This window comes from Legionella steelei (assembly GCF_001468005.1).
In the GTDB taxonomy this organism is placed as follows: Bacteria; Pseudomonadota; Gammaproteobacteria; order Legionellales; family Legionellaceae; genus Legionella; species Legionella steelei.
The window spans coordinates 146,687-204,357 of record NZ_LNYY01000019.1; the positions used below are offsets into that span (position 1 = coordinate 146,687).

Consider the following 57,671-nt stretch of genomic DNA (forward strand, 5'->3'; position numbering starts at 1 on the left):
CGCAACACCGATGCGTGATGTGCTAAGCAAGGAGGAGGATAATCCTTATGGACTGGACCTGACTCAGGAGCAAAGCGTGCTTAATTTTGCGGGGATGACAGTAGTACCATCACATAGATAACCGGGTAGGCTGGGCTGTTAAGCCCAGCATCTGCTGAGCTCATTCGTACTCTCCAAAAATTCCATTATGAAGCCCAATTAACAGATATCTTATCCGGGGTGTTTCTAAGAAGGAAATACTTTAGCGCTGGGCTTAGCTGCCCAGCCTACGGCTAGTTAGCTTTTTTTGTCAATGAATTACCTAGCACATACAGGGGGGCGAGGGTTATATGTTGCGTTTTGGTGTTTTCAGTCACACTATTTCAGCTTGATCTAGCGACGCCTCTAATATTTTTTTATATTGAGAATTTATTCGATTTTTTTGTTTGTGAGTTTTGAAGAAATTCATTAAAATCATTTTCTTATAAAAAAATTGTTTATGTGGCAAAATTGTTTTTATAAGAGATAAATGTTTAAATTTCGCCACTTTTCGTTGCAAAATATTCCATAACGTGTAAAAATTGTCCGCCTATGAAAACGAAAATAATCTCTATTACAACTTTATTCGCCTTAATTGCCCTGAGTTTTTCAGCGTGGTGGTTTTGGCCCGCGAAAAAACCATCAACTCTGTTTCGACAGGCTGATTTTGATCGATTACCTGGCTGGAAATCTGCAGATCTGAAGAAGTCCTTACAAACTTTTCAGACTTCTTGTCGTGCTTTTATTAAGCAAAGTCCAGAGCAGGTTGTAGGAACGGAGCATATTGATTTGCAGGTAAAGGATTGGCAACCAGCCTGTATTGCGGCTTTAAAAATTTCGCCCACTGATGAGCAAGAAGTAAAACACTTTTTTGAAAAGTGGTTTACTCCTGTAGAGTTTACAGATACAGGTGAAAAACCTGGCTTATTTACTGGTTATTATGTGCCTGCAATTAAAGGCAGTTATACTAAATCCAAAGAATTTCATGTGCCGCTTTATGAAACGCCTGATGATTTGGTGACGACTGATTTAGGTCTTTTCTTTAATGATTTAAAAAACCGCCGTCTTATAGGTCGGTTAGAAGGTAAAAAACTGGTTCCTTATTATACTCGTGCACAAATTAATCATGGTGCGCTTAAAGGCAAAGCCCGTGTTTTAGTGTGGATTAATAGCCCAATTGACCGCTTATTTTTGGAAATTCAAGGTTCAGGAGTCATCGAACTTGAGGACGGTAAGCGTCTTTATGTTGGCTATGATGCTCAAAATGGCGCTCCTTATACTGCTATTGCTGGGGTTTTGATCAAAAAAGGCGTTATGACTAAAGATAACGCGTCCATGCAAGCAATCAAACGCTATTTGGAAGCACATCCCAAACAGATGGATAAAGTGATCAATAAGAACAAATCGTTTGTCTTTTTCCGTAAGATGTCGGATGGTTCCGCTTTGGGTTCGCAAGGTGTGGCTTTAACTCCTGGTTATTCTCTTGCTATTGATAAGCAATGGGTGCCTATGGGAGCTCCTCTTTGGTTAGCAACAACGCGTCCAGACAGCACAAATCCTGATGAGAATAAGCCTATGCAACGCTTGATGATTGCTCAAGATACGGGTGGTGCGATACGTGGCAAAGTGCGCGGAGATGTTTTTTGGGGCGGCGGTGAAAAAGCGACGCTGATTGCTGGTCATATGAAGAATCATGGTCATTATTGGATTCTTTTACCCAAACACGCAGTATCTCGATTAGAAAAAAATAAATTAATTTCTGGGTAGTTTTGCCCTCACCCTAACCCTCTCGGGCGGGAGAGGGGATTGTCCTTCCATGAATTGGGAATGGGGAGGAGGTGTCGTCAGGGCGGATGAAGGGAATGTGACTAGCTTTGATGCTCAGATACTTTTTTCCCTGCTGCTTTAAATGGTGGTATAACGCTATTTAATGCTTCTTTATTGTTACTCAGTGATTGAGCGGTATCGTCTTTTAAAGCATCAGCTAAACTAATAAATTTGTATCCATTCTTTTTATATAATTCAATGATATCTTCTAAACATAAGCTGTTGAGAAGATTTGCATGGATTAATAAAATTTGCTTCGTATTTTTTCCTCTAGAATTTTTCTCAGCTCTTAATGTTTGTTGCCAGATGTAAGCCAAATAGCGTTTTTTGAATGCAGGAAGATTGGCGGCTCTTTTTCTATAAGGTATTCTGTAGAAGCGCGCATTAAACTCATAGTCTTTGCTGTCAATCGTTACTGGGGCAATAGTATATTGATGTGCCGCTAGGTAGTTAGACACTTTTTGTTTTTTTTGACCAGTGCCTTCTGCCAGATAAGGGTAGCGAAAATATTTAGGCTCTGTTAGCACTGGTGCTAATACGGTATCTGCACGATCTATATCTGCTATATACTTATCGGCGCTCATATTATTTAAGCTTTTATGAGTGTAGGTGTGATTTCCTAAGGCAAACCCTTGATTGCGAAAGGTCTCTAGCAAATCCCATTCATTTTTCGCGACTGCTCCACCAATAGCAAACCCTGTAGCTGGGACTTGATTATCAACAAGTGCTTTAACTATTGCCATAAATCGAGCTTGGGTTCTTTTCAGACTTGCTGGTGTGCTGGTACCTGAGCCAACAAAGGGTAGATCATCAATTGTAATTGCAATCTCTTTTTCTTCAGCAAAACATGGAGAATTTAGTATGCAAAACAAGAGTGTTACACCGGTCCATCGCAGTAACATGATATCCCCTAATTTATTATTATTATTAAAAATAACTATAGTAGACAATTTTCAAAAAAGTCTAATTTTTGTAATTAATTCTTTTTTAAGAAGATTATTTGATGATAGTATGAAGGATTTTTATTGATTTTAGTGTCCCAACCTACGACCAGTTCATTGCTCCAATTTTTGTTTTGCTTTTCGCAAGCCCTCAAATATAGGTTCGGAAATATTTTTAGGAAAGTGTTCTGGTAATTGTTTTGCAACTTCTTGAATCACAGAATCTGTTTGTTCCAACATTTCATTGAGAATCATTTCCGCTCGATCTGGAGAGTAATTTGCGTCTTTTGCTGTGTCTAAAAAATGCCGACGTTGTAGGGTGTGCCAATGGTAATGCTTGTTTTTCCCTTTTAGAGCCATCGCCATTTTAATTTTTTGGGGTTGCAGTTGATTTTTCTTTATCAGTGGATAGGCCGATATGATGTCATATAGTGGTGAGAGTCTGTATTTTCCTTCTGCTTCAATAAAAAGGCTGAAGTTTTTAGCATGGCCATCAATTGCGGCAAGTAACCAGAAAAAAACTTGAGTACGATAAAATACATCGCGATCTGCAATCGAGTTTGCTGATGCAAGCAATAATTTCATGATTTCTTTTATACCGGGGCCTCCATCCGATTGATACTTAATATTGTACGAAACGCCTAGGGCTTGGCACATATCCTCTTGTGGCAAGCGCATAATCCAGCTTTTATCACGAGATACTCTGCGATCAAATCGTTTTACTGATAAAACCTTGATGTCCTCAAACTGAAGAATGTCGCAATCGGCTGCGGGTAGTCCATAGCATTTCGCAAGAAGAGAACATAGCCATTCGTTTTCACAACTGTCACTTAAATCCATCTGCTGATGGGCAATAAAGCCAATGGGTAATTTAAAAATATGGGTAGTTGGCGTTTCTTGCAATGGCTCGCACCATTGATTTTCATGATACAAAAAGGCAGTTTTTTCCTGCGCCCCCGCAATGGAAATTCGGAACTCCTCATCTTCTTGGCTCATGCCTAAGGGGTTTATTCGATAATTTCGTAAAATTGAGGCAATTTTCTGCTCTGTTAAAGGTTTAAATTTGATTTTTTTCTCAAACGCTAAAGGGGCCGTCACCAGTTGAATGGCTCCTACGCAATCCCTACCAATGCCTGCGAGTAGATCAAAAGGCTGGCTGGTTGCTATTTGAAATCGTGCCTGAATTCGCGCGCGAATTTGCTGATTATCTGGAAGCAAATTATCAAAAAAATTATATACAACATCACCAGAATAAGTATTATTAATGAGCGGTAAAGATAATGAAATGGGACGAGCCCCTGCTTGGTTTAACCAATCGTGGTGGTAGGTAAATTTCAAGCCTCCCTGTGGTGTTTTCTCAAGCAGCCCCACTAAAATGCCATTCATTAAGACATAAAGAGTTTGATTTTTTTTTACCATTCATCGTTCCATTGATTGGTTGTTGTATGAGGAGCGTTTTTTTCTGACGCTTTGAAGTCTAAGCTCAGAGCGGATAATATCCGAAATAAAGTACTTAACCGCATGTTTTCTGGATTATTTTCAATGGCAGAAATAGTTTTTTGCTTTAAACCCACTAAATCAGCAACTTCAGCTTGGCTTAGCTGAAGTTTTTTTCGTTGATTCTTTATCAGCAATGCCAGCTCCTGTGGTGAGTGGATCAGCATAAACGCTCCTGAGCAAATTAATACCTTATAAGGGATATTATGGATTATATACCCCAATAGGGATAATTTCAATTTTATCCCTTTTTAGGTATAAAATATTATTTATACCTAAAAGGGGGTAGAGTAAATTTTTTTTGCATCACCGTACATCTTTCAAATATAAAGATACAAACTATACATTAAGTGGTTATTTTAACCATTTTTTAACATTTCAGTTTGAATAAGGAGCATTACATTGCTAAAATGCTAACCCTTTATTTTACTGAACATATATATAGAACTAGTGCACTATTTAATTGTAATTTTATTTTTATTTAATTCCATATGTCATGCCAATATTGGTGAGCGCATTTTAAAAGAGTATCAATCGAAACTTTATACTTTACCCGTTACACATCAAGAGCACTTTGCTATGAGAATGTATACCTTAACGGGCAATGAAGAATACATTAATCCTATTATTAACTATCTGTATTTGCTTGGTGGTCGCTATAGATATCTCTATAAAAATCTTCAGAATGATATTGTGATTGAAATTGAAAACAAAAGATTATTATCAATTACTGATGGGGATACTGAAAAAACTAAAAGAAGAATAAAAGAAAGTTTGAAGTATCCTCGAATAGCTTACTATCTCAGTTTGCTTATTTTGACTAATAAAATATATTTTTATCATATGGAGGGTACTCCATTATTTCCTGACACGCCCAAAGTCATTAGTTTTTTAAAAACAAAGAGTGGCGATTTTGAAAAATTTATTCTTGATGAAGAGAATATTAAAATATATGGGGCGCAGCTTATTAATTATGTTTATTATCTTTATGATTTGGGAATTATTGACTTAAGAAAATCGTATACCAAAAAATTTAAGAAAATTTTTCCTGATAGTCAGGATGCTCAATTAACTGATTTAGATTATGCTGCAAAAATCTATGGTATGACCCACTTTATTTTAAGTGAAAGCCGTTATTATCAGAAACAACTTAATCCGAACTTGTTTCATTGGATTACTGAATATTTTAATACCCACATCGATGAAATAATATCACGCACTGAATACGATGTTATTGTTGAGGTTGGTGTTTGCCTTATGCTGATCCAGAGTAGCGATTCGAAAACGATTGATAAAATTAAAACTCATTTAAAAACGATTTACAATAAAAATTATGGCATCCTTCCTAATAAGGAAAACTCATTTGACCTTATTAAAGGGGAGCATCGCAATATTTTAACAATCATGCTTTTTAGCTGGCCAAACAAATTAACTGAAGTCCCAAAATCACTGTTTCAAACCATGTTGGAGAAAAATTTTATTCTCAGTGAATATGACTCAAAGATAATCTTTGGAGTTAGAGTTCCTTATTAGTGAATATGGCGGCCGTCATACCGCCATGTTCTCTTGCTAGGTGCAGTAATCCAATCATTTAAAACCTGCAGGATTTTTTGGCATTGAGTTATCAAATAGATAAGAAACACCGATTAATCCCATATTGGCTTTAAACTTACCTAAATGTAGCTGAGCATCGCGCCAGTCTGGTCCTTGACCAAAACCTGAGGAAACATTGCCAAATGATTGATAGCTATAGCCGGCGGATACTAAGATGTTCTGGGTTAAGAAAAAATCTAGGCCAGCACCAAGGTTGTAGGTGAATTGATTATTTCTTTTGGAAGCATAATCAGGGCTGGTTCTTGATGTTACATCGGGAAGAGCTGCTTCATTATAGGCGTGACTTCGATTGAATGACACCCCAAGTCCAAAATCGACATAGGGCATAAAACGACCGATTCGAACTAAATCAAGCTTTGAATACACTGAAACAACATCAGCTTCTATGCTCCAACTGTAAGAATAATTTGTGAACTCAGGGAGTGAATATTGCGTTACCAATCCATGAATGCTTTTTGAAAAAACATGCTCATATCGCAAAGCTAATGCATAGGATGGAAGCCATTGCTCACTACGATTCCATCGATGTCCTGCTTGAACATCGAGCATAATTGGTTGATGTCTATCCAAAGAATATTGATCAAGATCCCAGGGAGAGGGTGCCTCTGAACCATTAGGAACAGTCATTTCATCTTTCATGATTGTGTGCATAAATCCTACATCCATACCGACATACCAATGATGAGTATCGCGGGAGATTTCTGATGGTACGGACGCGAAGGCATTTACAGATGTTGGCATTCCTACTAATGTCGACACGACTAAAAAGGCACTCCATTTTAAACTCGCTGAATTCATTTAATCATCCCTAAAATTTAAAAATTTTCACCAAACTCAATTGATTATTTTCTACTGAATATGAATTCAGTAGTACGGTCTTTTGAAAATTCTGGGTTATTGCTTATTGGAATGTTACTTGTGGCGCTTGATGATAGCTACCCAGGGGAGGATCGAGTCCTTTTCATCTGCAGAAGTTAAGCATTCCGTGGCATTTGTCAGGCAAGATTATCGCGATTCAAACGAATAGACAAGCATTGCTTGATTCCATCCATCAAGCGAGTAGTTTTGGGACAAATGATTAGGGTTATTCGCTATTATATTATTGATGATTCAGCTATATTTTATAGATAAACGTTGAAAATGGTATTTAAATGAAACTAAGTAAAAAGCTGTGTTTTATGTTGGCCTACGCACTGGTTATACTGCCTTTTATTGGTTTTTACTTTGGCCATTATTATACTTTTCTTCCATTTTTTGTCTTATTCACGTTGATTCCCTTAATCGATGTTTGGTTGCTTGATCCCAGCAATCCAGAGAGTACTCAAGAACATTTATTGCTTAAAGACAAATATTTCAAACTTATTACCTGGATGTATGTGCCGATACAATATTGTTTTATGATTCTTGCGACGTATTTAGTTGTACGTTTTCCATTAACAGCAACAGAATTTATTGGCTTTAGTCTATCCATTGGTCTTTTAACTGGTGGGATTGGGATTACTCTTGCTCATGAGTTAATGCATAAAAATTCCACTATGGATCAACTCCTAAGTAAAGCGTTATTAGTGAGTGTATGCTACGGTCATTTTTTTATTGAGCATGTTCGTGGGCATCATGTTCATGTGGCTACACCGAAAGATCCTGCGACGTCTCGACTTGGAGAAAGCTTGTATCGCTTTTTACCAAGAACAATTATTGGTTCTTTTCGTTCTGCACTAAACATAGAGCGTAAGCGTTTAAATCGTCTAGGATATCGATGGTACCATGTGCACAATCAATTTTGGTGGATTATGGGCTTGCCGGTTGTTCTGGCAATCGCTCTTTTTTATTATGGTGGATGGCGAGCTCTTTTATTTTTTATCCTGCAGTCGTTGACTGCTATTTTTCTGCTGGAAATCATTAACTATATTGAGCATTATGGTTTGGAACGCAAAAAACTTGCGAATGGATCCTATGAAAAAGTGTCAGCTCAGCATTCATGGAATGCAAGTCATTGGCTGAGTAATATGCTTCTTTTTCATCTGCAAAGACATTCTGATCATCATGTTTATGGAGCACGTCCTTATCAAGTATTAAGGCATATTGACTCAAGTCCTCAACTTCCTTCCGGTTATCTGGGAATGATAATTACGGCTCTTTTCCCTCCATTATGGCGAAGGGTAATGGATAAACGAGTACTGGCTAATCGCAACAGGTCAGCCAATAATGTCTAACGAATTTTTAGCAAAGCGATCACCGGTATTCCAAGGAATAGTCAAGTTTTCCAATACGCTTCGACTATTTCCACGAATTACATAAAAAAGTTGTGAGCTTGCATTTACCTTTGTTTTGATTTGTTCATCATGGAGGATACGAATAAAATTAGCTAATAATCCAGGTGCTGTAGCTAGGTAATGACACTGGAGATCATTATTTACACTGAGAGGAATAATTTGCGTGGGCCCTTCTTCATGTAATGTATGGAGAAAACTATGAAAAGGAATTTCTGATATGAAGCCAGAAGCAATTGGATTCGCGGCAGTTGTAATAGAGTGAGGCTTACATTATCTGCTTAGATAAGTTTTTAATGATTCATGATCAATTAATACCTGTTTAATCATGTCTATGGCTGTGTTGCCGTAATACTTTCTATAGGAGTGATTTCTCCATTAGTCGCGGTATTCATCTTTGAGTAAAAAGAATGCGTTCTTGAAACAACACGAGTCGTTTCTGTATTTGTTTTTTCTGGTTCTTTATTTTTTTCTTTGGTGGGATCTACTACAACAAAATGCTCAATGGCATGTAGTGCGGCTAACTTCATGAACTCTGAGCCAGCCAAGCGGGGAAGTCTATTGGGGCTGTCTTTATAAAAGCGTTCTGCTGCCGTTGCGATTAATCCATTCACTTGTTTGAGCAAGTTCAGCTCGTCTACTTCAATTATTTTGCTCGGGACTATACTGCGTAAGGTCGCTAAATCATGGACAAAGATCTTGATTTGCTGATAAAGCGTTGCAAACTCTTCAATAGTGTTCGTATATTGCTCTTCATAAGTCTTGGTTAGTTGATCGCAGCTGTATTTTTCCAGGCCTTTTCCGGTCAGTTTTTTATAGATATGAGATATTTTGATTGCTGCCGGATGGCTTGGTAGTTTTTTATATTCTTCGGAATTTATAATATCACTCAGAATAACTGGAGAATTTGTTTCGATTTGATTTACTTGGGTTAATAACTCACTAAAAAATTGCGTTAAGCGATAATCTATAGATTCTTGCAAGTAATTAAAATCTTTTTCCAAGTCTTGTGCTTGAAGCACCAGCGTATGATTGATGCTGGTGAAGCTCAAAAGAAGTAGTTCTGCGACAAATTGTTGAACCGTTACATTCTCTAACTTAGATAATTCTTTAAATTTAGTGATTATATCAATAATTGCTTGATACAAAGTTCCTTTTTCTTTTTGTTTTTCAATAGAGCCCCAATCATCAGATAAATATCGTTGGCTAACCTGCCTAATCACAATGCCAAATGTGTCTAACACTTTTTTGCGAGTCACTTCAGAATCTAGGATGGATGTTTCTTTTTCCTTAGCGGTGATTTTTTTAATGTGCTCCTCTAGGACTGAGCTTGCAGTGTTGAGCATTTCAGCAAGAGTTTTGCTTGCGGTATTAAGACCAAAAATTTTAAAAAAATGGGCTTGGATTAATAAAGCATGCTCTTCATTGACATAGCTAGAGTACGTCGTAAAGACTTCATTGAAGAGGCCATAGACATGTCCTTTATGCAAGACTCTGCGTTGTTTCGTGAGACCCATATAGGCATAATGAGTTGCATTATATGCATCATACGCAATCTGATTTTTGGCAATTACCGCATAAAGTTTGCGTAAAATAGTAGGAAAATCGAGTAATGCCACATCGATTGATTTTTTCCCGGCATAGTCCCCCAAATATTTTCTACCTAAAGCAGTATGTTGATGAAAGATCTGAGAGCCATCATTAAACGTTACTTTATGGCTGCTTAAAAAGTTAAGTACCTTATATACCATTAATTTTTGCACGTGGGTGGTTTTGTAACCATCGGGGGAGACGATTACTCCTTGTTGGGAGCCATTATTTCCATTTGATCCTGTTCCATGATGCCCTGGCATAGAATAACAAACAAGACTTTGTTTTTCTGTGGAAACTACCTCAGGACGCATTGGAGTAAATCCCCAATCAGAACGTTCGTTTGCATAATAAATTAACTCAGTATTTTTTATAATTTGGGGTACTGTAAAATAGCGCTCGTCATACCATGTAATCGGAAAGCAATCTCCGGGGACAGGATCGATGCCAAAAAGATTTATTGAGGCATTGGGTAGATGTGTTTTAAGTTGATTAAACCATTGTTCTTGTTCTTCTTTAGGTATCAGATTTATTTGAGCTTTTAGCGGTTCTATAATATCTGGGGTATTATTTTTGGGGGTGCCTTTGTATCTTTTGGCCTGTTGTTCTGTTAGATGCTTTAACACGTCTTCAAAAGTAACACATGCTGTTATAATTGATTGTATCGTTTCTAATTCATGGGCCATCAAAATGGCTTCAACAACGCCTCTACTATGAGCAACAATGTTAATTGGCGTTTGTCCTCGCACAATCGCTTTGAGTATTGCGGCCAGACCCAGACCAATTTTCTCTCCAACATCAGAACCATCTGTTTTCGGCCCATTAATGACAGTAATTTCATCAGCCTGAAAGGGATAAGGATTTTTTGCATCTACTTTGGTGGTTTTAACTGGTGAACTTGTTTTAATTAAAGAAGAGATGACACTCAATGTTTCTCCTTTAGGGTAATCCTTTACTGCCGCTCCCTTAATATAAGGAGTCGATTTGCGGGCTTGTTTTAATTCGGGGGTAAATTCAGTGAGCGTCCCCAGCATTGTGAGTGTGAATGGCTTTTCAATTTTACTGTCCATAGCAGCTGTCCCATAGTGTGACACCATTGCTTTTTATATTTTCATTTTTAGAAAATAATAGCAATAAAAATTGTCTGATTGTATTAAAAAGAAGATATGGCATATCTCAATGGCTAGGGGGTAGAGAATGAAGTGGCGATTGCTTCACTTGGTTTGTATGGGTGGTATTTGATACAATTAGACCTTTATTTTTTCATTAAGGTGATATTTTATTAATTTTTCTAACTTAGAGTGTTACAATGCCCGAATAATGGTCATTCTTGAACTATAACAATGAAAATTTCTAGTATTTATAGCAAAGTAGGGTTTCAAGAGATTTATACTCATGAAGACTCTCTCCCCCAGCATATAGATCTGCCTGAGAAGAAGCCATTTATTATCTTAGTAATACGCGATAATTCTCCGAATAATCAGTATCTAGAGCACCATTTCCCCTTGTTTCAAAAACTGGGATACACGGATGTTATTGATCAGTCGAAAATTTTAACGATTACAAGCAAAAGAAAAGTTGAGATTGTTATCAATGCAATTCTTTCAAGTGCTGATTATAATCATTCTCAAAATGAGGAGTTACTTAATAAATTAAGGTTGATGCAGCAAGAGCTGACTCAAATAAAAAAACCTAAAATGCTACCTCCTAAAAGCAAAAGCTCTGCGAAATATCATTCAGTTAATGCCCAAATAATTAGAGAAAAGCAGGCACCAACTCCTAATCATAGTGCTAAGAAAGTAAAAAAAGATGATAAACCAGCGATAGAAATTTTAAAAATAGAAGGCTCAGGAAGAAGTATTACGGAAATAGAGGCGTTTAATGGCATATCGTATCGTCTTCTATTAAATGGTCGTACACCCAGAGTTAGAAGCGTACATGATGCTGAAGGGAATCGAGTAGGGGTTTTTTCTCGGGAGATAGAGCATTTTCAATCCTTACATGATTACTATCTAAAAGAGAAAAAGAAGATTGGTCGCATGTGTTCACCCAAGCAGAGGGACCTAGTCAAATCAGGTATTGGTAGAGTATTAGCAGCTGCTTATTGTGAGGAAGAGAATGATTTGCATGGTGGCAATATTGGCTATGATCCAATCGAGATTAAATCCTATAAAATTGATCATGATCAGGCAACCTGGCCACTCACATCAAAATACAGGGGCATAAATCCTAATAAGCCATATTACGGTTCTGTAAGAGCGCATGGCATAAAACCTAAAGATGCTTTCCCAATTACTCAAAGAGATATCACTAAATTCCCATATTTAAAGGATGCTAAACCACGTGCTTTTCCTGATAAAGCTGATAATGCTCTTTTAGATCTGAAGGGAATTGAGAATGATCCTAATTTCATCAAAGATGCTTTTTCGGTTTTTCTTAAAAGAGCTTTATTTGATGAGCAAATTTATCGACCTATCGCTAATGCAACTATTGGAAGTCCTAAATTACGAGAAGAGCTAGTGGCTCACAAAAGCGAGCGCAGTGCACTACTTAGAGAAGAACTGATAAGAAATGAAAAATTTTTAAATTTCCTTATCGATAATCCTAATTTAAAAGCACAGATCATGGATGAATTTAGAGAATACAACAATGACTATAAAGAAGATAGTTCGTTGCGTCTTAACCTCGATGCTTTAGGAAATAAATTTGATGCGCTTGTGGGCGAAGCGCTCAATAATCCTGTGGCAGCAGTTAGACTGATTGAGGTGCACTATAAGCCTTATTTAGATAATAATTCCTATCAATACAAAGAAGTGATTGATTCATCTCTGAGAAAACAAGCAACAAAAGAATTCATCAAATCAATGCTTCATGTGAACGACACTGGAGCCGAACTCTATTTCAATCAAGCCAAGGAAATATGGCTCCGTGCGTCAACAAATTCTCAAGAAAATATTATTGCAAGAAAAGCAGAAAGTACTCTTGAGGACATTTTAGCAGACATCATTAAGCTTGATGGTAAAATTGGAGTCTTTGGTGGTGAACAACGTATACTAGCCAATGGTGACGAAATTAATATACCTAAAGGCGCTGCCGCAATTTTTGATCTATATAAAAAATATAAAGATCATGAGATTCCCACTGCAATTGAAACCTTAGAGGCCATGATTGAGCAAGCAGCAATTTCGAATGCCTATAAAGGACATACTTGGTTTAATCGCCGCCAGAACGAAACATCCGACTTTTACAATGATATTGTTGCCATTCAGCATAGAACATTTGTTGAAGAGAGTATGAATCAACTATTAACGATACATTAAAAGAAGAAATACAATCCTACAGATGCAATTACATTTTTTTTCAAATTTATGTCGCAGTTGCAAGTCAGAATACATAGTCAGTCAGTATAACGATTATTCCGTAATACCTTGCCAGCCAGGCTTTGGTGGATTGGATTTAAATTGTTGGCATCGCTCAATGAATATAGGTGCAATGATGTCTGCAGGATAGATTTCTAGACATTTTTTAAAATGCTCAATGGCTCCATCCCATAACTGTTGTTTATAAAGCAAAAATCCTTGTTCAAAAATAGAATTATAGGCATTGAGATCAAACTCGAGGTCTTGAACATTATCAGTTAACAGTTCGTAAATGTAGCAGCTTTGCGTGCGCCCTTTGACTACAACGCAATCGATCATCCTTAAAATAAATTGATCTTTTATTATTTCATAAACTGTATCACTTACAATAATCTTCGTTCCATAATTTTTATTGATACTCTCGAGTCGACTAGCAATATTAATTGCATCTCCTATAGCTGTATAATTTAGACGCTCAGATGAGCCCAGATTACCTACAATAGCATCGCCCATGTGGATTCCAATACGTGTAATGAAGGCTTCTCTTCCTTTTTGTTGCCACATTTTATTCAACACGTTTAATTTATTTTGGCATCGTAGCGCTGCTCTTGCCGCATGATGGTAAGGGCGTTCATTAGGCAAAGGTGCACCCCAAAATGCCATAATAGAATCACCAATGTATTTATCTATTGTCCCTTTCTCATCGATAATAATTTGAGATAATTCTTCCAAATATTCTCCCATTTGCTGCATTAACACACTGGGTTCCATTTTTTCAACTATTGCAGTGAAACGCTTAATATCTGAAAAAAGAACAGTCAACGTTTTTCTAACACCCCCCGTTCTTATGTCTTCGCCAGATTCAATTAACTGTCTGACAAGACTTTTAGGAATGTATTTCTGGAATAGTTTGAGTCCTAATTTCATTGAATCCACGGAATTTCTTAATTGGATTATTTCTTTTATTTTGGAGTGAATGACGATTTTGTTGTCTAAATTAAATTGCTTGATGTTTTCTGTTTCTACTACCAGTATTTTAAGTGGTTTTACAATATGACTTACTAAACTAGATATTAAGAATATCCCTAATATTAAGATGCCTAAACTGATATAAATAGTTATTAAGTTCATCTTTTTTAAATTGCTAATAAAATCACTCTGAGGCGTAATAACGCCGATATACCAGCCATGCGTTGCAAAAATCACACTGGGTACATAAGTAACCATATAAGTTTGGTTACTATAGGGATAAGAAAAGGTGAGTAATTTATTCTCATTTTTTTGCTGGTATTTTTTGAATGTTTGGTTGATCAATGACTTGGAATGAATATTAGTGTTCTTTGCTAAGTTAGCAAAAGATGAGCTGCCTGAAGATGCAATTAAATTTCCTTCTTTATCAACAATAAATAAATAACTATTGGGAGTTACTTTTTGAATTTTATTAATAAATTGAGACAAATCGCTTAAATCAATATCAAGAGCAAAAGCACCAAAGAATTTTCCATTTTTAAAAACAGGTGAGCTAACAGTTAATCCATTATTTTGTTGAAAATAAAACAAATAAACATTTGTCCAAACCGTTTTCTTTTCTTTTTTTGCTTGCAGGTACCAGGGACGTGTGCGGGGATCATAACTGATATCATTTGATAAATATTTTTTTATGATCTTACCTTGTATGTCACGATTAATAATTGTCCTTGTTGTTGTCCCATGATTTCGTTGATAAATATCAGAGGTGATACTGCCATTAGGCTCTTTTTGGGCAAAAATAAAATTGCCTTTTTCGTCTCCCCAATGTGCACCAACCACTAATGGTATTATTTTAACTATATTTGTGGTTAACGAAATGATTTGAGTAGTAAACTTGTGAGTGATGTCTTCTTCTTCAATGAGACGAGCTGCGAATTGGCTATGTATTTGGGCTGGTCCTATATTTTTATGTAATCTATTTAATATCAGTAAAGATTCATTCACCATCCGCTGATGCGCTATATCCGATAAAGCCTCAGAGTAGCGTTGCGTGGTTATCAGGATGATTAATAAGATGGTGGTGACAAAAAGAGAAATAAAAAGAAAGAGCATGCTCATTCGTAGCGTCACAATCATATCATTTATTTTTTTTAAAAAGGCGCGTAATCATGCCAGACCTGCGATTAATAAATCTTTTTGATTAATTACAAACCATTTTGATTATCTCAAGCATAGCGCGATTTATTGATTGATAAGACTTGCAAAACTCAATATGAAACAATCAACCTGCAATGCAATTATTCGCGTGGCATGTCATCACGAACAATGAGAGGGATATTCCTGAATATGGCATAGACAACATTTGTAATGGCCATAAATTAGGAACTCTTTTGTTGTAAACTCTTCAAATGACGAGGCTTTAAGGACCACAAGATCGATTACAGTCACACAGTACGTTAATAGTTAATAAAACGAGCGGCCTATAGCACTCTCTTTCGAATCATTAGGGTTATATTTTTCATCGAGCTCAAGTGCAGTTACTATTTCTTTAGCGCGAAGATGAGAGGGGGTATGGCTATTCAATGGTTTAAAAAACAATAGAGGGTTAGTACTGCGCAATGAACCATATCTGTCGACTGTTATATTGTCCTCAGAATAAGATGTGATGTCTGAAGACTTATAACCTGATAAATCATTTAAACTAGAGTTAGTCGTTGCAACAAATTCGGCTAAAGTAGTTGTGTTTCCAGAGACAGGCTGATTGCTATGAGCATTGCAGATGACCCCCTCAAGTTGCAGGGCCTTATGCTGATAATAGTAAGTCATTGGAAATTTTAATATATGTACTAAAGCAACTGCAGGTAGAACCATTAGTGTTGCTGCGGCGGCCATTGCGAACCTTAAAAATTGTAAACCAAAGCCTATGAAACATGCGATGCTTCTAAGCATGGTTGCGTCGTTCCACCGCTCTGCATCGCGGACGTATTTGAACGGGTTATCAGTACTTTGCTTTCCTGGCATGCCATAATTAATTAAGAAATTAGAAATTTGTGGGAGCAGGGTGATATCAATGAGCCCATGCTTCAGCTGATTAGGGTCTAGTTCTGCGCCATTTATTTTCTTAAGAATTCCGTAATCCCCGTACATTATTGCAAAGGTATCATCGAGTCCTTCAAGAAAATTATTTTTTATTACTTTATTTAATTTTATCCAGGGGTGCCAACTGTTTATTTTTAAGGCATTTATTTTAAAATGCTCATCTGTTTTTAATCTATCAGAAGCATAGAAATATAAACTGTGATCTTGTCTTATGGCAAAAGCGGTTATATTTTCGCGGTCTTGTAATGTAACATCTAGATAAATATAAGATCGACAATTGATTGCAATCGCTTTAAGAGCAAAACTTTCTTTTTTCTTTAGTATCGGTGCCGCATAGCGCATTGCATAAGGATTTAACTTGATCGCCTCAAGCATGAATGTTTCATTAGCCTTTAGATCTTCAGGAGTATTTTGAAGTAACGCAATATGGCCTTTTACTTTTTCTAATTCTTCTAATTCGAATTTACTTAACATCGCTGTATTTTAAATGGCAAACCAAGCGTGGAGTGTACAGTTAGGTGATTAGGATTTCAAATTTAAAAGGGTGCCTATAATGAGGGATAAATAGCCTAGTTGCTTGCAGCCAAGCTGGGTTTGTTAGTTTTGGTGCACTTTATCAGGGCATGCTTTTCTGAATTTTTGTTAGTAATTTTTTGCAAATAGGATATTTAGCTTGATCACAATTTTTGGAGACATTGTTCTTCATCGTCTTTAAATCTTTAGGATCAGTGAGCTCGTTAATATGATCAAGAATAAACTGCTGCAATGCGCCTGTACTTTTATTGCCAGTGATGTATGGGCCTGCATAATTCCATGGTTTGGTTAATAACCTTGAAACAACATCAATCATTCCTTCTGCAAACTCACCATCATCATATTCTGGATGTTTTTTGATTATATTTGAGATTTCTACTGCTAAAGCCCATGCCTTTGGCGTATTTTGCGTGTTATTGAGATAGATTTCTGCCTGATCCATTTTAGTTTCTAGTAACTTTAACTCACTTGTTTGTGCGCTTAAAAATGGTGAGAGGCACATTAAATTACATCCGAAGATGAGTAACATGATTTTTTTCATTTGAGCCACTTTCCCTAGTGAAAAGCATTGATTTTTTAATTAGTATAGAACGAAACATTGCAGTAAAGTAGGTTGTGGCAAAATGACTCAATTTGCCATCGCGATAATATGGAGGCGTATGCTATGCTGATTAAAGAACCTAATCAATTTGAGCAAATATTATGAATTATCATACTCCTTCAGGGTTAAAGCCTTTGATCCAGGAACTTAGGCAAATAAATATTTTAAAGCATGATGATCAGTACAATATTGAGAAGGTTTCAATTGTCCTAAGTAATTGGGTTAAAAAAACAGAATGGCTTGAGGAGCATTTTTATACTGTTGATCCAGTGAACGGATTTACCTCCTGGTTAATTTTTGAAGAACCCGATCATACTTTGGCCGTTAATTTAGTTGCTTGGGAGCCTGGACGGGAAATTACGCCACATGATCATAACACTTGGGGAGTAGTGGGTTGTGTCGTGGGTATAGAAGAAAATTATTCTTGGATGCGTATGGATGATGGCACGCAACCTGGGTATGCTGATATCAAGAAACAGAATAAGAGCATTACCTGTTTTCCTGGGGATGTGATTGGTTTTAGCCCTAACGATATTCATAGTGTCGTTAATACATCTGATTCTGTAGCGATTTCCTTGCATGTTTATGGTAAAAATTTAAATTATACGAATCGTTTTCAATATAATCCCCTGAAAAAAACCGCCGAGCCATTTATTATTAGTTTTAATTAACTTTGACACAAGAGATTGGTTTTAAATGGGGCGCAGCGTGTTGATTGATACAACATGCAATCATAGACTGGGTTGTTCAAGCCCTGTTTAGCGAATTAATTTTTATTCTCTCTCCGGCAAACAGGTATAGGCTAATGGATTATTTAATTGATTTTTAAAATATACAAATAAATATAATTCGTTTACATTTACATTGGTTTGCTGATGTTAATTAATGGAGCAAACCAAGCGACTTATCTTCTCATCAAGGACTATAGAGGAATGGCCATGCCTAGTATTAATGACTAAACGGGTAATGTCGCTGAGGTAAGAGTAAATAATGTGTTAGGAGTTATTGCTGATGCAGCAATAGTAGCTAACCTTTGTTTGTATTTGCATCAGCGCTCAGGATGACTTGTATTTTTCTTTACCTCTCACTCGAAGATTTAACCTCTAATGTTAGGAGAAGAAAATGCAGGAAAAAGCCGAATTACCTTTAGCAGAACGTTTAAGCCAACCTCAAAATAGTCAATTAAAAAAAGATGTAGACGGTTGGCTTAAAGAACTCAATCTATCTCCTGAAGCTTTAAACTCTAGTCTCGTAGCCAAGGCAATTTCTATTAAAGCAGCTCAAGTCGGCAATTTAGATGTCATTCGATTCCTTACTGAACATAAATACATTGGCCCAAATAGTACCGATTATATAATGCATTGGGCTGTGAGCCGTGGACATGCACATATAGTTAAATATTTAATTAAGTACAGCAATGCAATGCAAATCGAAAATGTTTTGTGCGATGCAGCAAAAGAAGGACATTTTACTATTGTTCAATGCCTATTGGAAAATACACAAGTTGACTCAGCAGTCCGGAATAATTCTGCAATCCGCTTAGCTCTGGAAAAAGGTCATGTTGATGTTGTTTTATTACTTGCTTTGCAACCTTCGGTGGTCGCTTTAATGAATTTTCACAAGGAATTAGGTATTTCTGGGAGTTTGCGTAAACAAGTTGCTGAGTTAAAAAAAGCAATCAAGATGGTTTTAAATCAGTACACGAGTAACTCGTGCCTCTTCTTTCAGTCGGCATTTGATACAAACAGCAGTTTATCCGTTTTAGTTAAAGATGTGGTCTTAAATATAGCGGGCGTTGGCCTTTCATTACTAGAACAAGAATTGCATCTTTCTGATAAATGTATGAAAAATATTTTATCTATAAGAAGGGATATTTTATCGGGTTATAGTGAGCCAACTCCGGAAGAGAACACTATCAAACTCACTTGAGCGGGGGGGCATCCTTCTCATGTAAAAGATCAAGATGTTCCTGAGATGCTAATTTGTCATAGAGTTCGATTAGTTTACCTATTAATTTAGGTAGATCATCATCGAGTTTCATCTTGTTTTCCACATTTTTAGCATGTCGGTGCAGGGTGATTGCTTTGGGCTTATCAAGTGTGAAATATGCTTTTTTGTGTGTTTTCTCAAAGGCAATCTCGGCCTTTTCCAAATTGATTATATTTTTATTGAATTCTTTAACTAACTTACGCAACTGAGGTAAAAATTCAGCGTTTTTCTCCTCATGCAATTTTATTTTAAGGCTGATTAATTCAACAAAAATATTAAATAACCATTGATAATGCAACAGATCGAAAAAATGTATTTTATAGCAAAGGCAAGGGTTTGTCTCATCTTGCAAGAGTTTAATCGCATGCTCTGAGGAGCAAGGGGGGTGAAATAAAGGTAGTTTTTTTCGATCTGTGCTTTTAAAAAAGGGAATAAATGAATATTCAGTAGTTTCTATTACTGGTGGTTTAGCGCTTAACTCTTCACTTACCCAGGGCATTGATTCCTTACAAAGAAAAAGATTGAGTTTATATTGTCCATCTGCATGTTGCAGGTAAAAATCTAATTTTTCTTCCTCTGTTGTCGCTGATCCGGTATCTATCACCTCGATTCTTAGTCGGTCACTTTGAGACTGATAATGCTCTATAATTGTTCGGGGCTTTGTATGATCAAATAACACAAACTCGGTTGCATGGGCCTTCTTAAATTCATCCTTATTGAGCAATATAATAATATTTGCAATGCCAATTTTATCAAGCTGATGTAAGTGGCCAAAAGGAATGTCAGTATATTCCATGCCTAGCAAAATCACTGCGATTTTCATTTTGATTCCCAACAAAGGCTATAACGGATTTATTTTTAGTATAGCAAGTAGGAGGGAGGTGAATGCTCACACATCATTTATATGAGCCAAAAAAATATTTCCAGTCTATCATTTAAATAATATCAACATTGGAATCAATATAATCAAGGACTATTATGAGCATCACAGCATTAGCCGCAAGTGTTCTTTTAATTGTAACAACCACGGTTTTCGCAGACAATAACTCTTACAATGGCTCCAATAATCCAATTATTCCTGCTGATAATGATCAAATTCGTTTAAGTCTTGATCAATGTATTGCAGATACAAATGAGGTGATGACGGATAATGAAACTCATGATTTAGCAAAAGATCTATGTAAACTACGAGCACAACATCAAACTGCCCGTCAAAAAACATTAAAAGGATTAGCTGAATTAGTAGATCAATATAAAGGAGTGACGAACCATGAGCATGACCAGAATTTGACTCAGACAATCTCTTTGATTCAGAACGGAGTAAAATTGTGCCTCGATGCCTTGGATTCTCAGCAAGTTTGTCACAATATAGGTTGTGTGATTGTGCCCGAAACCAATGCCATACTTTGTGACAATCAAGCTACTGCTATCATCAACAGAATTTTAGGGCGCGAATAGTGGCCTATTATTAAGGTTTTAGATAGGTAAGTTGGGGCAGCAATAATCCCCAACGTACTTCATATTCGTAGCATCAGTGCGTAACCAGGTTTTACTATATTTTCTTACATCTTTAATCCCGGATTATCTATTCGTTTTTCCGCTTCTTTAAATATTTTATCAACTGCTTTGTGAGAATCTGTTTTTAATCCTAAGACTTTTGTTGGTTTTCCTTGAGGTCTATCGAGAATTTCCATTTCAGGGGATTTTAAAAAAGCAGCTTTCTTTTTCTTCAATGCATCTTTCATTGTAATATCCGACAAAGATACTTTAAGCTCATTAAGAATCGTTCTTTTTAGAGCGTCGCCTTTTAAGCCTTCATATGCCTCTTGATGTTTGGGGCTAGTAAAAAAATGATAAGCACTAACTTCTCGAGCATGTTTTCTTTCCTTTACCTTTCCTGATAAATACTCATGAACACCTTGGCTTGCGAAATCCTTATGTAGATCGTTGACAATTTTTTTTGGCAATGACAGTTCGCCATTCTCATACATTTTAAGTAGTTCTTCTGGGTGATCTGATAAACATTGTCCTTCATGTTCATCGTACCAACGATCGACTAAATGTTCCCAATGAACTATTTCATCAAAATCATCATGCGGGGGATAGATGCGGTTATATACATATATCCACTGATCTCTACCAAACACAACTCGACGGCTATCATAATCACCATCGTTATAAGCAAAACCAGCATCCATATCAATGGTTTTTATATCTTCTGTTGTTACAAATAAATTTTGAAGGCTGTAATGGAAGGGATTATTAGCTAAATCCCTATGCCAGTAACCTAAATCATTCATCTCCTTAAGGGCGAGAATAAATTTTTCAACCTTAGGTTTATCATTGTTTCTGTTAAAATTTGCTGATTCAACTTTAGGCATATAAAAATATACGTTTTCTGGTGATTTAATATTCCATAATCCTAAAACGAAGTGTTGTTCAATATCTTTTTCGTTAAGCACAAATTGTTGCCTTAAAATTTCCAAATTAGTTTCTGTGGCATGTCTTTGTTTTCTTCCTCCTCCTTTAGATACTTTCATCGCTTTATCGGGTGTTTTTCCGTATACAGTTCCTTCTTCTCCTTGTCCAATTTTGTCTTTGGGTGTACTAATATTCTCTCCTTTGTGGCTTCTCCACATCGAAATAGAATCAATCGGATCGGTTTCATCATAACGAACTGCATATACTTCATGGTTGTAACGAAATATTTTAAATGTTTCATTCATTCTTTCTTGATAATCTCTCGTTATGTCTTCATCCAGGTAATGCGCAGTGATGTCATCTCCATCAATAATTTCATGTAGTTCAGGCATTTTGAGACTCCATTTCCAAGCAGACTATATGTTAATTATAGCTTTTGGGTTAAAATTTGACCTTATTCAGGTGGCTTTAAGAAGGATTTTGAAGCATGCGTAGTGCAGGCTTAATCTGTATGCTTGCTTGAGATTCACTGGCAACATAGCATTCATTATTTTTTTGTAATAAGAAGTACTTCACCCGGTTATTAACTATACTTAAAATGTTATTAAGCTGGCTAGATGGTGACTTAATGGTTATGTTTAGGCTGCATTATGGATTATTTTTAGGGGCATTATTGTTTAGTGCTAGCTTATTTAGTGAAGGTGTTGAGTCTTTAGTCAAGACAACTCCAAGTTTTTTGCATAATACAGCGGATACGGATTCGGAGCATCAATTAACATTTCCCCTCAATGGAGATAATCACATTAGTTTAGTTGTGACCTTGCCTAATGATTTAAAAAGAGAAAAAGAACAAAAGGACTCTAGCAATCCTAATCAACCCTTCATATTTTTTCATGGTAACTTCACATTTATTACGCTTTCTTCAACAACTTTTAACTCAGACCAACCTGACGAAAACCTCCTTAATCCATCATTTGATCCTATTACTTTAACCTTGGATAGTGTCACTAATACAATGAAAAAAGAAACGGAGGTTACTGTCTTAGAAAATGGCAAGAAAGACAATTCTGGATACCGCGAAGGTTATCGTATTGTTAAACGCTATTCTGCGCAAGGAGATAAGCTTGATGTAGCATATATATATGTTGTTTGCGGGCCACATGATGCTGTTATCATAATATATACAATGAGAGTACATGGTTCTGAAACAGTAGATACTCTTGTACAAAAGCTTAGAGAGGCAATGAAGGCACAGGTCAAAATTGTAAATAAAAGCACAACCAATTGATTTTATTATAAATATTTTCTGTCCATTGAGATTTACTACTTCTATTTCTCTTTTATAATATGAGGAGCCTATCAGCCCATCCTCCGCTGAATTTGGCGTATTAGCAGTTGTTGGTGTACCATCAGCCAAGGTGTTTATGAATAAGTGTAGACAGTGAAACCATGTTCATTCAGATTAAATTTAAAGGACAGTTAAGTGATTAATTTTTTACTGATCTTGCTCGCTTTGATATTGGTTTTACTGAACGCTTTTTTTGTGGCAGCTGAATTCGGCATGGTAAAGCTTAGAGCAACTCGCGTAGAGGCTATTAAAAATATTTATGGTTTACGAGGAAAAATTTTATTCCACGTGCATCAACATCTTGATGCATATTTATCAGCATGTCAGTTAGGTATTACCTTCGCCTCTCTTGGACTCGGTTGGATTGGAGAGCCTGCTTTTGCTTATTTAATAGAACCACTTTTAGTCCTTGTTGGTGTTAACTCGCCGCAACTGACGACAGTAATTGCTTTTTTTGTCGCATTTTCGTTTATCTCTTTTCTTCATATAGTTGTTGGTGAACTCATGCCTAAATCGCTGGCTATTCGTCAGTCAGAACGAGTATCAGTATGGACTGCCTTGCCCTTGTATGTTTTTTATTGGCTTATGTATCCAGCAATTTGGGCTCTCAATACGTGCTCTAATTTTTTGTTAAAACTATTTAAATTAGATGCTGTCCACCAAGGTGAGTATTTTTATTCGACAGCAGAAATAAAGCTGCTTTTAAATGCAAGCCATCTTCATGGTGAGCTGACTGAGGAAGAGGTTGATATCATCGAGCATACTCTTGATTTTGCCGATCTAAAAGTCACAGAAGTGATGCGTTTTAGCGAAGAAATGGTCACGATTAATTTAAGTCAACCAATCAGTGAGATGATGGATATCATCTTGGAGCATCGTTACAGTCGTTATCCAGTATATGACCCTGATAAAAAAGATATTATTGGGATTATTCATGTAAAAGATATTCTTCCCATCATTTATCGAAAATCCGAAATAGAAAACTTAATGCCACTTATTAGACCCGTTCTAAAAGTTTCACGCCGTGTTCCTGCTTTAGACCTATTGCGCCAGTTTCGTGAAGGGATGCCTCATTTTGCACTTATTTATAGTGGCAAGAATACCATTTTGGGATTTGTTACATTGGATAATTTATTGCAGGTGCTTATTGGACGAATTAAAGATGAGTTTCATCGAACTAAAGTGGATTGGGTATTAAATAAGGATGGAAGCCTCTCTGTGTCAGGGAATTGCTCAATATATTCTTTGGAACAAGCACTTGGTCGAGAGATTGATGTTGAAGATGACATCGACGTTTTGAATGGGTTATTTTTCCAGCGCCTAGGGTATGTTCCTAAAGAAGGAGAGCGTTTTGAATTTCCTGAATTTGATGCGGAAATAGAGAAGGCAAGAGCTTCGAAAATTCTCAAAGTAAGAATTTACCCCAAGGATTTAAAGAGATGATAAGAGGATTGTTAGCTCATGAAGTAGAAGAGCGAATAAAACAAGGTAAACAAAACGTACCTACTACGACAAAAACTAAAAAAATCACTGAAATATTTATTGAGAATATTTTTTCGGTTTTTAATATAGTCATATTTGCAATTATTATTTTTTTAACAACGTTCTTCTTTATAGAAAATGATGAGAGATTATTTTTTGATATTATTGGTGTATCTTTTATTGTCATTATTAATACATTCATTGCTATATTTGAAGAAATAAAAGCTAAAAAAGCTTTAGACAAAGTTAATTTATTATTGAAGCGTGAAATAAAAGTTATCAGGGATGGAACTGAGCAATCCATTGAACAGTCTGAAGTAGTTATTGATGATTTCATTCTACTAGAACGCGGTGATCCGGTGGTGGTTGATGGCGTCGTAATAGAATCTACGAAACTAGAAATCGATGAGTCTTTATTAACGGGAGAATCCACCCCGATTAATAAAAAAATAAATGATGAATTAATGTCTGGAAGTTATTGCCTTTCAGGCCGAGCAGTCTATAAAGCATTAAAGGTTGGCGATGAATGTCAAGCACAGGAAATTACAAAGCTGGCCAAAAAATTTAAACTGAATGTTTCCCCTTTGCAAAAACGTTTAAACTTTATTGTAAAAGCTTTATTTTTAATAGCGTTGGTATTAATCCTTCTAGAAATGACATTGAGTCAAACCGAATTAAGTCGGGTAGAGCTGATTAGAAAAATAGCCACTATTATGCTTTCGCTAGTTCCTCAAGGACTTATTTTGATGGCTTCGGTCACATTTGCGCTAGGAATTTATCGAATTAGCAAAATTGGCGCGATTATACAAAAGCTTAATGCCATTGAAGCTTTTTCCAATATTAAAGTCGTTTGCACCGATAAAACAGGAACACTTACCCAAAATAAGCTATCAGTACACAAAATCACTTCGTTAACTAATGATTATTCAATAGAGGAGACAAAACAAATTTTAGGGACCTATGCACATTTTTCACTAGATAAAAATGCGACTTTGAGAACTCTGGAGCGATTTAATGCATCCAATGCCATTATCACCGGAGAGATCCCTTTTAGCTCTGAAAATAAATTCAGTTTGTTACAGTTAATCATTCATGATGAAAATTTACATTTACATAATAAAAAAGTAACTTTTGTTCTGGGTGGTTATGATGTGCTATTAGATAAAATTGATGATTCCGAAAAAAAGCATATTGATGTGCTATTTCAAAAGGAACAATTGAGCGTTTTTCGAAACATGATATTTGGCATCGAAAAATCTAATCTTTCTCTGGAGTCTCTTTCAGAAAATATGAACTCCATGCAAATTGAACCTATCTGTATCATCTCTATCATGGATCAAGTGAGAGAGGATGTAATGGATGCGATCAATCTTTTCAAAAAAAATAATATACAGATTAAAATATTGTCAGGTGACAATGCTTCTGCAATACAAGCCGTTGCCCATGAGATAGGTTGGAAAGTCCAGGATAGTGATTTGATATCCGGCAGTGAAATTGATGAGATGAACGACGAACAGTTGTCAAAAATAATTAAAGACAAAGAAATATTTTCTCGTTTGAAGCCGCAACATAAACTAAGAATTATTCAATTATTTAGAAAAAACAAGATCTTCACGGCCATGATTGGCGATGGAGTGAACGACCTGCCAGCAATAAAAGAAGCAGACATAGGGATTGCTATGGAGGAAGGAAGCAGTATTACAAAAGAAGTGGCCGACATCGTTTTATTAAAAAACAAATTCAGTCTTCTTCCTAAAATTTTTGATGAGGGCAATAAGATCGTTAATACGATTAATGCCGTAGCAAAGCTTTTTCTAACCAAGACTTTTTTAGTTATTTTTACTACGCTCATGTCTTTTTTTACTTTTTATGATTTTCCACTAACACCACGGCGAGTTGCATTAATTAATGTTTTTTCTATTGGCTTACCATCGTTTATCATTGCTTTAAAAAACGCCAATGTTAATCGATTAAAAAATTTTACAATGGAGTTATTTTCATTTGTCCTGATTTCTGCATTATTAATCGCGATAGCTTCTTATATAGGCCAGTATATTACGGAGCAGTATGCGGGTTACACAATGGAAGATTTGCAAATGGTCATGCTTTCGATCATGGTCATAGTAACTACTGTTAATTTTCTGGCTGTTACTGTTCATAAAAAAGAAAAAAATTTAAAGTTATACGTTTTATATGCTTGTGGGCTCATCGCCTTGTATTCTTTGCTGATTCTCACCGATATTAATTCTATTGTGGTCAGAGGGATTAAAATATTTTATGAAATATCTTATCTTGATCGAAAATATTGGCTGATTGCTTTTGCGATTAGTCTTTTTTTCTCAATAGCGATTATTATTTCTCAACTTTTGCGGAAAAAAATATTGAAATTAATAATACGGCAAAGTTAATGGATTTTGGTTTAGTTCCTACCAAGTGATTCTTAGTTTTTGCTGGTAGTCAAAGTATCCTGGGTGTAGGCAAAGCAGTAACTCCGGGTTGCAGATAAAAAAATCACGCAGTGCACCCCAGGTTCCGCTTTGCTGCATCCAGGCTACAATTTAGCATGGCCCGACCTACACCTGTGGATAAACTTCCAGGAATTACTCCTGTTTACGCCGTGCAAAATAGACTATAGCTACAATGGCAATAATTAAAATAGGAATAGCTAAAAGGAATATATGCGTTTCCATCCAGGCAACACTTATTGCGAATAAACCGAGTGCGACCCCTATAAAAAGGAATGTAGACTCAATATAGATGCCCGCTAAAAAAATGGCTTGCGCAAGTAGTGTAAGTACACCTAATGTTCCGATAAATGGGCTTATGATTCCTATGCGCACATACATCGAGGTGATATAAACTGAACCAATTAGTCCCAACCAATGTAAAAGTTCATGCCAAAGGAGAACTTGGGATGGGGTTTTCTGCAGATGTTTAAGATAAAAACTTAATCCCAAAGCAAGTAGAGCAATGATGACCGTAGTTATTTGCCAGAACCGCCACGCGCTTGCAGCTTTTATATTGGTTAAAATTAGTCCGATAAATGTTAGAAGAAGTATGATAATTCCAACAGCGAATCGAGCAGTCCATGGATGCCATGGGCGATTATTTTCCATTGATGAACTCCTTTTCTGCTTTCTTAAATGCACGCTCATGTTAATACGAAGTAGGGTGGATTATCGCAGCTTAATAGCATGCCGAGTATTGCGCGAATTCCTTGTTTTGATTTCCCTTATCATTTAGATAGTTAATCTTAAATTGGTTTGATTACAATGTACATGGCTAATTGGGGGTTTCTAAGTAGTAGCCTGATTGCTTGCAACCAGGCCACGTTTTTTTTGATCCTATTCCGTGATTTTTACGTAGCCATCTTGAACGAGCTGTATCAATCTTGCCATGGCGTCAGTGGTGACTTTAATTTCGGGGAGTAGATCTGTGTTGACCCAGTTATGGGCTTTTGCTGTGCCGCCCACGCTGAAATCAGGTCAGCAATGATTCCCTGTCGCGATATTTCGCTCGATGTTATAAGTTTCGTCATTCAATGTCACATGCCCTGCATTGTAGAAATGTATAAATTTTGTACTATAATCAAAAAACACTGTGTTGCTAAAGATTTTTATGATAAAAACAAAATTAATCGAAGGCGAAAATCTACTAAAGATTTATCAAAAACATTATGCTGCACTGGCTCACAATCGTACTGATTTAGAATATTTTAAATGCTCCAAAGTTCGAATTTTTTTTCGCGATTCAGAAGAATGCATGATTGGAGGTTTTTGTATTAACTCAGGGCCTCATTATCGCACTTTTCTTCCCTTAAACCCAACTCAATTAAAACAGATCTATCAAGAGCAAGGATTTGATAAAAGACAACCAATTGAGATTAGTTGTCTTTGGATAGAAGAACGTTCTCGGCGTGCAAGTTGGATACTATTGCTATTTTTACTCATGACTCTAGATGTACTTCGTTTACGTCGAGGTTCAATCATTTTTGGGACGCATGGCAAAAATGTAAATAATTACTTTGGCTTGCCACTTCCCAAAGTAGTTTTCTACGAAAAATTATTTGTAGAAACAAAAGGTGAGGTGTGCGATTTCTGGATAAGAACAGGCACTAAATTCCAAATGGTAAAGGGCTTTATTGTCTTGGCAATGATAAGACTTATTTTGGGTTATAAAGCTTTATGCAAGTTTCGGATGTGGTTTAGGAAAAGGGACACCATAAAATCAGAGATTAAATGAAATGAGAGTAGCTAGCATGAAAAGCAATATTTTTTCTTTTGACAAATTGGCAATAGAAGGGGGCCAACCCGTTCGCAACAAACCCTGGCCTACTTATGATAAAGGAAATGTTATTCTTGATGATGAGGATGGTGAGTCTTTAATCGAGGTGATGAAAAGCAAAAGGTTATTTCGTTATGATAATCGGCGGTTGGAAGAAACCAAAGTAGGGCAATTCGAAAATGAGCTTAAAAAATTTTTTAATACAGAGTATGCACTTGCCGTCAGTTCGGGGACTGCAGCAATCTCACTTCCACTGATGGCGCTTGGTTTGCCAGACAACTCATTGGTTGGTTGTCCGACATATTCTTTTACTGCGACTCCCAGTGCCATTATTCAAGCCAGGTTAAAGCCTCTATTAATTGAGGTGGATTCTAATCTTCACATGGATTTGGCTGATCTTGAGAAAAAGATCCAATCGATGAAAGCGCTTGTGGTTGTACATATGCGCGGATTTCCTGCGCCTCTTCCACAAATTAAAGAAATTGCGGCAAAATATAATGTGCCAATTATAGAAGATGCAGTTCCTTCTCTGGGTTCCAAACTAATGGGAAAATTTTTAGGAACTTATGGGTTAGCCGGTGCGTTTAGCACCCAATCTGATAAGTCCTTAAATACAGGAGAGGGCGGATTCATCCTTACCAACGACAAAGAGCTTTATATTAAGTGCGTTGTTTTATCAGGTGCTTATGAGTGTCTTTACGAGAAACATTGTACACATCGGCCTGAGATTGATGTTGCCTTGCTTCCAATAATGAATTTTCGCCTCGATGAGCTTCATGGTGCGCTGGGACTCAGTCAACTCAAAAAATTGGATGGAAGGCTTAACATACTTTCTCGCAATTACGCTTATGTTCTTGAGGGAATTGAGGATTTGAGCTATTTAAAGCCACGAGCTCCCTGGCATGCGGCGGCATGTCCTATAGGTGATAATCTTCTTCTCCAAGTGAACGGCAGCGTTGATGATTGTTGCTGGTTTGCAGATGCACTTAGTGCCGAAGGAGTAGATACTAAAGCATTGGGATCTCCGCATAAGATCAATGTTCGCCGATTCTGGGATTGGGCTTATTTATTTCCAACTAAAAATAAAGAAGAAATAACTCGTCTTTATCAAGCAAGTTTTAAACATATCAGTTCATACATTGATATTGCTCTTTCACCAACATTGACTCCTGAAGATATTACTGATTTTTTTAATGCCATTAGAAAGGTGCATCATTACTATGAAAATAGAAAAACCTTTAAATAATTGTGTTGCTTTAGTGACAGGTGGTAATGGAGGTCTTGGTCTTGCTATGGCTGTTGCATTAAGAGAAGCAGGGGCTGCTGTCATTGTTTGGGGACGCGATCAAGAAAAACTGAATCAAGCCCAAACTTATGATTTAACCCCGTTTCAAGTGGATGTGGCATCTGAAGAGAGTATTCATAATGGTTTTAAGATGATAAAAAATCATTTTTCCAGACTGGATATACTCATTAACAATGCGGGCATTTACGAAGATCAAGAACTTACGGAGTTGTCACGTGAAAGTTGGGAACACTTAATCAGCAATAATTTAAGCTCTGTTTTTCTTTGTTCACAAAATGCTGCTCGGATGATGAAAACACAATGCAAAGGGAAAATTATCAATGTTGGCTCAATGTATTCTCTTTTTGGCCATCCTCATTCTATTGGTTATACAACAACCAAAACGGCAATACTGGGCTTAACTCGTGCTTTGGCTGCAGAACTGGGACCCTGGAATATTCAAGTCAATGCGATTTTGCCTGGTTGGTTTGAAACGGCTATTAATGGTTCGCTTCCAGAAACCAGTAGAGGAGATGAAATTCGTAAAAGGACTCCCTTGGGTCGATGGGGACAACCTCAGGATATCGGACCTTTAGCGGTTTTCCTTTCTTCCTCTAACGCAGACTTTATAACAGGTGCCATGATCCCTATTGATGGGGGATATTCTATTTCTGATCGTGCCTTATGGTAGCGTATTAATCATTCTGCGGTTCGAACAGTTAAAAACTGGGGAGTCTTAATATGATACGTCATGTGATTCGCAGAACAATAGGTATACCCTTTATTCAGCATATGGCCAAAAAAATTGAAGAAAGTGCCTATAATCCTTATCCCTATCAACAAGCTGCTTTGCAAAAAATTATTAAAACTAATGGTAAAACAGAGTTTGGACAACAAAGTGGATTATTTCAATTAAAAACACTAGAGGATGCTCGACAACTTCCTGTATATGATTATGAAGCATTACGATCTGAATTTGAAAAAATATACCAAGAAGGGAAAAAAGGTTTTTTTAGTTGGGATGAGATTAAGGCAATTTCCTTAACTTCAGGCACGAGTGGAGGGCCTAAATATATTCCAATTACTCAAAGTTTAGTTAAAAATTTTATGCGCATCGGTTTGAGTTTATACGCCAGTTTATCGAATGAACTTAAAAATCCCCATGAGTTATTTGAGGGAAAGGCTCTTTATTTAAGTGCATTGTCTCATATCTATGATTCACCGGCGTCGTTACCTGTTGGTTTTATATCTGGTTATATGAACTCAAAACGCTCCTGGTTATTTAAAGATCTGCTCTACCCGTCAACAAAAACATCATCAATTACCGATACGCAAGTGAGAATGTCTCGTATTCTTGAAGAAATTAGAGATCAGGATATTCGTACCATGTTAGGTTTTCCTGCAATTATTCAGTTATTTACTGAAAAAGCGTTGGCCTATTTCAATGTTGATTATCTGCAACAATTATGGAAAAACTTATCGATTTGTGTGTATGGAGGAAATTTTTTATCCCTGTCACAAATCGAGTATCTTAAAAAAAGCTGGATGGGTAATAATAACAATAAGGAATTGATATTAATGGAACATTATTCTGCGGTCGAGGGATTTTTTGGGCATACCCTGCATAGCCACTGGCCGGGGCTTGTTTTTAATCCCTTTGATATATTTTATCAGTTTAAAGAAGATGCGAATCACTCCTCTTTTCTGCACTTGCATGAATTAAAACAAGGCAAACGTTATCTGGTTTTTGTGACCACAGTCGCAGGTTTAATTAACTATGCGATGGAAGACATTATTGAAATTACTTCAGTGAAACCACTTACCTTTAAATTTATCGCTCGCGCTAAAGAGCAAATTTCTCTTATTTCAGAAAAAATAATTATTTCAAAAATTAAATTTGTGGTTGAATGTCTTGCCCAAAAAACAAATCTGTTAATTCCGGATTTTGCAGTGTATCTCGATTGCAAATCAGAGAATAAATTAATTTACGCCTTATCTGCTGAAATCTCCAACTTGGACGATGCCAGCAAATTATTGGATGATGCTCTTCGTGAAATCAATCCAAATTATAATGAATATCGAGGAAATAATACTTACCAAGCACCACAAATTATTTGTAAGCCTCTTCAGTTTTTTGATGCTTACCGTAAGAAAAACATTCATAAGGGAAACTTTAAAGAGAAAAGGCTTTTTATGAGTGAGGTGGCATTTTATAGCGAATATAGCTAACGGTAACGCAGGAACAGGTCTAGTAAGTGGCGGTATATTAACTGCAATTGTTGGCTTGATTAAAAAATTTATGAGAAAGGTTAAGTTTGCTTATTGGGTAGTTGCAGGAATATGTTCTTCTATTCGCTTTATCATGTAGGGATAAAATGGGTTGGATGATAGGCGCAGTATTGCATCCAAACTCATGATGAGTACCTGACGTTCACCACGCGACGCAGTGGCTCCTAATTGAATGCCATATTTTTTTGAATCTGGGAACAGACCATAGAGGCTATCATTTACTGGAAAGGGTATGGCTACATGTGACAAGGAGTAAACATCGCGTGGGTAAGCCAATCCTAGAGGGGAAATATGCTCATTTACTGCTCCAGCTTCAGTGACGCGTTCGACAACATCGATACTGTCAACATTTGCATTGGTGATGATTACGGTGCGAAATTTTCGCGGAGGTTCACTTAAAAGCCGCGCTACCGCAGTATCTGCGGAAGGACGTAATAAAAGACCTAATTTAGCCGCTCGATTCAAATCAAATAATACGAGTTCACTACCATTTGCAGGAAGATTGTCATAAAAAGCACTAATTATTGCACGTGTGCTCACTGTAAAATCCATTACTGATTGGAACGTCAATACAGGTGGTAGTTTAATTAGTTGATCTTCATTGGCAAGGCGCACTATTTGTTGTTGTAATGCCGTAGTTAAACGATGAGACTGACTTGCTCCATTCACTGGAAAAGAATTGTATTTAAATGGATTAAATTCAGGAACTATACTGATCCAAGCGGCTTTTGCAAATGGCGGTAAAATGGCCGGTAGCGCAGCAAATCCTGCGAAACGCGCGAAGCGGGTGACGCCTATCATGGGTGAAATTAGGATAATCCTATCTGGTCGTGTTAATTGTTTATTTTCAAGAGAATCAAGCGCATATTTTAATGCGAGTGCGCCACCATTAGAAAAACCTACGAGATGAAGGGGTTTTGATGGTCCTATGCGTCTTCGGGCTTCACGTACGGCGAGTTTGGTTGCTGCTAACCAATCTTCCCATTTGACATCGGTTAAGGCGGCAGGCACTGTGCCATGAGCAGGCAGCCTAATCGCGATGGCAACATAACCATGAGCAACATAGCGTCTGGCAATATGACGCAGGCTATAAGGAGAGTCAGTCAGGCCATGTAAGAATACAACCGCTCCAACTGCGGGACTTTGGGGTTCAAGTATATAAGAGCGATTCCAATCAGTGGAAAATTTTTCAGGGTAAACAGGGCTTCCCGAGAAATATCGATTAACTGGAACACGCACTTTACTATTTAGTTTTTCAGTGACTTCGGTTCGTACGGCGTCAAAAAGAGTATTTTCTATTTCTATGTATTGTGCCCAATCCAGTTTATCAAGTTCTTTGGCATGTTTTTCTTGGGGGACATAAGTATGCCATAGCTCCAAGGCGGGACCACGTTGCGAATTAAACATCCTTATCCCGAGCAAAATTATAAGGCCTAAGCAGACAAGCTTAATTAGTGATTTTAACAACTTAAATAATCTAGTTCTCATTGATGGGCTCTTAGTGATTAAAACACAACAGGCTTCTAGATTATAAGACAAACATCCATTCCTGTAGTCGCAATGATAGATGGCGGCAATTCTATTGTAAGCTCAGGATCGAGAGTGGCAAATGTTAAAGTCCTAGCATACATTAACTTTAATACTAATTGAAATAGCAATAAATGCAAAGGAAACAATGATGGGTGGAGTGTTTGTTTGGAAAATAAAAACCTTAAAAAGGCAGCAAATAGATGCCTAAATTAAAAAGTTCTGCTGCTATTTGGGAGTGGTTGAGTTAAGTAGAACAGCCTAGTGATCTCGCTGTTCTACTCAATTTGAACAAGTGATGCATTTATTAGTAAGAATAACTTTCTTCCTCTTCCTCATCTACTTCAGCTATTCTTATCGCAAGCTCATCCTTGTGAGACGAATCAACTATAGATAGTATTTCTTCTTTTAGGGCTAAATATTTTTGTTGAATATCCTCAAGATCCAAACTATCAATAATTTGCTTATATTCAGGCTTCTTAGTCATTTTGCTTTGAAATTTTGCTTTAGTTTCGGCAAACTCTCTAAGAATGATTTCCATCGCTTCATCGCCATAATTTATAATGAATTGTTGGAATTGCTCTGTATTGATTGCGGTATGTTGCCATTCTCTTATAGAGCTCACTTCATCTTCTACGAGCTCCTTTTTAGTATTATCCTGATCAAAATATAATTCAGTGTAGGCTCTATATTGCTCTCTTGAGGTGAGAACATATTTTAATAAGCTCACATTTTTATGGTATATATATACTGGGTGTTCGGAAAGCAGTTGATTTACTTCATTATCTTCCTTGGTAAACGCTTTATTTTTTGAACCTACCATTTCTAATAAATATTCTTCAATATACTCAAAAATGTCTTGATTCTGCTTATAAAAAGTATCCCATTTATGGAGTAATCGGGTGAATAGAACTTCTCTTTTCCATAAATCCACCTCCGGATATCCGGACAGAAGTTCTTTAATAGTAAAGTATCCTAGATGGCATGCGTCAGAGAATTTGCTAATAAAATTGGATTCCAATTCGGCATCATCAACCAAACTTGGTAATAAAGCGGTGATAAATTTGGTAAAAACAGTGTCTTTTATTTTGCTGTTTTTGCACTCCGTCAAAAAAGCGGTGATGAAACCAAATAAAGCTCGGTTAAAATAATGTCTTTTAGTTGAGTGATAATGGACATATTGTTCTTTATCTCCAAGATCAGGAAATCGAGTAATGAGCTCAGGACTCGCAGGTTCATGTTCAAATCCTAAAAATTTAAACATTTGGATATTGAAACCATGGAAATTCTCTTCTCTAACGATGTCCTCAGACGAAAGTCCTAGCTCTTGCTGAATTTTGACGATTAATTTTATATAAGGCTCCCAAAATACACCTCTCATTAAGACATTCATTTTGCTGTATTCGAAATCAACCATCTCTCCCTTTTTAGACCCATTACTTTTATTTGAATCCCAATCTTGGTAAATCCAGCGAACAATACCAGTCCGTCCTTGGCCTTTGATTAACCTATATTGATACAACAAGGTTGAAGATATTGAATATTCTTTACCTTTAAAAGAACAGCGGAGGGTTTGATCTGGTTCAAAGGAAGGATACTGAGCGTCAAATTGCTCAAAAACGGGGATGGATAGATTGAGATGTTCCTCTTTTATATCGTGATTCATCCAGCCATTGAATAAAAGCTTTAACTCTTCAGGGCATAAAGGATTTTCATGCCACTTTCGTATCATCTTAGGAGTTGCAAAATCTAAAGAAGTTAATATTTCTCTATAGAGTTCCAATGGCGTATTAGGCAGCGAAAAAAAACCGACTACTCTTTGGGGTAAAGAACGCTGCTGCCAATCTTCCTCAAGCCTCCTGGTAGGTTCGGTTAGCATTTTTTTGATTTTTGTACTCATAAACGCATTAAAGAAGGGTTGGCATCGCATTATCAAATCCTCTTCTCTTAATGGGGCATCAGCACTTGATACAAAATCAATTGCTTTCGAAGCAACTCCATGCATTTCATCGGTTGGCTTTATAAAAAATTTTAAGAAGAGTTCACCACTCAATAACTTCATTAAGAAGCCTGAGCGATCAGTAAACGCATTGCGAATGAGCGCAATTAAATCATCACCCCATTGTTCCATGGGATCAACACTTCCTTTATAAGCTTTATAACTGGGTACATAGTGAGGTGTAACAATAAGCTGGTGTATTGCAGCACAATACGCCTCCCATTGAGCACGTATCAGTGGCTTTGGTTTAAAATAATATTGTTTTTTAATATCATGATTTTTAACAAATGCTCCTTCAAAAAAAGTTAATTGCTGTCTATTTTGAGTGAGAGGGGCGGGACGCTTTAAACTAGAACTTTCTGAACTACCATGATCCTCTGAATTGTTATCTAAATTTTCTTGTTTCATCATCATGATTATATTTCCTTATATCTTCTATAGTCCTTGGAGAAGAGTTTATAAAACAACCCGTATCCTAAGGGCACATAATGTTTATAAACATAACAATGCTAACAGGAAAATATTTTATTTACAATAAGTTATGATCTTAGTCAGATTAACAAGCATTTCTTGGGACAAGACCTGCAAGATGATGAAAAAGAAGGTACTGCAGGTTGGGGCAAATGCCCCAGCCTGAGGTGTGATGGCAGAGATCTAAGGGCACATTGCTATTGTTTTACAATCCGAATGGTCTAATTCTATCTCTTCTGTCTCATTGATACTTAATGGCGGCACTTCAGTTGGTTCGTTAATTTTATCTTTCTTAATTAATGCCTCTAAATCCGGATAGTTAGACATCAAATATCTGAATTCAGATAAACTTAATGAGTTTTTATAATCTTCGTCTTTCAATAAAACACTGACCAAAGCGAGATGACACTCAGCTAAACTAAGCATCCAATGAGGCAACTCTTTGGGTCTTTTTTCCAAAAGAATTCTTTTGTACGTTTCATCGAGTAGAATAGCACGGCCATCTTCTGCATCGTTTTGAATGTAAGCTAGAAGCTGAATAAAATGTTTGGACGTTGGCGTTGCCAAAATGGCAGCTAAACGGCACTCCATTTTCTGCCTATAAAGAGAGCTGGAGTAAGAAGAAACGAAAGATAATTTATCCTCGCATTTCTCTCCTAAGTCATGACACATTTTAACTAATAATTTCAGTGGTAAACGATTAAACATAGTAATTGTCTCTTTGTTTCAATTAATAATTCACTAAGAATAATGCGCTATACTGTAAAAAAATAATCAGTATGTTCGATTATTGTTTTTTTTAGTGAGAAACACATTATGCCTAAATCAATTGGAACTTTATATAGTGAATCACGATTAATTGCCAAAACAATTAATCGTATTACGGTAGAGCCAGAGCGAGTTGAACTAAATGATTGGCGAGCGGAAGCAAAGCTATTGGCTAGCTCGGGTGGATCTTGCCTATCATCGACGACTCTCCTTGTGAAAGGAAAACATGTTCCCACTTATGGATTTGATGGTCGTTGCTATGGTTTCTTATTTGAAGCAGAAAAATGTAATGTCTACGATGTAAGCCCTAACGACTCAAATTCGAATAGAGAAACAAAATTTGCGAAGCGTAAAGAGCGGGCAGGCGTCGATTTGCTTAAATCAAATGCTGTAGGCGCAAAAACATTAGACGAATTAGCTGTCGAAGTAGGGCAACGAGACGGTCAAATGAATGAGGTTTTACTCGATGCATGGAAGTCATCTTGTGTTGGCTTATTTGTGCGTAAAATAGACCTAGATAGTCAAAATCCAAGAGCATTAATGCACTACTATCAATCTTTACTAGAAATTGCACTCATTCGCAAATATCTGGTCCAGGCTTTTAACTATCCCGAGGACTTTAAAATTTGCCAATATGATGAAAGAGCGGGAAGATTACTCACATTTCCTAACATGGAAGAGCTAATAGTTTATGCAAGAATGCACGGAGTAAATGACAAAACTTTTCCAGAGTTGTTTCGATTATTAGACGATAAGCATCATTTTGAGCCGATGCCTGAGCCAACTAAAGTGGGTGAATTTCTTGCCGCTAGAGATCTATCCCCATCATTGCAAACTGAAGTTGTTGCGAAATTGGTTAAAGATTATGAACCTTTTGATGGCAGAGCTCTTGATGCAACAAGTATTTTGTTAGAAGTAGTCGATAATGTTGCAGGTATTGCAGAATCAACCATTTGTGATGTAATCACAGAGTGTCAGGAAAAGGAACGATTAGGAGCGAGTGCCCAGGCACTTCGTACAAAAAGTATTTTTGCAGAAGAGAGCTCCACGTCATCTGCCGAGGGGCTTAAAGACGAAGATTTGCGTCCCACGCTTTAAAAGGCTAGCCAATAAATGGATTTTTCTAGCGCAAGATCGGGACTCGGTCTGAGAATCGATGAAACCCCTTTCTGTATCCATTGCATGCAACTTGGGCAATAAATACGTTTGTTCTATGTATCATTGTATCGCCCTCAAATATGCAAATCGCACGCCTTATTTTATTTATGGTTCACAGTGCAAATAAGGACATCGGGTGTGATTCGTGACAAAACCTTTAATATTCTGGGTACATCCTGCCAACATTTGTTGCTTAATTTCTGGGCGAGTAGAAAAGAAATTTGATTGGCTTGGCAGTTGTCGGCAAACTTGCCTCATAACAGAGGTCATACAACGTGACACACACTCATCAAAACCTTCTTGTGTGTTGTATGAAATAAAAGGAAGTGTTGCTGGATCTTTGGGAAGTTCGGCACAGATTGTTGCATCGTCTTTAAGCAGTTCCCCAGATGTAACCTCTGCGGCGCTTGTAAGCGGTGGTCTAGATGTATAATACAGTGCGATAAGAATAACTATTAATATAACGACAAGAAATTTATTTAATGATAGGTGCATGGTGATCCTTACCATTTATCCATTAGCATAAACAATGTCTATATTAAGTGTAGTTTGAATTCAATGAATTACGTTAACGGTCATGCTCCAAATATTATTTAACTTTTGGATTACAACTTTTGTGGGGTGAGGTCTGTTTGACGGAGTGTTCAGCAACTACTACATTTAGCATGAGAGTGCATGTTTTATGAGCGCTTAATAATATGATTTAAGGGAAATGATCTGAGAGCAGGTAAAGAAATGGATACTCTTGAAATATTGAAATCTTCAGAACTATTTTCAAACCTAAGCGATACGCAACTGGTACAATTGGTAAGTCTTTGTCATCAAGAACATTTTGAGAATGGTGATTTTCTTATTAACGAAGGTGATTGTCCAGGTCCTTGTTTTCTAATTGTTTCTGGTCGAGTGCAAGTATATCGTGAGCGAGGTTATGACAGGAAATGGCAACTTGCTGAGTTAGGTCCAGGAGCAATTCTTGGTGAACTTGCGATCATTGATGGTTTACCTCGATCCGCCAGCATCGTTGCTCTGGAGGATACAGAGGCTTTGGCCATTGATGAGGAGGATTTTAAAAAAATGATGGAGAATAATCCTCTAATCGCATTAAACTTACTTCCACACATTGCAAAGATACTTAGAAGAACTCAGGATGAACTTTATCTGACAACTTTTGTATTAAAATAATAGCTCAAGGTGAAAATATAAACCTCATTCGCCAGCCAAGCTATTTGTCATAGAGACCACCAGCTCTATTATTTAAATGAAAGGGCTTTGCGTGGCGAATCGCAGTTTTCATGTACTAACGTACCTGTTTCTTTCGTTTGTCGTTCACTATTAAAGAAACTTTCCCTCCTTAGGACATGTTCTGGTGTACTTCTCTCTCTCTTTTTTAATACGCTCAGAACATCTGAAGTTAAATTATCACGAAAGGCTGTATATAGATTAGCAATTAAATTTTGTTGAGATGTACTAATAAGCTGCATTAAAGCAGGTTGGTGCATCTCCTTAATAGCTTCTTCAATGATTTTTTTTAATTCACTACTTCTATTGGCATAATATGTTTTTATTTTTTGAATTTCTTCTGTTGATTTTCCCTTTAATTCCGCTGTGAGTGGATGTTCTATAAAGTCCTCATTTTGCTGTAAGATTAACATTGCTATTGTAGGCAATAACTCAGTCTCGAGTACATTATTTGGAGATAATTGTTTGGTAATGGGATCTACAAAACGATTAAAACGAGAAAATCCTTTTTCGGCTAGCTGATCGCATAATTTTATAAGCTCTAAATGAGTAATAGCAACGTTTATTGCTTGAGAATGGGTTGTTTTAGTGTACTTATGGGCTTCAATTGCCAGTTCTTTCACTCCGTCATTGTCAGGCTCACCTTGTATTTTCTCGTAGAAAATCGAGTTTTCGTGATGACGCTCAGAGGTATGAGCCAAGGTAACTGTCATACCTAAGTAAGAGGAAACATGGGTGTCAACTTTATGAGGAATTTCCATGGGGTAATGGACTAAATCCCCTTGTTGGTATAAATCCTCAGTAGTTTCCGTTATCCCTGTTTGTCCTTCTAATACAGCTCTTCTAGATGGTGTGTCTTCAGAAACTCCATCTCTGGTCGTGGGAACTAAATTATAACGATTAAAAAGTGGCGCCCCTTTAGTTTTAGCATATTGATGATTACTAAATCCACCAATTAAAAATCTAGAAGCCAGTTGCCAACTATGTTCATGTATGTGGTTTTCATCGTCTCTTATTTTTTTATTTAAATTGCTTATGACATACCCAGGCTCATCACTTTGTCTTACCATGTTATAGGTGTGTAATCTTAAAGCCCATTCATGGGGTTCATCACCTACCATAAGAACTAATTTATCAAATAAATTACTTCTTCGAGATAGAGCAATAGACATTTCAGTGAGTTCAGGGGTATCTCTTACTTCTTTTAATAACTGTATAATGTCATCAAGGGTAAGGTCTTGGATATTTCTCGCTAAAGACTTGGAGGTAGGTTCGCTTAAGTAATAAGCTTTATATTTTTTTGTTATTTGAGCGTGTATTCCCTTATAAACTTTAGGCACAATATTCCTTTTGTTCATCAATGAAAGATAAGTGTGTTCTGCTTACTTATAAAAGACTGTGATCATTAATTGTCAACTATACACAAATATTTTTCATCAGGCAACCAGTCCAAAGTTGCCAAGGCGCTCTCCAGGATGTGATGTTTATTCTTGTTTTAAACGCTCATTGATTAAATGTTGTAAGTGTGACCAAAACATCATCACACACGCAATAAAAAGCAGATTGGGCATCCAGCTTGCAATTACTTGATTCAAATAAGATAAATAACCTTGCTCAATGTTGCTGGTGCCTACCAAACGAAAACCTATGCCTGCAAAATAACTCGCTGCAAAAGCAAGCAGGGTAAGTATCACTAATAATAAAGCATGTTTAGAATGACGAGCTTTTATCTTTTGGTGAAATAGTAGACCTGATTTCGCCAAGTGTTTGGGTAAATCTTTAATACTAACACTATAGAAAAAGACTGTAGGTAATGTTGCAATCAAACCGACAGTTATTGCGGTCATGTTTTGATATTTGGGATCTGCATGCAAATTGCTTTGTAATAGCATTTGTAGTCCTTTAACACATTCGGGAATAAAATTAATAATAATCGGAATTGCACTAATAAACGCTACAATATACCCAATGCCAAGCGATGTTTTTATAATCATATGATCTTTTAAAGCCGCTTTGGCATTAAGTGAGTGTTCGGTATTATTCCGTTCGAGAATGTTGCGAAAAAAACGACGTGCTCCTGCGTATCGCGTAGCAAAGTACACCACTAAATTAAGATAAAAACCAAGGAGTTCTCCAGGAACTCCTAAGAAAGCCATGGTCTCTTTGCCAAGCTCTGCAAAAATCAGACTGGTCACGAAGCACCATACGAATAGTCCATTTTCAATGAACAAAATTTTGTTTCCGCCCAATTTTTTTGAACATTTGTTTTTTAAATAAATGATGTCACTTCTAATGAGTTCTAAAACTGTTTGTGTAGAGCCCAAAAGATATTTTTTATTAAGACCAGTCAAAACAAGAGCAGTGGCGAGAAAACAAATGAGCCCATAAAGGATTTGACCTATAGATTGATTGATTAGTAAATGCTTAATTGCATTGAGGGAATTGAGTGATATAAGATTTCCATGTGTACTTTCAAGTGCTGCAAATCCAGATAATACACTAGTAGGTAAGGCGACGAATGCACTGATAGAATAGATTGTTCTGTTCAGAATGACTTTTCTTTTTTGTTGATTTTGTTCGATTTTCTGATCTGTCTCTTGGGCTATAGTTGTAGATAATGAACTACCAAGAGCTTGTCCCATTCTCTCTGAAGACATTGTATTACCTATCATTGATTGTTATGTGTTACTAGACATCCAAGATGTCTGTTATCACTGATGGAGAATTGCAAATTATGAATAGACTTGACGCGACACAGCGAGTCAAGTCTATATTATTCAATCACAAGCCAGTTATTTTACTTTGCCGTGTTGTTGCTTTAAATCATCATGATCGCGTGACTCTGGTTTTTGTTTTGGTGGAGCCCACATTCCCGTGTGTGCTACAGAAATCTCTGAAAAACTATGAGAGCGGTGGAGTTTAGGTTTAGCAGATGGTTTTTCAGTTTCTTTCTGCTTAGGGGCTTTCTCACAACATTTTTTACCAAAGAATACCTCTTGTGTTACAGCACCAATTGAGCTTTCTTCTTCGCGCGACAATTCTTGTACCGTATTAGAAGGCTTTACGTCTTGTGCTGCTAACTTCGCCGCAGTATATAAAACACTAGCCCAGACTTGGCAAATTTCAAAGCCCGGAGTACCGCCAATTGCAAAATTAACTGACTTTCCTTCATTTAAAACATAAATTGTACGACCATCAAATAGCTTATAAGGAGACAAATGGAGCTGTTCTTCACTCTTGGCACGATCTGATTGTTTGTTTGTACTTTGAGCTGCTAATTCTGAGAAAAAGTCATCGCTGAACTCATCATCTGGTGATGTACATGATGCAATAAACAAAACTGGGTTCGTGTCATTTTCAGAAGTACGATCAATTTTTCGTAAGTTAGCAATATCTTTGCTTGACAATACTTTTGAACCCGTTGCACTAAATAAAATCTGTGCTTTTTGTAAAGCTAGGGCTTTAGCAGTTTCATCATTCCCCATCACGACCTCATGCCCATCAATCATCGCCATTTGCGCGCGAAGTGGATCAATTTCAATCACAGTGACGTCTGGAATTCCTCTTTTTCTGCAACTATTGGCGATACTTCGACCGATTTTTCCGTAACCGATAACACAAGCATGTTGTAATGAATTTAAAGCAGAATGGACGCCATAAAGAATTGTATTGCTTGCATCGCAAATAGCAACGCCTGTTTGTGCATCCTCTAACTCTTTAATGTTGCTACGCGCAACAGAAAGATTTGGAACTGGCGTTTCTTTTAACGCTTTATTTAGTTTGTAGTGGCCATTTTCAGTGACTTCTGCAATACCAATTAATCTTTTGCTTACTTCAGAGTGTTGCATCATTCCTTTAAGCGCATAAGAAAAATAACCACCATGGTCCATGATAACCAATTTTTCACCAGGTTTAGTATTCTGTAACACAAGATCAATTGCTACCTGAGGATCTTTAAGGGCCTCTTTTGTAACATCTAATATTTTGCAGTGTTTTGTGGCAAATTCCTCAGCTTCTTTAACATGAGTAGAACTTTTCAGAATGACACCGGCTATTTTGCCGAGTTTGGCTACAGAGTCCACATGTGTTTCAAATGTTTGTAGACAATGATCCACCACTAAGAACGTCACATTCTCATCAACTTTTAAATTCTTTTTACATAAGGCAATGATTTTATCGTAATATTTTGATGCTTTAACGTCAATTTCAGACCAGGATCTAATATGCTCATCTTGTGCTTGTACTGATGTTTCAACTGATGCTTGAGGTGATGTTTGAACTGGTATTTCTTTTACCTGTTTGTCTTTTGGTTGTACTGGTGTTTCTTTTGCCTGTTTGTCTTGTGGTTGTTTCGATAACATTTACTTCTCCGATTCAAATTTAAATTTACGCATCAATTAATTTATAAACAATGGTTATATAAATGTGTCTTGTTGATCTATTATTGGACTGACGATGATACGCAAAGATTCTTTTAAATGCAAGACAATTTGTTCTATTTTTGATTATTATGATTAAATTAATTGGAGACTGTGTTCATTAAAGTCATTGTATGCTTGAGCACTGATCATTAAAAGCATTTAAAAATCAATTGGTTAGAGTAAGCCATCTTCACTCAGAGCCCTTACTTTAAAAGCAAAACATAATTTATTAATATGTGTGGTAAAGGGGACATTTTCTACTGTACATATTTAAAATAGATCTAGGCTGGACTGTTAAGCCCAGCGTTTATCAAATGATTCTTATCTCTAAAAATACGGTTGTGATGCTTTTTTATTTATTTGCATAAACAGTCGCAATTGCGGCGCTTACACCTATTATTGCTATTACTGGAGCAGCTTTTTTGAAGAACCCACACCAGCTTTGACTTGTTGAAACATCAGGAGTCCTATCCGGAGTAACCGTAACAGGCTTTTCTTGTGCTAGCACATCGGTTTTTCTTTGTCGGCTAAGAAAAGGGCAGGTGGCTGAGCTATCTAATTGATGATGGCCCTGCAAAACAGTAACTTGGGTAGAAAAAGGACATGATTTAGGTAAGGTACTATGGGTCTGTGGTTCGATAATTACTGCAGGAGAATCTGCTATTGTGGCTTTGATTCGTCCTATACGATAACTTTGCAACCAGCTCTCTGCAGTAGAGCTTTCCTTGTGCGTCAGCCGATACATTGCTGTCATATCTCTATCGACTAGTGCTTTGGACAAGAACATATCTCGTCCTGCTTTATGGATGTTCAGAAATTCAGTGATGTCATAAACAGTCCCATCAACGGTTACCCAACAACTTTCTGCTGTATTGTGTTGATTAATTTCTTCTAGAGTATATTCTCTATTCCAGTCAGCATTTCTCACTTCGTCGGCATTTGTAAAACTAAACGCTTCATAGACTAATTGAGAGCAGCCAATCATGCTTAAAAATCGCTCTTCACCTAACGCTTTCTTTAATCTGTCCAGAAGTGTCTTTGTAAAGGGTACACTTCCGCAGACATAGGCGAAAAATTCTTCTGACTTAAAACGATTAATCACTGTATCAATCGCAATAAGTTTGTCTTGAGAAGGACTGACGCTATCAATTTTACTTTTTGTCAGCCACTCTACTCGTTTGTTTTTTCCAGTATAAATCATACAACACTGGAGATTGGGCAGTAACTGGGTGTTTTGCCTTAATTGCATTTCTAGCCAATCTTCTTGTTCCGATCGCGTTAAATAAACAAGACATACTGGATTAGTGCATATATTTTTATTCAACTCGGATAGAAAGTGAGTAAAAGGTGCGATTCCATTACTATTTGCGAATAACAAAATAGGTTTATTCTTGTCTTTAGGCAGTGTGAAACTTAATGGGGGCAATATATGACAGCATACTTCTTTACCCAAATTTTCTTTATTAGTTAAAAAATAAGATCCTGCTCCAATGGCGCCGCTTCCATAAACTTGTCTTTTTACTAATAAGTTAAGAGTGCCATTTTCGGAATCCACAGAGTTAACAGAATAGACTCTGTCAGGTGCAGGTAAAAAGTTTTTCTTTAAATTGATTGAGCTGCCTTTTTTGAGAGAGTCAACAAGTTGGTTTAAGTCAGCATAAACAAGCAACTCTCCTAAGGTAAATTTGGTTTTTTCTACACATTCTGGCCACTTTCTTAGGGTCTTTTGCCATATTTCATTATCGTGAATATCTACTTCTGCATTAAGATCTATGGTTATCTGCGAAGACTTCAATGCACTTGCGAATTCAGCTAAATGTTCCATCGAATTTTTAATAGGAATATATACGCAAGATCCAGGCTGAATGGTCGCAAGAATACTTTTAGTCTTATCTTGCTTAGTGCCACAAAGCTTCAGCTTAACACTAAAGTTGCCGCTATCTGCGCTCTCTTCAGAGGATATCTTTTCTTGGTCGATGATTCGAAAACGAATGGCGTTTTCAAATTCTGGATTTTCTCTTTCTTTTCTTGCTTCTTCTAAGTTTTCACCGAGTTTTGTATCTAATTTAACACCGCTTTGGTTCACATTGGAGCCAGAAGTTACGACGATGCCGCTCATAGCAACCTCTGTATGTATTCCAAAAAAACCATGTTTTCCAACATATGCCTCTGAAATTTGTTGGAACTTCATTTTTAAAGAAGGGTTCTCACATCGGTTAATAAATTCTTTAATATTCGCATCGTTTACATATTGTATAAAAAGTCTATGATTTTCCGGCAATAAGGCTTGTGAGGCCTGCATTGATTTTCCTAAACGCGATTCATATTTATTTCTACCTACAAGTGCATCTAGAATACTAAAAAGGCTGACATCAGAGCCTAATTGGGCCTTTTCTGCAGGATAACATGGTATAACCGCTTTCATTACGGTGTCTCCCCATGTTTTAAGATCAATAAAACTTTCGCCAGAACCGCGGTGAAAATTGTAAAATTCTGCAAAGGTACTTGAAAAATGCTGGATAGAGAGCAAAATGATGTCCAATTGATCTGACAACAAAGACAAGTCATTAACCTCCATCGCCTTGACTATATTTTCTATCGCATGAACCACAGGCGCAATATGGGCCTCAAATACTACCACGCCAAGATTAGTTACTATTTCTTCTCTATTATCAAAAAGTGGTACTAACTGTTCTAGTTTGTCTAAATCTTTTAAATTGTCCAAACTATGCTGCTCTTGTGGATTTTTGTAGCGCCAATTGCAATAAGTCGTATCACTACTTGTAAGAATTGGGAACTCTGGCGAATGGTTCATATGCTTGGCTAATTTTTGCCAAAGTAGAAACAAATTGGCGCATTCGATATCAAAATGTGGTTTGGCTTTTCCAGTAGCATTTAAAATATAACCATAGGCGTGCCCAATTTTTCCTACTATTAATTTTGCTCTTGCTAACTCACTATCAGTCAATCCACCCTTATCAATCTCTTCAATTAATAGTGGAACATTTAATTCTTTATTTAATTGTTTCAGTGGTTCAATATTTTTTTCTTTAACCCAGGTTTTTAAATTTTTTGCTGCATTGTCCAATAACGCAAATTTAGCAGGCAGGGCAGATGCCGGAACCACAGAAGGTAATAATCCAAACTCTGGTGTAACAAAACCTTTAGTAAAATTACTCGTTGTGCTTAATTGTTTTACAATGCCCGTATCTTTGCTAAACATATGAAATTTTCTCGGTGCTGGTTAATTTGGTTAATAAATATACTGTATTTGCTATATATATTCAAATACTATTAGTATTGACCATTCTTTGAGTGGTATTTAATTGCATTTTGTTTTTTATTTATGCAGATGGTATGGCTCGTTGCAAAAGCTTTATACTGAGGTTGAAAAGCTGGTGGTGCAAAAAACAGGAAGCCATATTTAGTGCATCTTAATCCAAAACAATCTTCATCACTAGTTTATTTTAAATTCTAACAGACTAATTTATAATCATTATTTTGAATGATAGATTATGAATAATTTAAGAAGATACAATGACAGCTAAATTTTTTAGCCTCCTACCCACTGCGTATCATCGATATGTTGACACGTTTCTCAATTCGAACGAGTCATCTCGTCTAGCCACGACTTCACAATATTTTCATGCTTCATCGAAGCTGCCTCCAACTCTGCCTGCAAAGCGCCAATCTTTGAAAAAATTTTTAAGTCATGTTGTACATGGTGAGCATAAACAGGTGCAAGAAATATTACGACACGATATTCGTTTGCTACTTCAAAGAGATACAGTGACCGATTGCTCTGGACGAGAATTTGCTTCGATTAGTGGCTTTGAATACGCGCTATGGGCTTTAGATAAACACTTGTGGGATGATATGTTGGCCTGTTTGCCCGTGGATGAGCAAGATCATTTGACTGAAGAAGATCGAGGGATTGTTGCGGAGTTGCAACGCCAATATGTTCAAGTGAAGACTCAAGGGGTGACGTACAAGCTCAATGGAGTCTCCAAAACGGAGCGTCACTATGATTTTGCTTTTATTAACGCATTACAAGAGCAAGTGAAGGCTCAAAAAGCTCCTGGAGCTAAAAATTGGAATGATATTGATGAGCACTGGCGAACAGTAGTTGGGGGGGGCAGCGGCTGTGTCCTATGCATGTGGTAGATGAGTATTGTTCGAATACGCCTTTTGTTCCGGTACCGACATTTGTTGCTCGACCCATTCCTGCGAATGGTTTACGCCAGTTTTATAGTTGGCTGTCCAATGTTTGGGAGTCTTGGTTCGGGGTTCATTCTAAGTTGGGTATTGATTATGCTATATACAGGACTGTATCAGGGAGACTAGAGTGGGGGATAGGTGCGGTGACGGCGCGTGCAGTGGGACTCATGGCGGATTTAACCGCAATGAAGGCGTTACGTACAACAAGAACACTGGACTTTATTAAGCTGGAAGCACGACTGGAATCCCTGGCGGTTGAGGAGCATGTTCGCCCTCGTATTTAGAGGCAAGTGCTGCTCGGCGTTTTGGCGAAAGCAGACTGTCTTTAATGAAAATCTCTCTTGTATTTAAAGTCAGTCTACAATTTTCTCCAAAGTTTGCGTTATGACGCAACCACTTATTTGCGGCTAGTAGGAGAGTCTACTTTTGGGTCCTTTGGATCTGCACTTTCTTTATCTTCCCCTTCTGCTGTAAACATTGAAAGCTTGGCATGAGCGGAAGGCGAACGAGGTGAAGCTCTAGGAGAAGCTCTTGAGCCAAATGCGAACTCCTCAACCTCTTCAGTTGAAGCTCTAGGAGAAGCTTTTGCTCCAAATACGAACTCCTCAGCTTCTTCAGGTTCTGGTAAAACGGGATCAATCCTATTGATATACCCCAAATAATCTCCAGCACTTGCTGATGTCTTTGCGCGATCAACAAGGGTTGTACGTAAGTCAGTTGAAAATAGGGGCGCGCTGAAGACGGTAACCGCTCCTGGTCGTGCATCATCAACACGAACTACAGATGGACCTGCAAGCTCCCGCATTATAGGGTTACTAGTAAGGCTGCTACCATCACCAATTAGAATTTTTCCATGACCACCAGTTACATGATGCAATAAAGTTGCGGTACCTGCTAATCCAAGTCCTCGGCCACCAAAGATCGGAGCATCAGAGGTTTGAGCTGCTGCTTTATCTGAAATTACTCTATTTTCTCTTAATCTACCTTCTTCTGGATTAAATTCGGGATCGATAATTTTACGATAATCAGTAAATCCTGAAGGATCTTTAACGCCAAGTCTTAATACTTGTCGCTCATATCTTGCTTTTTCTTGTGCATATTTGTTTTGAAGCTCCTCACCCGCATCTTCAGGAGGTTTAACAGGGGCAGCTGGGACGGCAAACAGGCCAGAAAATCCATTACCATTATCTTTTATAATACTAGTCAACTCATTTTTTTCTACATCCAGATCAAAGGTGACCCTAAATTTAGTCGCACCTCCATCAAAAGCATTTTTAAAGTGCTCCATAAAGAAAAAGGAATTAGCTGTTACATAATAAGCTGCGGATTCTTTTAACTGTAACAAAGGAATTCCGGTTTTAGTGTGCAGGACCTCTAGTGCTGCCTCCATCCTTCTATTAACCGAAGCCATAAGTGGTATATTTTTTTCCGAGAAAATATTAATAGGCTTCTCTTCTCCTTCCGCAACCTGGCGTCTGCATTCAATTAAATCAAAACCTAAATCAATAGTAACCTGATACATAATATTCTCCGCGTAAGTCATAATCCATTGACTGTATAAATTGTAAACAGATTATACAGAAAAAAGCTTATGGAAAAATTAAACGCAATAAGAACATGGCAAGAGCGAATTGTCTCAGTTCATTGCTTACCAAGGGAGAGTCTAATTAAACGTTAAAATTGCATCGATGCCTCAAATCACATGTTACGTAAATTTCACATGAGAGCATTTGCCATAACTATAATAGTTAGCACTACTCAAGCTGTTTCATTTCTATGAATTGACTCGATAAATTGATAAATTAGAGCATTGATTTCTATTTGAGATTTATATGACTATCGCATTAGTCTGGTTTCGATACGATTTAAGATTGAATGATAATCCCGCGTTTATCAATGCTTGTTCTCATCATCAGTTTGTGATCCCTTTGTATATTTATGATGAAAAAAATAGTGCTTTAGGAGAAGCACAAAATTGGTGGCTTCATCATAGCCTTAATTCTTTAAGCGACTCCCTTATTCAACGTGGGTTAAATCTTATTCTTCGCAAAGGTAATCCTTTGGAGATTATTTTAGACTTAATCAAGACTGTTTCTGTAAGCTCAGTCTATTGGAATCGCTGTTATGAACCAGCAGCTATTTCACGTGATAAAAAAATTAAAGCAATCTTGTTGGAGCAGGGGATTGAAGTTCACAGTTCTAATGGAAGTGTACTTCATGAACCTTGGACGATTAGAAATAAAAGCGATAATTATTTTAAAGTGTTTACCCCTTACTGGAAATACTGTAAACAAATCCTTAGTATCCCAACGCCCAAGCATTTAGAGTATTACCCGGCTGGAGTTGAAGTTCAAAGCGAAAAGCTTTTGGAGTGGAAATTATTACCTACTATCAATTGGGCTGTACGATTTAACGATTATTGGACTCCAGGAGAGAATGGTGCACAAAACAAACTGCATGAGTTTATAGAGCATCATCTCAGTGGTTATCAAAAAAATCGTGATTTGCCCATAAAAAATGCGACATCACGTTTATCTCCTCATTTGCATTTTGGTGAAATTACTCCATGGACAATTGTAAGAGCAATTGAGCTAGCAAAGCTTGAGCCAGATTGTGATTTAGCATCAGCAGAACACTTTTTATCAGAGTTGGGATGGCGGGAGTTTTCAATTTATTTACTTTATCACTTCCCTAAGCTTCCTTTTGAGAACTTCAAAAGTGAGTTTAATGCATTTCCTTGGCACAACGATGAGCAATTATTGGCGTGCTGGCAGAAAGGTTTGACAGGCTATCCGATAATTGATGCGGGAATGAGAGAGTTATGGGCAACGGGCTATATGCATAATCGTGTCCGTATGATTGCTGCCTCATTCCTTACAAAGGGGTTACTGATTGATTGGCGTTTGGGTGCGGATTGGTTTTTAGACACTCTTGTAGATGCTGACTTAGCAAATAATAGCGCAAGTTGGCAATGGGTTGCTGGAAGTGGTGCTGATGCAGCACCTTATTTTCGGATTTTCAATCCAGTGTTACAAAGTCAAAAATTTGATCCTGATGGAAGTTATATTCGACGTTGGGTTCCAGAGCTTTCTCAAGTAGGAAGCCAATCAATCCATGCGCCTTGGGAATCTATTGATTCTGAGAGGTTTTATTCAAATACAAATTATCCTCAACCCATTATTAATCATCATGAAGCAAGAGCGAGGGCATTAAATTATTACAATCAGTTAAAAAGGACGTAGCTCAATAACACCCTTTTTTGTATGGAGTTTCGGCTATACTGTCAATCGGCTTGCTTAAAAACAGATTCAACTCAGTTTAATATTGTTTCAGTTTCTAAATTTTTTAGGTCGGCTGAATTGTAAAAATTCTGGGATTTACTATTGAGGTCTTGAAATTTGGGTATTCGGGAGCTCACCATAAGTTGTTGATTCTCATGGTGGCCAGAGGCGGAATCGAACCACCGACACGAGGATTTTCAATCCTCTGCTCTACCGACTGAGCTATCTGGCCCCGAGGGTGCTATTAGACTCCGAGAAGCGTTTTGAGTCAAGTGTTTGAATGCTTTTTTTTAAAAAATAATTGGTTTTTATTCTAACGAGATTTATTTCTAGATATTTACTTTATGCTTTTTTTAAAAGCATAGTGTTTTTTCTGAATAAGTCGTTAATTTTTTATCATTATTTTAGTATTTAATCGTTTCTTTTTGAGCTCATTGAAACCAAAGTGGAGTTTAAGTTTCTTTATTGTGTCAAGTTTGTATTACATCTTAGAGTGAAGAGAGAAAATAGATGATTGAGGGGCTGATTTTAGTTATAAGATCAATGAGCAAACGTAGGCTGGGTTGTTAAGTCCCGCATTTTGTTGAATTGGCTCTTATTTTTGAAGAAAATATTTTTGAGGTTTACTAAATGCTGGGCTTAACAGCCCAGCCTAACGGTTGTATTTATCAATCTTATGCAAAATTTACTTAGGTATTAGGTGTAAAACCCGCAGGTTTTTCAGAACCATCACCAAAAAAGTATTTTTGCATTTCTTCTTTTAAAAATTCGCGGGCTTTGGCTTCGATTAAATTCAGCCGGTATTCGTTGATGAGCATGGTTTGATGGGTTAGCCACATATTCCAGGCTTGTTTTGAAACCTCATTATAAATCCTATCGCCTAATGCGCCAGGGAAGGGGGCTTTTAATAAGCCTTCGGCCTCTTGTTTTAACTTACAGCAGTATACTATTCTGGTCATATTTGTCTCTTCTTTCCAACATCATAAACGCAGTATAGTGTACGTGTTATTTGGCAATTTTGTACTAAATTTATTAAATTAATTTTTAGTCTGAACGGTGTTTTGCCTGCGCCAATAAAATATGTTGGGAAAGAATTTGTTCCTGTTCATTGGTTAAGCCATTAAAAGATATTGCAGTTCGATAATTATGTTCGCTTTGATATTGGCTATAAACCACGGTGCCCTCAACGATAATAGGTATCATTTTCGGTTTGGTATAAATTACCAATTTTAACAATGTTTTTTCTTTAATGAGCTCTGGCGTTTTAAAGGCCATCCCGCCGAGGCTGATATTGACTTTACGTAGCTGAATCGTATTAGTCATAAGCATTTGCCGTGATAAATAATCTATTTTTGCATTGAGAAGATTAAGATAATGGGCGATGGTTGGTTCTTTCAGTGCAATGACTTGTGTGAGTTCAGCCAATTCATAATCAATTTCTTGGAAATAATGTGCTGCCTCAAGATATCGTTGCCCATTTTTGCCTAAAAGTTGATCCACAACTGCGCGATCAGGACACAGTTCCCCTGGTTCCATAACTCGGTAGTTAAAATAAATATGATCTTCTACCCGAAAATGTTGACGTCTCTCATGTATAGGCATAATAGCTCCATTAACTACTTTTAGTGTGCAAGCCACTTCATGTGGCTTATTTAATTACATAAAATACTCATGTTTTCTTCATGTTCATGAACTATGTCCAATGACAGTGAATCTGATGTCGATTCTGCTGTCCACACATCCTCTTTCTTCTCCTGCTTTGTTTCAATGACGCAGGATTCAGCCTGCTTCAATTTATTTTGATGCGGGCATGATGCTAGGAGCTGAGTAATAAAAGGCATCCTAATTACCTCTAATTGACGTATCACTTCTTTAGCTTTATTGGAGAGTTCAAGACTTTCTTGCCCGGCTTTTGTATAATTTGTTGCTGCATTTGTTCTTTGTAAACATTCATCAAGAAAATTTAAAAATTGTTGATCGCTGATTTTATCGTGTTTTATTGCTTCCAAAACGACGGCATTAAATTCAGAGACCCTATCCAGCTTTAAAGCAGCAGTAAAAGCATCATTTAATTTCTCTGGAACCTTTAAGGGGGGCATCAGTCGCTGTAATTGCTGTTGTGCATCAAAAAAGAATTTTTTAATGACATGCATGCCAAAGCCTCTATCATGAGCAGTTAAAATAAGCTCTCTGAGCTGCTCTTCAGTTTCAACAATGCATTTTAGTTTTTCATCAACAGAGATCGTATCGCAACGCATTTTCTCACGATAACAGTTAATCGTGTACATAATATAAGTTCGATTTCCTGTTTTATACGCTACTTTAATTGAAGCCAAATCAATTGGTTCCAAATAGTTTATAGCGGGATCCAGTACTAATCGATATTCGGGATGAAGCAAGTCTTCTCTTAATGCTGCTAACTGAACTTTACTTAAAGTTACCGTTTTACTTGAGGTGATAGTTATGGAGTTACCTCCACCACGGCGTATCATAAAATCTATCATTGCGGAAGGAACTTTGTCGTTAAAAGTCAACTGTATTAAGCCATTGTTCAGCTCTTCTACTTGTTTTAGCTTATTTTGTTGTCTATAAGTCCAAGGGTTTTTAAAAGGGCGGCCATCGTCACTATACAATATAGGATTGTGTATTAGTTTTTCAAAGATCAGGGCATTTCTTATCATAGGTAAATCGATATTGCCTACTGTTTGCGGAAGAACGTCATCAATTGCTGCGAGACGCTCTATCATCATAGTTCGCAGTGTTTCCGCGTCTTTTTCGAGAAGCACCAGATCACTTAATTCTGAAGTGAGTTGGCTTTGCTTTTCGGTACTCAAAGGTTTTTTAAATTGTCGCTTAATTCGAGCTGCTTGCTGCTGATGTTGTAATATCGTATGAGTGATATATTGGAGAATTTTATTGCCAATTGCCTGCAATTTTATGATGCTTTCAAATTTAGCGTGCATGGATGAGTCTTCAATAATGGTGCGATTTCTTCCTAAACCATGGCGTGTGTGTTTTTTAAGAAACCCTCCAGGTATAAGGCACATGCGTGAATCAAGAATAAATTTGTGAGTATCCATAAGTGACTGATCAAAGATATAAAGAGATTTTGCATTTCTTAATGCTTTGTTTTGACAGTTGCCACCTATTGCATCGGTGTCACTACAGAGGTAAAGCAAGGCAAATGCATCACCAAAATCATCAATAAAACAATCTGCTTGTATTCCTTCACCAATGGTCTTAATGGTTGAATAGTGAGTATAGCTTTTTCCTACTAACCAAGCATAAAAGGTTTTTCCTAAAGAGAAATCACTAAGCAACTGTATCTCATCAAAGGGAATAAATAATGCAGGGTGCCCATTATAAGTAATTGTGGTTGTAGCAGTCGTATCTAATCCCATTAATCGAGAGATATTAAGCGCCATTGCTTCATGCTGAACTTCTTGAATAGTTCCATGTTTCGGTAATTTAATAATGGCTTGTGTACTGAGTTTATATTGGCCTCTCTCAGTGTGATAATCCGCCACACTCAAGCCTTCTGCGCGATTACATAGGCGTCGTAGCTGTTTTTTTACATTCGTCAGACTCATTAATGTAATTTTTTCTGTTACGCCACCTATATTTTCTTGTAGTGTACAATAAGTGAGGGCTAAGCCATTATCTTGTGGGATACGGATTTGTTTTAAGCCATTGATATTATTAAGATCTAGGAAGATATTTAATCTTTTTTCTAACTTTTCTTTTTCTAAGTCATTCTGGGGCAATCGTTCTATTTCTTCTTGCAGACGTAGAATCTGGGCGGCGACCTGTAAGGAGTTAGAGGCATCAAATTGAGTGGCTTCTGGAATAGTTTGTGTGAGCGCATACAGCCTTGCTCGGCTGCTCGCGATTAAATCATCTAACTCAGTATCAGCATTTTGTAATGTATAGGCAGGGCGTGCGTAGTAATTGTCTTTAGGTAACTGAATAATTTCATGAGCATTTAGAGTATAACGAATGCATTCTTCTGCTTTTTCGAAGTCAACAGCTTTTAATAAAGGCGGGGAACCAATTTTATCAAAAGTAGAGGAATAGTTAACAATGTAACAAAATTCTCGCCATTGCTCTGGATCTGTTTCCAGGGTTTCTAAGTTAAATAGACCATTTTGATGGAAATCTATATGATCCAATAGCTTCTCTAGATCAGAATAATGATTAAGATCAAGCGCTTGCAGATTCATTGCATCAGGATTTTCACTTTTATCTTTTAAAATTCGTTCAATAATCCTATTTTTTTGCCCCAACTCCATTAATTAAGTCCTTATAAAAAAAACAAATTATTCCTGCTTATAAATATAGACAATTTTTATGCTTTTGGTCAAAAAGAACATTAAGGATTTCCATATAATAATCAATGCAACTACCGCAAAGGATATATGATATTGCTGTTGTTTCTGAGTATTGATTCAATGAAAGGTAAAAAAATAATTTTTGTTACATAAAAAAACTCATCCCTGAGCGTTTTCTTTTACGCTGGTCGGGAGGAAATTATCTTGCGCGGCTTCTTGTTCTTGAGACGTTGGAAAAATTTCATAAATGTGAGTATGATTTTTTTCTCTCCCCTGAAGAGTGTACTGCCGATGCGGCGGACTGCCCCTCTTTTTTAGCATTTAATTGCATGGATGCTCCAACGGAAAAAGACAATTAGATAAATTACTCGACTAAATATGTGTTGACAATCTTTTTACACTAAGATTTTTTCTTGTAAATATAAGCCCCTAAAATGAGCATAAATACTTGCAGTGAATGTACAAAAATATTGCATTTGGTTGGCCATTCAAAGAATTATAGAGAGATTGAAAAGTGTATCAGTTATCGCGCTGATTTTTTCGATTTTTAAAGTGAACCATAAACTCGCTTGAATTGAGAAAGATAAGTTTTAGTCTGTGCAATTACTCGAGAAAATGACTATCGTAAAGGGGCATTTTTATGATTTAATATTCATTATTTCTAGCCTAAAAAAGGGTTATCATGACTTTTGTAGTAACAGAAAGTTGCATTAAGTGTAAGTATACTGATTGTGTTGAAGTATGCCCTGTTGATTGTTTTTATGAAGGACCAAATTTTTTGGTAATTCATCCAGACGAATGTATTGATTGTGCATTGTGTGAACCTGAATGTCCTGTCAATGCAATTGTTTCCGAAGATGATTTAACCCCAGAACAGCAGCAATTTAAAGAATTAAATGCTGAGCTTGCTAAAGAATGGCCTAATATTACTGCTAAAAAAGATGCTCCTCCCGATGCTAAAGATTGGGAAGAGGTTAAGGATAAACTTCAATATTTACAGAAAGAGTGGTAGAAATCACCTCACTTGCTGAATCATGTCAGCTCATTCTTAGCGAGAAAGGACGACTTTCCACGGCCATTGCTGGATTTGTGGCGCGTAAGCCACAATCTGATTTGGCTGTGGCTATTGCTGAAGCGATTGAAGATCAATCGATTTTAATTGCTGAAGCAGGTACGGGAACAGGTAAAACGTTTGCTTACTTACTTCCATGTTTGTTAAGTGGCAAAAAAGCGCTCATTTCTACAGCAACTAAAACCTTACAAGATCAACTGTATCAAAAAGATTTGCCTACTTTAGTGAGGGCCTTGGGATTATCTGCTCGTATACAAAATCTTAAAGGAAGATCCAACTATATTTGTCAATATCGTGTTGAATTACACTCAGAAGAAGGTCAGTTTCAAAGCCCCCAATGTGCTCATGAAGTCGCTCTTGTACGCAATAAATTGTCACAAATGAAAAATGGGGATCGATCGGAGTTGCCTGAATTGAGTGAAGATTCACCAGTTTGGCATTATGTAACATCCACAGTCGATAATTGCTTAAGTACGGAGTGTCCTAATCATGAAACCTGTTTTTTACTCAAGGCACGCAAACGCGCGTTAGACGCTGATGTAGTGGTAATTAATCACCATCTCTTTTTTGCTGATTCACGCTTAAAAGAAGAGGGATTTGGGGAGTTATTGCCGGGTGTGGATGTTGTTATTTTTGATGAAGCGCATCAACTTGCCGAAATAGCTACTCATTTTCATGGGGAGCGGATTGGAACACGACAATTTCGTGATTTATTAGATGATCTCATTAAAGAATGGCCCATCATGGATCTCGCAAATCGCCCATTGAAAG

General features: G+C 36.9%; 44 protein-coding genes and 1 tRNA gene (1 of these 45 cut by a window edge). 21 read left to right on the forward strand and 24 right to left on the reverse strand.

Features of this window, described 5'->3' with window-relative positions:
- Nucleotides 1-570 precede the first annotated feature (570 nt).
- A complete protein-coding gene (gene mltA / locus Lste_RS04910; RefSeq protein ID WP_058509960.1) occupies nucleotides 571-1,785 on the forward strand; it encodes a murein transglycosylase A in 1,215 nt (404 codons plus the stop codon).
- Between the two features lie 101 nt (nucleotides 1,786-1,886).
- On the opposite strand, the gene Lste_RS04915 is transcribed toward mltA, so the two are convergent.
- The 3 genes from Lste_RS04915 to Lste_RS04925 all read right to left on the reverse strand — a co-directional run bounded on the left by Lste_RS04915 (nucleotide 1,887) and on the right by Lste_RS04925 (nucleotide 4,450).
- The gene (locus tag Lste_RS04915) at nucleotides 1,887-2,747 is read right to left on the reverse strand and encodes a polysaccharide deacetylase family protein (RefSeq protein ID WP_058509961.1); all 861 of its coding nucleotides are present in this window, start codon (nucleotides 2,745-2,747) and stop codon (nucleotides 1,887-1,889) included.
- 153 nt (nucleotides 2,748-2,900) lie between these two features.
- Entirely contained in the window at nucleotides 2,901-4,205 is a 1,305-nt protein-coding gene (locus Lste_RS04920; RefSeq protein ID WP_058509962.1) for a type II toxin-antitoxin system HipA family toxin, read from the reverse strand.
- Nucleotides 4,199-4,450: a helix-turn-helix domain-containing protein gene (locus Lste_RS04925; RefSeq protein WP_058509963.1), complete on the reverse strand. Its 252-nt coding sequence runs from the start codon at nucleotides 4,448-4,450 to the stop codon at nucleotides 4,199-4,201. The genes Lste_RS04920 and Lste_RS04925 overlap by 7 nt, the downstream gene beginning before the upstream one ends.
- Before the next feature lie 283 nt (nucleotides 4,451-4,733).
- On the opposite strand from Lste_RS04925, the gene Lste_RS04930 reads away from it, so the two are divergent.
- The gene (locus tag Lste_RS04930) at nucleotides 4,734-5,816 is read left to right on the forward strand and encodes a DUF3541 domain-containing protein (RefSeq protein ID WP_058509964.1); all 1,083 of its coding nucleotides are present in this window, start codon (nucleotides 4,734-4,736) and stop codon (nucleotides 5,814-5,816) included.
- Between the two features lie 54 nt (nucleotides 5,817-5,870).
- Here the strand turns inward: Lste_RS04930 and Lste_RS04935 are convergent, their stop codons facing one another.
- On the reverse strand, nucleotides 5,871-6,695 hold the full coding sequence (locus Lste_RS04935; protein ID WP_083503910.1) for an outer membrane protein: 825 nt from the start codon (nucleotides 6,693-6,695) through the stop codon (nucleotides 5,871-5,873).
- Between the two features lie 353 nt (nucleotides 6,696-7,048).
- Between Lste_RS04935 and Lste_RS04940 the strand changes: the two genes are divergently transcribed.
- Nucleotides 7,049-8,110: an alkane 1-monooxygenase gene (locus tag Lste_RS04940; RefSeq protein ID WP_058509965.1), complete on the forward strand. Its 1,062-nt coding sequence runs from the start codon at nucleotides 7,049-7,051 to the stop codon at nucleotides 8,108-8,110.
- Nucleotides 8,111-8,499: 389 nt separating this feature from the next.
- Here Lste_RS04940 and Lste_RS04945 read toward each other — a convergent pair whose 3' ends face one another.
- Nucleotides 8,500-10,827: a hypothetical protein gene (locus Lste_RS04945; RefSeq protein WP_058509966.1), complete on the reverse strand. Its 2,328-nt coding sequence runs from the start codon at nucleotides 10,825-10,827 to the stop codon at nucleotides 8,500-8,502.
- Nucleotides 10,828-11,100: 273 nt separating this feature from the next.
- Between Lste_RS04945 and Lste_RS04950 the strand changes: the two genes are divergently transcribed.
- Nucleotides 11,101-13,077, forward strand: coding sequence for a hypothetical protein (locus Lste_RS04950; protein ID WP_058509967.1), 1,977 nt, complete (start codon nucleotides 11,101-11,103; stop codon nucleotides 13,075-13,077).
- Between the two features lie 93 nt (nucleotides 13,078-13,170).
- Here the strand turns inward: Lste_RS04950 and Lste_RS04955 are convergent, their stop codons facing one another.
- From Lste_RS04955 to Lste_RS04965, 3 genes are all read right to left on the reverse strand, one after another.
- Complete coding sequence (locus tag Lste_RS04955) at nucleotides 13,171-15,216, reverse strand: adenylate/guanylate cyclase domain-containing protein (protein ID WP_193393386.1); 2,046 nt, start codon at nucleotides 15,214-15,216, stop codon at nucleotides 13,171-13,173.
- 333 nt (nucleotides 15,217-15,549) lie between these two features.
- On the reverse strand, nucleotides 15,550-16,659 hold the full coding sequence (locus tag Lste_RS04960; RefSeq protein ID WP_058509969.1) for a DUF4116 domain-containing protein: 1,110 nt from the start codon (nucleotides 16,657-16,659) through the stop codon (nucleotides 15,550-15,552).
- Nucleotides 16,660-16,801: 142 nt separating this feature from the next.
- Nucleotides 16,802-17,260, reverse strand: coding sequence for a hypothetical protein (locus Lste_RS04965; RefSeq protein ID WP_058509970.1), 459 nt, complete (start codon nucleotides 17,258-17,260; stop codon nucleotides 16,802-16,804).
- 161 nt (nucleotides 17,261-17,421) lie between these two features.
- Between Lste_RS04965 and Lste_RS04970 the strand changes: the two genes are divergently transcribed.
- Together Lste_RS04970 and Lste_RS04975 are read left to right on the forward strand one after the other, a co-directional pair.
- Nucleotides 17,422-17,991 (forward strand): cysteine dioxygenase family protein, encoded by a 570-nt coding sequence (locus tag Lste_RS04970; RefSeq protein ID WP_058509971.1) that lies wholly within the window; start codon nucleotides 17,422-17,424, stop codon nucleotides 17,989-17,991.
- Between the two features lie 451 nt (nucleotides 17,992-18,442).
- Nucleotides 18,443-19,249 (forward strand): ankyrin repeat domain-containing protein, encoded by an 807-nt coding sequence (locus Lste_RS04975; RefSeq protein ID WP_058509972.1) that lies wholly within the window; start codon nucleotides 18,443-18,445, stop codon nucleotides 19,247-19,249.
- Here Lste_RS04975 and Lste_RS04980 read toward each other — a convergent pair.
- Nucleotides 19,242-20,132, reverse strand: a complete 891-nt coding sequence (locus tag Lste_RS04980) for a hypothetical protein (RefSeq protein WP_058509973.1) — start codon at nucleotides 20,130-20,132, stop codon at nucleotides 19,242-19,244. The two genes, Lste_RS04975 and Lste_RS04980, sit on opposite strands and share 8 nt — an antisense overlap.
- 155 nt (nucleotides 20,133-20,287) lie before the next feature.
- On the opposite strand from Lste_RS04980, the gene Lste_RS04985 reads away from it, so the two are divergent.
- Nucleotides 20,288-20,767: a hypothetical protein gene (locus tag Lste_RS04985; protein ID WP_058509974.1), complete on the forward strand. Its 480-nt coding sequence runs from the start codon at nucleotides 20,288-20,290 to the stop codon at nucleotides 20,765-20,767.
- Between the two features lie 104 nt (nucleotides 20,768-20,871).
- On the opposite strand, the gene Lste_RS04990 is transcribed toward Lste_RS04985, so the two are convergent.
- The gene (locus Lste_RS04990; RefSeq protein WP_058509975.1) at nucleotides 20,872-22,122 is read right to left on the reverse strand and encodes a hypothetical protein; all 1,251 of its coding nucleotides are present in this window, start codon (nucleotides 22,120-22,122) and stop codon (nucleotides 20,872-20,874) included.
- Nucleotides 22,123-22,328: 206 nt separating this feature from the next.
- Between Lste_RS04990 and Lste_RS04995 the strand changes: the two genes are divergently transcribed.
- The 3 genes from Lste_RS04995 (at nucleotide 22,329) to Lste_RS05005 (ending at nucleotide 26,968) form a co-directional block, all read left to right on the forward strand.
- Nucleotides 22,329-23,018: a hypothetical protein gene (locus tag Lste_RS04995; RefSeq protein ID WP_058509976.1), complete on the forward strand. Its 690-nt coding sequence runs from the start codon at nucleotides 22,329-22,331 to the stop codon at nucleotides 23,016-23,018.
- 195 nt (nucleotides 23,019-23,213) lie between these two features.
- Nucleotides 23,214-24,521, forward strand: coding sequence for a hemolysin family protein (locus Lste_RS05000; RefSeq protein ID WP_058509977.1), 1,308 nt, complete (start codon nucleotides 23,214-23,216; stop codon nucleotides 24,519-24,521).
- Between the two features lie 8 nt (nucleotides 24,522-24,529).
- Entirely contained in the window at nucleotides 24,530-26,968 is a 2,439-nt protein-coding gene (locus tag Lste_RS05005; RefSeq protein WP_162264130.1) for an HAD-IC family P-type ATPase, read from the forward strand.
- Between the two features lie 192 nt (nucleotides 26,969-27,160).
- Here the strand turns inward: Lste_RS05005 and Lste_RS05010 are convergent, their stop codons facing one another.
- Nucleotides 27,161-27,676, reverse strand: a complete 516-nt coding sequence (locus Lste_RS05010; RefSeq protein ID WP_058509979.1) for a hypothetical protein — start codon at nucleotides 27,674-27,676, stop codon at nucleotides 27,161-27,163.
- Between the two features lie 502 nt (nucleotides 27,677-28,178).
- Between Lste_RS05010 and Lste_RS05015 the strand changes: the two genes are divergently transcribed.
- From Lste_RS05015 to Lste_RS05030, 4 genes are read left to right on the forward strand one after another with little or no spacing between them, the layout of a single operon-like run.
- Nucleotides 28,179-28,802: a hypothetical protein gene (locus tag Lste_RS05015; protein WP_058509980.1), complete on the forward strand. Its 624-nt coding sequence runs from the start codon at nucleotides 28,179-28,181 to the stop codon at nucleotides 28,800-28,802.
- Nucleotides 28,803-28,818: 16 nt separating this feature from the next.
- Nucleotides 28,819-30,090 (forward strand): DegT/DnrJ/EryC1/StrS family aminotransferase, encoded by a 1,272-nt coding sequence (locus Lste_RS05020; RefSeq protein WP_058509981.1) that lies wholly within the window; start codon nucleotides 28,819-28,821, stop codon nucleotides 30,088-30,090.
- Complete coding sequence (locus tag Lste_RS05025) at nucleotides 30,065-30,820, forward strand: SDR family NAD(P)-dependent oxidoreductase (RefSeq protein WP_058509982.1); 756 nt, start codon at nucleotides 30,065-30,067, stop codon at nucleotides 30,818-30,820. The genes Lste_RS05020 and Lste_RS05025 overlap by 26 nt, the downstream gene beginning before the upstream one ends.
- A gap of 50 nt (nucleotides 30,821-30,870) precedes the next feature.
- Entirely contained in the window at nucleotides 30,871-32,358 is a 1,488-nt protein-coding gene (locus Lste_RS05030; protein WP_058509983.1) for a GH3 family acyl-acid amido synthetase, read from the forward strand.
- Between the two features lie 90 nt (nucleotides 32,359-32,448).
- Here Lste_RS05030 and Lste_RS05035 read toward each other — a convergent pair whose 3' ends face one another.
- The 3 genes from Lste_RS05035 to Lste_RS05045 all read right to left on the reverse strand — a co-directional run bounded on the left by Lste_RS05035 (nucleotide 32,449) and on the right by Lste_RS05045 (nucleotide 37,123).
- Entirely contained in the window at nucleotides 32,449-33,825 is a 1,377-nt protein-coding gene (locus Lste_RS05035; protein ID WP_237760429.1) for an alpha/beta hydrolase, read from the reverse strand.
- Nucleotides 33,826-34,252: 427 nt separating this feature from the next.
- Nucleotides 34,253-36,358: a hypothetical protein gene (locus Lste_RS05040; RefSeq protein WP_058509985.1), complete on the reverse strand. Its 2,106-nt coding sequence runs from the start codon at nucleotides 36,356-36,358 to the stop codon at nucleotides 34,253-34,255.
- Nucleotides 36,359-36,598: 240 nt separating this feature from the next.
- Entirely contained in the window at nucleotides 36,599-37,123 is a 525-nt protein-coding gene (locus Lste_RS05045; protein ID WP_058509986.1) for a hypothetical protein, read from the reverse strand.
- Nucleotides 37,124-37,231: 108 nt separating this feature from the next.
- Here Lste_RS05045 and Lste_RS19390 point away from each other — a divergent pair, with 108 nt between their 5' ends.
- Nucleotides 37,232-38,281, forward strand: a complete 1,050-nt coding sequence (locus Lste_RS19390; RefSeq protein ID WP_068310901.1) for a hypothetical protein — start codon at nucleotides 37,232-37,234, stop codon at nucleotides 38,279-38,281.
- A 165-nt stretch (nucleotides 38,282-38,446) separates the two neighbouring features.
- On the opposite strand, the gene Lste_RS05055 is transcribed toward Lste_RS19390, so the two are convergent.
- Nucleotides 38,447-38,836, reverse strand: coding sequence for a hypothetical protein (locus Lste_RS05055; protein WP_058509987.1), 390 nt, complete (start codon nucleotides 38,834-38,836; stop codon nucleotides 38,447-38,449).
- A 240-nt stretch (nucleotides 38,837-39,076) separates the two neighbouring features.
- Here Lste_RS05055 and Lste_RS05060 point away from each other — a divergent pair, with 240 nt between their 5' ends.
- The gene (locus Lste_RS05060; RefSeq protein ID WP_058509988.1) at nucleotides 39,077-39,523 is read left to right on the forward strand and encodes a cyclic nucleotide-binding domain-containing protein; all 447 of its coding nucleotides are present in this window, start codon (nucleotides 39,077-39,079) and stop codon (nucleotides 39,521-39,523) included.
- A gap of 68 nt (nucleotides 39,524-39,591) precedes the next feature.
- Here Lste_RS05060 and Lste_RS05065 read toward each other — a convergent pair whose 3' ends face one another.
- The 4 genes from Lste_RS05065 to Lste_RS05080 form a co-directional block, all read right to left on the reverse strand.
- Nucleotides 39,592-40,920 carry a hypothetical protein gene (locus tag Lste_RS05065; protein WP_058509989.1) on the reverse strand — a complete coding sequence of 443 codons (1,329 nt, stop codon included), beginning with the start codon at nucleotides 40,918-40,920 and terminating at the stop codon, nucleotides 39,592-39,594.
- Nucleotides 40,921-41,064: 144 nt separating this feature from the next.
- Entirely contained in the window at nucleotides 41,065-42,237 is a 1,173-nt protein-coding gene (locus Lste_RS05070; RefSeq protein WP_058509990.1) for a hypothetical protein, read from the reverse strand.
- A gap of 135 nt (nucleotides 42,238-42,372) precedes the next feature.
- Nucleotides 42,373-43,941, reverse strand: a complete 1,569-nt coding sequence (locus Lste_RS05075; RefSeq protein WP_058509991.1) for an NAD-binding protein — start codon at nucleotides 43,939-43,941, stop codon at nucleotides 42,373-42,375.
- 412 nt (nucleotides 43,942-44,353) lie between these two features.
- Nucleotides 44,354-47,224 carry a cytochrome b5 domain-containing protein gene (locus Lste_RS05080; protein ID WP_058509992.1) on the reverse strand — a complete coding sequence of 957 codons (2,871 nt, stop codon included), beginning with the start codon at nucleotides 47,222-47,224 and terminating at the stop codon, nucleotides 44,354-44,356.
- 314 nt (nucleotides 47,225-47,538) lie between these two features.
- Between Lste_RS05080 and Lste_RS18710 the strand changes: the two genes are divergently transcribed.
- A complete protein-coding gene (locus tag Lste_RS18710; protein ID WP_058509993.1) occupies nucleotides 47,539-48,165 on the forward strand; it encodes a hypothetical protein in 627 nt (208 codons plus the stop codon).
- A gap of 197 nt (nucleotides 48,166-48,362) precedes the next feature.
- Nucleotides 48,363-48,503, forward strand: coding sequence for a hypothetical protein (locus Lste_RS19100; RefSeq protein ID WP_157070706.1), 141 nt, complete (start codon nucleotides 48,363-48,365; stop codon nucleotides 48,501-48,503).
- A 113-nt stretch (nucleotides 48,504-48,616) separates the two neighbouring features.
- Here Lste_RS19100 and Lste_RS05095 read toward each other — a convergent pair whose 3' ends face one another.
- Nucleotides 48,617-49,741: a hypothetical protein gene (locus Lste_RS05095; protein ID WP_058509995.1), complete on the reverse strand. Its 1,125-nt coding sequence runs from the start codon at nucleotides 49,739-49,741 to the stop codon at nucleotides 48,617-48,619.
- 310 nt (nucleotides 49,742-50,051) lie between these two features.
- Between Lste_RS05095 and Lste_RS05100 the strand changes: the two genes are divergently transcribed.
- Nucleotides 50,052-51,461: a cryptochrome/photolyase family protein gene (locus Lste_RS05100; protein WP_058509996.1), complete on the forward strand. Its 1,410-nt coding sequence runs from the start codon at nucleotides 50,052-50,054 to the stop codon at nucleotides 51,459-51,461.
- 195 nt (nucleotides 51,462-51,656) lie between these two features.
- Here Lste_RS05100 and Lste_RS05105 read toward each other — a convergent pair.
- The 4 genes from Lste_RS05105 to Lste_RS05120 form a co-directional block, all read right to left on the reverse strand.
- Nucleotides 51,657-51,732, reverse strand: a tRNA-Phe gene (locus Lste_RS05105).
- A 457-nt stretch (nucleotides 51,733-52,189) separates the two neighbouring features.
- Nucleotides 52,190-52,459 (reverse strand): oxidative damage protection protein, encoded by a 270-nt coding sequence (locus tag Lste_RS05110; protein ID WP_058509997.1) that lies wholly within the window; start codon nucleotides 52,457-52,459, stop codon nucleotides 52,190-52,192.
- A gap of 85 nt (nucleotides 52,460-52,544) precedes the next feature.
- Nucleotides 52,545-53,102, reverse strand: coding sequence for a PilZ domain-containing protein (locus Lste_RS05115; protein ID WP_058509998.1), 558 nt, complete (start codon nucleotides 53,100-53,102; stop codon nucleotides 52,545-52,547).
- Nucleotides 53,103-53,152: 50 nt separating this feature from the next.
- Nucleotides 53,153-55,789: a hypothetical protein gene (locus tag Lste_RS05120; RefSeq protein ID WP_058509999.1), complete on the reverse strand. Its 2,637-nt coding sequence runs from the start codon at nucleotides 55,787-55,789 to the stop codon at nucleotides 53,153-53,155.
- A 721-nt stretch (nucleotides 55,790-56,510) separates the two neighbouring features.
- On the opposite strand from Lste_RS05120, the gene fdxA reads away from it, so the two are divergent.
- Nucleotides 56,511-56,840, forward strand: coding sequence for a ferredoxin FdxA (gene fdxA, locus Lste_RS05125; protein ID WP_058510000.1), 330 nt, complete (start codon nucleotides 56,511-56,513; stop codon nucleotides 56,838-56,840).
- Nucleotides 56,834-57,671, forward strand: the 5' portion of a protein-coding gene (locus Lste_RS05130; RefSeq protein WP_058510001.1) for a DNA repair helicase YoaA. It continues 1,121 nt past the right edge of the window; 838 of the gene's 1,959 nt are visible here — the first part of the coding sequence; its start codon is at nucleotides 56,834-56,836; its stop codon lies beyond the right edge, outside the window. Before fdxA ends, Lste_RS05130 begins: the two co-directional genes overlap by 7 nt.

What these genes read in the sequence shown, in the direction of transcription:
- mltA (WP_058509960.1), top strand. Translation starts at nt 571, where the DNA reads ATGAAAACGAAAATAATCTCTATTACAACTTTATTCGCCTTAATTGCC.
- Lste_RS04915 (WP_058509961.1), bottom strand. Translation starts at nt 2,747, where the DNA reads ATGTTACTGCGATGGACCGGTGTAACACTCTTGTTTTGCATACTAAAT.
- Lste_RS04920 (WP_058509962.1), bottom strand. Translation starts at nt 4,205, where the DNA reads ATGGTAAAAAAAAATCAAACTCTTTATGTCTTAATGAATGGCATTTTA.
- Lste_RS04925 (WP_058509963.1), bottom strand. Translation starts at nt 4,450, where the DNA reads ATGCTGATCCACTCACCACAGGAGCTGGCATTGCTGATAAAGAATCAA.
- Lste_RS04935 (WP_083503910.1), bottom strand. Translation starts at nt 6,695, where the DNA reads ATGAATTCAGCGAGTTTAAAATGGAGTGCCTTTTTAGTCGTGTCGACA.
- Lste_RS04940 (WP_058509965.1), top strand. Translation starts at nt 7,049, where the DNA reads ATGAAACTAAGTAAAAAGCTGTGTTTTATGTTGGCCTACGCACTGGTT.
- Lste_RS04945 (WP_058509966.1), bottom strand. Translation starts at nt 10,827, where the DNA reads ATGGACAGTAAAATTGAAAAGCCATTCACACTCACAATGCTGGGGACG.
- Lste_RS04950 (WP_058509967.1), top strand. Translation starts at nt 11,101, where the DNA reads ATGAAAATTTCTAGTATTTATAGCAAAGTAGGGTTTCAAGAGATTTAT.
- Lste_RS04960 (WP_058509969.1), bottom strand. Translation starts at nt 16,659, where the DNA reads ATGTTAAGTAAATTCGAATTAGAAGAATTAGAAAAAGTAAAAGGCCAT.
- Lste_RS04965 (WP_058509970.1), bottom strand. Translation starts at nt 17,260, where the DNA reads ATGAAAAAAATCATGTTACTCATCTTCGGATGTAATTTAATGTGCCTC.
- Lste_RS04970 (WP_058509971.1), top strand. Translation starts at nt 17,422, where the DNA reads ATGAATTATCATACTCCTTCAGGGTTAAAGCCTTTGATCCAGGAACTT.
- Lste_RS04975 (WP_058509972.1), top strand. Translation starts at nt 18,443, where the DNA reads ATGCAGGAAAAAGCCGAATTACCTTTAGCAGAACGTTTAAGCCAACCT.
- Lste_RS04980 (WP_058509973.1), bottom strand. Translation starts at nt 20,132, where the DNA reads ATGAAAATCGCAGTGATTTTGCTAGGCATGGAATATACTGACATTCCT.
- Lste_RS04985 (WP_058509974.1), top strand. Translation starts at nt 20,288, where the DNA reads ATGAGCATCACAGCATTAGCCGCAAGTGTTCTTTTAATTGTAACAACC.
- Lste_RS04990 (WP_058509975.1), bottom strand. Translation starts at nt 22,122, where the DNA reads ATGCCTGAACTACATGAAATTATTGATGGAGATGACATCACTGCGCAT.
- Lste_RS04995 (WP_058509976.1), top strand. Translation starts at nt 22,329, where the DNA reads ATGTTATTAAGCTGGCTAGATGGTGACTTAATGGTTATGTTTAGGCTG.
- Lste_RS05010 (WP_058509979.1), bottom strand. Translation starts at nt 27,676, where the DNA reads ATGGAAAATAATCGCCCATGGCATCCATGGACTGCTCGATTCGCTGTT.
- Lste_RS05015 (WP_058509980.1), top strand. Translation starts at nt 28,179, where the DNA reads ATGATAAAAACAAAATTAATCGAAGGCGAAAATCTACTAAAGATTTAT.
- Lste_RS05020 (WP_058509981.1), top strand. Translation starts at nt 28,819, where the DNA reads ATGAAAAGCAATATTTTTTCTTTTGACAAATTGGCAATAGAAGGGGGC.
- Lste_RS05025 (WP_058509982.1), top strand. Translation starts at nt 30,065, where the DNA reads ATGAAAATAGAAAAACCTTTAAATAATTGTGTTGCTTTAGTGACAGGT.
- Lste_RS05030 (WP_058509983.1), top strand. Translation starts at nt 30,871, where the DNA reads ATGATACGTCATGTGATTCGCAGAACAATAGGTATACCCTTTATTCAG.
- Lste_RS05035 (WP_237760429.1), bottom strand. Translation starts at nt 33,825, where the DNA reads ATGTTTAATTCGCAACGTGGTCCCGCCTTGGAGCTATGGCATACTTAT.
- Lste_RS05040 (WP_058509985.1), bottom strand. Translation starts at nt 36,358, where the DNA reads ATGATGATGAAACAAGAAAATTTAGATAACAATTCAGAGGATCATGGT.
- Lste_RS05045 (WP_058509986.1), bottom strand. Translation starts at nt 37,123, where the DNA reads ATGTTTAATCGTTTACCACTGAAATTATTAGTTAAAATGTGTCATGAC.
- Lste_RS19390 (WP_068310901.1), top strand. Translation starts at nt 37,232, where the DNA reads ATGCCTAAATCAATTGGAACTTTATATAGTGAATCACGATTAATTGCC.
- Lste_RS05055 (WP_058509987.1), bottom strand. Translation starts at nt 38,836, where the DNA reads ATGCACCTATCATTAAATAAATTTCTTGTCGTTATATTAATAGTTATT.
- Lste_RS05060 (WP_058509988.1), top strand. Translation starts at nt 39,077, where the DNA reads ATGGATACTCTTGAAATATTGAAATCTTCAGAACTATTTTCAAACCTA.
- Lste_RS05070 (WP_058509990.1), bottom strand. Translation starts at nt 42,237, where the DNA reads ATGTCTTCAGAGAGAATGGGACAAGCTCTTGGTAGTTCATTATCTACA.
- Lste_RS05075 (WP_058509991.1), bottom strand. Translation starts at nt 43,941, where the DNA reads ATGTTATCGAAACAACCACAAGACAAACAGGCAAAAGAAACACCAGTA.
- Lste_RS05080 (WP_058509992.1), bottom strand. Translation starts at nt 47,224, where the DNA reads ATGTTTAGCAAAGATACGGGCATTGTAAAACAATTAAGCACAACGAGT.
- Lste_RS18710 (WP_058509993.1), top strand. Translation starts at nt 47,539, where the DNA reads ATGACAGCTAAATTTTTTAGCCTCCTACCCACTGCGTATCATCGATAT.
- Lste_RS05095 (WP_058509995.1), bottom strand. Translation starts at nt 49,741, where the DNA reads ATGTATCAGGTTACTATTGATTTAGGTTTTGATTTAATTGAATGCAGA.
- Lste_RS05100 (WP_058509996.1), top strand. Translation starts at nt 50,052, where the DNA reads ATGACTATCGCATTAGTCTGGTTTCGATACGATTTAAGATTGAATGAT.
- Lste_RS05110 (WP_058509997.1), bottom strand. Translation starts at nt 52,459, where the DNA reads ATGACCAGAATAGTATACTGCTGTAAGTTAAAACAAGAGGCCGAAGGC.
- Lste_RS05115 (WP_058509998.1), bottom strand. Translation starts at nt 53,102, where the DNA reads ATGCCTATACATGAGAGACGTCAACATTTTCGGGTAGAAGATCATATT.
- Lste_RS05120 (WP_058509999.1), bottom strand. Translation starts at nt 55,789, where the DNA reads ATGGAGTTGGGGCAAAAAAATAGGATTATTGAACGAATTTTAAAAGAT.
- fdxA (WP_058510000.1), top strand. Translation starts at nt 56,511, where the DNA reads ATGACTTTTGTAGTAACAGAAAGTTGCATTAAGTGTAAGTATACTGAT.